Here is a 57,671-nt window from a genome sequence, read left to right on the forward strand (position 1 = left end):
CTGATCTAAACCCCATTGAAAAGAAATGGGCTCAAGCTAAGTTTCTACGCCAAGGGTGGATGGAGAATAATCTGCCTAAGCTATTTCAGGATATGGGCTGTATTTATTTTATTGTGAACTGACTATATGTTCATAGGGACAGTCCAGAAATTATGTCACGAACCTATAATCGACCTCACTATACTGTCAGTCGTGTATTACTAGGCTGTTTGCTATCTTGGTTTGGTACCACGGTAAACACTTATGCAGCCGTCACTGATATACAAGTTAATAGTTTGATTACGCAAGCGGTTAAGACTCATCCGTTAGTGAACTCAGCTAGAGCCAGTCAAGAAGCTACTGCAGAAGGTATTAATGCCGCTAAACTAAACCTATTGCCAACTCCAAGTGTGAGTTCGGGCTTCGATAGAGATAATGATTTTGTCTCACAAGTCACCATACGGCAGCCGTTATGGACTGGAGGCAAGCTTACAGCTGATGTCAATCAAGCCATATTTGATGATAAAGCAGCAGTAGAGTATATTTATGAACAGCAAAATCAAGTCGCCAAAACCACTATTGATGCTTGGCAAAGTTATATCCAAGCTATTGCAAAGCAAGATATTCATCTAGAGGGTCTAAAAGAACTTAACGAATTTGAAGCTATGATGCAGCGCCGTGTTGGTCAAGGTGTGTCAGCCCGCATTGAGCTTGACCTAGTAACTAACCGTATTCTACAAGAGCAAAATGCTTATCAAGGGGCAGTAGAGCAGCAACGTATTGCCGCCGCCAGACTTGAGCAGATTATCGGTCAGCCTTTAACGCAAATCAGTAGCACTAATATGCCAAACATAAAGGAGTTGGTAAATCAGGCGAAACAGCAGTCGGCTGGCTTTGAGCAACTGGCCTTTAGCCAAACCGGTTTCTATAACCCTACAGTAGTAAAAGAACACTTTCAAATTGAATCGGCAAAGCAAGGCGTTGAAGCTCAACAGGCATCCAAATTCCCTACGGTGTATGCGCAGTACGAGTATGCTTATTACCATGAAGATAACAGAGACGATAAAGACAAGAAAGACAGTGGCAAATTCTCTTTGGGTTTAAATTACACTCCTGGTGCTGGGTTTTCTAATTTTGCGTTAGCACGTGCCTCTCAAGCCCAAGTTAATAGTCTAGTGCAAACTCAAGAAGCTGCACGCCGTACTGTGATAGAAAATATTCAGATACAGTATCAGCAGTTTGTCAGTGCTAAAGATCGAGAGAGCTCTTTGGTTGCAGCAGTAGCAGGAGCACAGCTCGTGGTCAGTTCTTATCGTCGGCAGTTTATTGCTGGGCGTAAGTCATGGCTTGAGGTACTAAATGCGGTTCGCGAACATAATGAGTATCAGGTGCAATTGGTACAGACAAGAGCGGATATGCTGGGCGCATTCTATAAGTTACAAGTGGACTTTGGTAGTATGCCGTGGCAACAATACGCCCATAACCGTGAGCCAGTGACTTTATTTAGACCACTAGATCCTGTCAAAAAGTGGATGAATAAGCAAGAGACAAAGAGATCAAGCGCTAGCCTTGGTTATGTTACAGCAGTCGCAGATGATGACTATATAGAAATTAGGTTGCCTGCAAATGTAGAGGATAGCCTCAACAATGGTGAGCGAATTATGCTAAATGAAGACTACAGTATTACCCCTATAGTTGATTAGAAAAACATGAGAAGCAATTAAAGCAGCAAGTTACATGAATAAAAATCTTGCTATCAGTAGTTTAAAGTCGATGCGTCAATGATGACCGTAATGGTTAGAGTAACGATTTGAATTAAAACATACCTGATCATCTTCATTGTTTTAATATTAAAAAAGTGATTGTTATGAGTTCGAACTTAAATCCTATGCCTCCTAATTCATATAGCAGTGATATTACTAGTATGACAGGCCCAGTGCTGTCTCCGTCTGAGTTGACGCAAACTTTAGCGGATGCTATCAGGCATCTGTTAAGTCAGCAAGGTTATCCAATAGATAACGTACGCCTGCAAGACGTCATTGCGCGCCACGATGGATTGTCAGCTAATAATAAAGGACAAGCTATCAACGAGTTGGGCGGCGTCATTGGCGTGTTAAAAGATGTGGGCATCAATAATACGCCAGAAATATTAGAACAACCCGATGCGGCTTTTCTACCTTTATTAGCCTGTCGTGCCGACTTAGGTTGGGGTGTCATCGATGGTCAAACGCCACAAGGCAGCTGGAACTTTAGACAAGAAAAAAGCAACACTCATACTCGAGTAAATGAGCTGACGTTGATTTTACGGCTTCGCCTCACTGATGAGCATATTCAAAAGCGCAAAGCCACCTTTGCCGATCTACTAAAGTCAGACTTGGGAAACTATAAAGGTGTGCTTTTTGAAGCTATTCTTGCCACATTTTTAATAAATATGTTGGCATTGGCCGTATCACTATTCTCCATGCAAGTTTATGATCGAGTGATACCAACCCGTAGCGAATATACGCTCATTATTTTGGCCAGTGGTGTATTCCTAGTGATTCTCTTTGAAGCGTTTATGAAGTTTTCGCGCTCGAGAATCATGGACAAAGTGGTTGTGGGTCTTGACCAGTATTTGTCTCGTGAGGTATTCCAGCGATTACTTAAAGTACGTATCGATCAGATGCCAGGATCAGTAGGGTCTATGGCCGCACAGCTAAGGGGCTATGAGCAAGTCCGTAGTTTTTTTACTGCTAGTACCTTATTTGGACTAGTCGATTTACCGATGACCATTATCTTTATTACTTTAATGGCCATTATTGGCTCACCATTAGTGGCAATTGTTCCTGTTATTGCGGCAGTGATAGCCGTAACAATGGGCCTATCTGCTCGCAAACGTATCGATGCTATTGCTGCTGAAGGTGCCACTGCTTCTTATTATAAGACTGGCCTATTGGTAGAGGCAGTAGAAGGGGTCGAGACTATAAAAGCTGGGGCAGGAAGCTGGAAGTTCTTATCGCGTTGGCTTGATGTGATGAATATCACTATCAAAAACGACTTAGATATGAAGCACACTAATGATAATTTGACATACTTTACCCAAATGCTGCAACAGATCAGTTATGTTGGGATTGTGATTGTGGGCTCGTTCGTTGTCATTTCAGGTGACATGACTATGGGTGGGTTGATTGCTTGTTCAATATTAGGCGGTAGAGTGTTAGCCCCTGTTATGATGCTCCCTAGTCTCTTAGTGCAGTATTCGCATGCCAAAGCCGCTAAGCTCAATATTGAATCGTTGTTTGCATTAGAGCAAGACAATCATGGTGTGGCTTATCCGCTGTCACCTAGTCGTATCAAAGGTTTTTATCAATGCGATGGACTAGTGTTTAATTACCAAGATAATGATAGACCCGCTATCGATATTAAGAGGTTAACCATTCGTCCTGGAGAGCGTATAGCGATTCTTGGGCCTATAGGATCAGGTAAATCTACCCTTCTCAAGGTGCTGGCTGGATTATATGCACCTACTAAAGGACGTATATTATTAGATGGTCTAGATATTCATCAAATCAGTCGTGAGACCTTGAGTGAACGTCTGGGATATTTACAACAAGACCATCGTTTGTTTCAAGGCACCTTAAGGGAGAATTTACTGATAGGTATGCCGGCGCCAGATGATGATTTGATGCAAGAAGTGTTAATGAAAACAGGGTTGATAAATTTAGTATCTAGCCACTCTAGTGGTCTTGAGCTACCTATTAGCGAAGGGGGACGCGGACTATCAGGCGGACAAAAACAGCTGGTTGCTTTCACCCGTTTATTATTGTCCAAGCCCAACGTGTTTTTGCTCGATGAACCCACTGCTTCTATGGATAATAGACAGGAGCAACGCTGCATACAAGTTCTAAAGCACGAACTGACAGAAGGTCAGACTTTTATCGTATCTACCCATAAAACGGCTCTTTTAGAGTTGGTTGATCGGATCATCATAATGGATAATCAACGCATTGTGATGGACGGCCCCAAACAGGCAGTACTTGATGAGTTAGGCAAGAACGAACAAGCAAAACCTCAGGGTACTGTACAATCAAGGGGGGAAGCCAAGCAAAACATTGAGCAGCAGCAGCCAGAAAACCCAGCAAAACCTGAAGCGGAAACACCGAACAATCCCCCAACTAGACGGCTCACTATAAAGCCTATAATTACAAAAACTGCAACAGACGCTGAAGGTAAGTAGGTATGGCAGACTATAAATATACCCCCAATAAGATTAAAATTGGTCGTTCAAGACTGAGCATTTGGATCGGTTTTCTCGGCATTTTAGTTTTAGTTATTTGGGCCTCATTCGCTAAAATTGATCAAGTGACTCGTGCAAAAGCTACAGTCATCGCCAGCGCTCGAACGCAAGAGATTCAAGCGTCAGAGGGCGGTATCTTGACAGAATTGGCAGTCACTGAAGGACAAGAGGTCAAAGCAGGGCAGCTGCTAGTGGTTTTAGAAGAGGAGCGAGCCAAAGCAGCATTGGATAACTCTGCCACCAAAACCGCTGCTTTAAAAGCTAAATTAGCTCGCCTAAATGCAGAGATTTTTGAGAAACCATTAGTATTCACGCCAGACGTTAAAAAATACCCTGAATACGTACAAAACCAAACAGAACTTTATAATCGTCGTCGTCAGGCTATTAATGAAGAGGTTTCTTCTCTTGAAGCTATGCTAGTTCTGGCTAAAAAAGAGCTTAGTATGAATGAGCCATTATTAGAGTATGGCGATGTCAGCCAAGCTGATGTCATTAAGCTACGCCGTCAGGTTGCTGAGATTGAAGCACAGATTAATAATAAACGTAATAAATATTTTGAAGAAGCACAAGCCGATATGACCAAAGCTCAAGAAGAGCTGGATACCGAACTTGAGCTGTTACGAGATCGGGTGCAGGTGTTGGATGAAAAGCGTTTGACCTCGCCAACAGATGGCAAAATCAAAAATATCAACGTCACTACTATCGGTGGTGTCGTCAAGCCAGGTGAAGTTATTTTGCAGATTCTACCAACCAGTAGCGATCTAATCATAGATGCAAAAGTCAGTCCCGCTGATATTGCCTATGTCAAAGAAGGGCAAGACGCTACTGTAAAGCTTGATGCTTATGACTATTCGATCTTTGGTGCGATGAACGGTACAGTAAATTATATCAGCCCGGATACGCTAATGGAGCAAACTCCTAAAGGGGAAGAGCCTTACTATCGAGTCTTGATCGTCATTACTGGTGCTGAGTTTAAAGGTCGGGCGGATAAAATAGTTATCAAGCCTGGTATGACAGCTTCTGTTGATATTAAAGCTATGGAACGGACAGTGTTGTCTTATCTAACCAAACCTATTACTAAAACCTTGTCTGAAGGCATGGGCGAACGTTAAATTAGTTTTAATAAAGTCTATAAAAGTCTATAAGTTTGATTAAAAATACAAACGACCTCAGTTATCTAGAGAGTCGTTTGCACTTAGCACCGTAGTTAGCTGTTTTTATAGATAGCTAATAATAGCTTAATAACAAGTTATAAATACTGTCTTTAATATAACCGCCTATATTTACCGGCAAAAACCCCAGTCCATTGTAGTAATGAGCTGGGGTTTTTTCTGTTATTAATCTGCTAAGTGGAACTAAACTTGAGCTGGCAAGTTCTACTACAGCAGCTTTGCGCTACGCTGAAGAAATGCTACACATTAGTGGAGAGTATTTTAGACATTTATATTATTGGTTTGAATAAAATTTATCAATAATCGCAATTAATACCTTATTTCTCTTGCTGTTTCAAAAGCAAATCTATCGATGCCATGAGCTTGCTGATGGATTTTCAAGTTCTTAAATCTTCATAAAAAAGCTATAGTGTTAGATTTTGCTAAACATAATTTTTTGGATATAGAAGTTGGAAACAATTAAAATAACTACTGCAGCTTGTTTTTTGCTTTAAAGGGTTCCGAGAATTGTAGGATTAGAAAGTTGACAACCGACAATATTATCGCAATTTCATAGCGTCCATAAGCAACCGAGATGCCGATTGCAGCGGTATTCCATAAACTTGCTGCCGTCGCAGTGCCTTTTACCGTATTGTCGCCTTTAAAAATAGCACCACCACCAATGAAGCCCATACCTGTAATAATCGCGTACATGATCCTTGCCTCAGGCTCTGAGCCATGATAAATGTCTACAGCGACTAGCATGAAAGCACAGGATGCAATACTCACTAGCGGAAAGGTTCTCAGTCCTGCACCCTTATCTTTCATCTCACGATTAAGCGCAATCGGTAGCGAAAGTATGAAAGCAATGCCTAATTGAATAAAATGATATCCCAACAGTTTTAAGCTTAAATCAAATTCAAACATAGCTAGTTACGCTCTGTAAAAAGGAGTTAATAGTGAAAGTAGGCTTGTGCTTGAGTCAACTCAGTGACCCATTAATAAAATTCAATAAATGCGGCTGCAACTTCTACAATGTTAAAACAGGCCAACTAAATCTTATAACATTATTTTATTTGTATTGATTATAGGGGATTATAACTATTCTATAATTAAAAAAATCTTGTTAGAAGAGCACATTTAGGTTTCTTATTATCATCACTAGACCGCTGATTACCATTAGTATAAGCAACATTATTCTAAACTGACTAATACTCATTCCTGCCAAAAAACGTTTGCCAATAATATTGCCAATAACGGCACCTAATCCTAATATCAGACCATAAATCCAAAGCTTGAAAGTGAATATGCCAAAAAAAGCGTAGCTGCTAATCTGTATAATTCCTACAAAAAATGAATTGGCAGTCTTGGTAGCGATAAGGTTTTCTTTTTCTAATCCAGAGTTCATGTAAAAAGGGTTCAATATAGGACCGAGACCACCCACTAAAGTGCTCATAAACGCAATGACAAAACCCAGAGGTATAAAGCCTACTTTAGGCATATCAAACGTCTTACTCACTTTGCCGAACTTATACTGGAAGATGGTGGACACTAAAAATACGCCAATCAATAACTGAATCCACCCAGCATCTAACCGACTAAAAACTAATGCTGCTAACCATGCCCCGACAATAGCACTTGGTACATAATATTTAGTCAACGACCAATCAATATCATTCCAGAATAGATACATCCGCGAGCCGTTACTAATAAAGGTTGCCAAATTGATTACAGGGGCTGCCGCTGTTACCCCGATTATCCAAGAAGTGACAGGTATCAGTAATATGGCACCGCCACCACCCGATATTATAGAGATAATAAAAGCGAGCATACCAGCGAAAAACAAGCCTGTTAAGTGCCAAATTGGGATGGGTTGTAATAAATCTAAAACAATGGACACGATAAGATCCTGTTTCATGAGTGATATCAAATAGTAGTATTTAACTAACTTTTGATAATTGCTAAGAGATTTTATTAAAAGAGGTTTGTTATTTCTCTAGCGATATCGAAGACTTTGGTGAGGGTTATGACGCCCCTATATTCCTTAAAAAAACGGCGGTCATACATAGAGTACAACCACCGCCGTAAAAGATATTAAGAACCAAGTATTTAAACGTTAAACAGCAATTTTCTTAGAACGCTTACGATATATGCTACGGATAATAGGCAGGAATACCATCAAAATTGCTAGCATCCAAAGAGCTATCGTGATCGGACTGCTCCACAAGATAGACAGGTCACCTTGAGATATAGATAGTGCGCGTCTTAAGTTAGATTCCATCAGCTCACCTAGCACATAACCTAAAATTAGTGCTGATAATGGGAAGTTTAACTTACGTAAGAAATAACCAAATACACCCAATGCCACCATAAATACTAAGTCAAAGGTAGTGCTATGGATTGAATAAACACCAACAAAGCTGACGGCAGCAATTGCTGGTAGCAACACATAGTTTGGTACATCAAGCAATTTTGCAAATAGACCAACTAATGGAATGTTCATCACTAACAAAATAACGTTACAGATGAATAAAGAGGCAATAAGACCCCAAACGATATCAGGTTGCTCAGTAAATAACTGTGGACCTGGCGTGATGTTATACAAAGTTAGTGCACCCATCATGACCGCTGTAGTACCAGAACCTGGTACACCTAGCGTCAACATCGGTACAAATGAGCCACAAGCTGAGGCATTGTTTGCCGCCTCTGGTGAGGCAACACCGCGTAGATCGCCATCACCAAAAGTACCAGTATCACCAGCGATTTTGCGTTCACTAGCATACGTCATGGCACTAGCAATAGTAGCGCCTGCACCCGGTAGAATACCAACGACAAAACCCATCAAGCCGCTACGTAACATAGCTCCTAAGCTAAACGTAAATTCTCTAAAGTTTAATAAACTACGTTTACCTTGTTGGATAACTTTGTGTCCAGTAGTGGTTTTCTCAAGCATTATTAGGATTTCGCTAACACTAAAGAAACCAATAACAATCGTCGTAAACTGAATACCATCAGATAGATTGACTGAGTCAAAAGTATAACGATAAATACCAGTCACTGCATCGACACCCACAGTCGCAAGACCAAGACCAATTAAAGCCGCAATACCGGTTTTAACGGGTTGGTCACCGACTAAGCCACTTAAGCAGGTGATTGCAAATACCATCAGCACGAAGTACTCAGAAGGTCCAAATGAGATGGCCCATTTAGCCAATAATGGTGCGAATAACACTACGCCGATAGTCGCAATAGTGGCACCAATAAAAGAGGCTACCGCAGATAAGGACAGTGCAATACCGGCCTTTCCTTGTTTGGCTAAAGGGTAGCCATCCAAAGTCGTCATAATGGCGCCAGCATCACCAGGTACGTTAATGAGAATGGCAGAAATACGACCGCCATATTCACAGCCAAGATAGACCGCAGACAGTAAGATTAGAGCACTCTCTGGTGGTAGCCCAAGAGCAAAAGCAAAAGGTAGCAATATCGCTACACCGTTAATAGGACCAAGGCCTGGTAGCATACCTACAATCGTACCTAAGAAGGCACCGATAAGTGCAATCAATAAGTTTTTGGGTGTGGATGCAATAGAGAAACCATGCATCAAAAAATCAAAAGTATCCATATTGGCTATCCTATTATTCCTGATAATATTCCGAGTGGTAATTTGACATCTAACAAAATATCAAATAAGACGTACAAGGCAATACTGATCACAACTGAAAATATTAAGCATTTAAAAGGGTTGCCTGCAAACAGTATACCTACCGCAAAAGACATCAGAATAGTGGCAAGGATAAAACCTAATACTTCAAAAATAAGACCATAAACCAATAGAGCTAGGGCACAAAGTACTAGATTCTTGATGATAGGTTTGGTCAGTTCTAAATCAATAGGCTTAGTAAAGCGTGCTGGACGAAAAGCGACGACTAAAGCGCCAAATGCCAACAAGGAAAAAATTAAAATAGGGTAAGGACGAGGACCAATTGGGTCATAAGCAATAGGGGCGACATAACCAATGGCTAAATATATTAAAAATATACTCACTAGTGCCATTAGCCCAGAAAACAGACGTTCCATTGTCATAAGGAATATTCCTTGAGTTTTGGGGCAAAAGACTGACAGATAAATGTCCTGCCAGCCTTTGGAAAATACCAGAAATAATCAGTATTCAATTATTAAGGTTATTTGATTTTTATATGACTACTTTGCTGCTGCTTCAACAAGACCGTATTCAGCAGACAATTCACGTAAATCATTGGTCTGTTTATAGACGTAAGCTTCTAGCTCTTCACCCGTCATAGAGAATGGTAGTAAGTCTTGTTGCTCACGAATTTCAGCAAATTTTGGATCAGCAAGCATTTTGTCAAACGAATCTTTCCACCAGTTATAAGCGCCAGCACTCACGTCTGGACCCATGTAATAACCACGGACGACTGGCCAAGTTACATCATAGCCTTGCTCTTTGGCAGTAGGGATATTAGCCATACTACCGCTCAATCTTTCTTCTGAAAATACCGCTAGTACGCGTAATTTATTAGCGGTAGCTTGTGGCATAATCTCAGCAATACCCGCACTAACAACTGTGATATGGTTGCCCATGACTGCGGTAATAGCTTCACCACCACCTTCCATCGCCACATAGGTCATGTCGCTAGGTTTAACGCCAACGGCTTTCGCTAAAATTGCGGTTTGCATCCAATCCTGACCACCCACACTACCACCAGCACCGAAGCTGATAGCTTTTGGATTCTTTTTCAATTCAGCGACCAATCCTGCTAGATCTTTGATTGGTGACTCTGCATTAACCGCAATAGCGCCATAATCTGTACCAACACCTGCCAACCATTTCACGTCTTTTTCGGTGAATTTACCAAATTTACCTTGCGACAAGTTCAGCAGAGAGCCGGTAGAGAAGGCAATAATCTCATCGCCATTAGAACGGTCATTAGCAACGATTTTGTTATAAGCCACAGCACCTACGCCGCCTGGCATATAAGTGACGCGCATAGGCTCTTTTAAGAGACCAGTATCTCTTAGGCCAATTTGAGCAAGCTTACAAGTGATGTCAAAGCCACCACCTGGTTTCGCTGGCGCAATACATTCTGGTCGTGAAGGGGCTATTAACTCAGCAGAACCATCTGCGGCAGTCGCATCTGTACTAGCAGTTTCGTTTGCTTTGTTACAAGCGCTCAAAGATAGGATAGAGGATAGACCAAGAGCCAAATAGGTTAGTTTTTTCACACGACACTCCTTGTGTGTATTTTTACAATAAAAATTCGATAGAATTTTGGCCAAGACAAAAAAAGTGTTACCAATAAAATCGCATTTGATGAGCAAGATGACTTAACTTATTGGCAATAGATTTTTTATCACTTTGCAAAAGTAGCAGAATATTTCGAAAATGACAAGAAACATATGTATGTATATATGAATTATATAGTAGTATATTAAGCAGGATATCTCCTAAGTTGCTTTTTTATAGGAGTAGGCACAATAACAGACTGATATTAAGGTTTGCTAAAAAAATATATTTTTATTAACAAAAACAGTTAGATAGGGATATTTAACAAAATTTTTAGTCGTTAGAAAGCACTAGTAATCACATTAACATCAGTATCATTAGGATGCTAAAATAAAGGTTTGGGCAGTTGAAGATTTAGTAGGAAGATTAGATGCGCTACCAAAAAGACGGATTAGGTAGGTGTAGAAAATACTAAAAAATTAACGCATACTTTGCTTGTAAGCGGTTAGAACATGAACTGAATAATTAAAATCGCTATTATTCCAACAACAATATCTAAGGGCACTGCCTTGAATAACAGGGCATTAAAAAGTTTGTTTTTTTCTATAACGACTTGGGAGGCACCTAACATTAGACTACCGCCTGATGAGAAAGGGGACAGTGATGAGCTTTGCGCTCCCACAACAATACAAGTAAATAGTAATAAAGGACTTATGCCAGAGGCAACGGCTAGAGGCAGCACTATAGGAAATAAAGTAGGAGCGACTACGCCGAGTGTACTAGCAAATATTGACATGATTGCGCTGATAACGAAAACTAAAATCGGTATCATCCAGATAGGAACGTTAGTACTTAGCCATTCAGTGAGCTCATAGATGACACCTATTTCTACCCCGAGACTAATTAACATACCAACGCCACAAATCATAATAAGAGTGTTCCAAGGTATGAGTGTAATCACAGCTTTTTCGTCACCTAACTTTAAAAGTAGACTAATTAAAGCAAAAATAATGGCGATAAAACCAATGTCAATCCGAGCGTTTAAAAATTGAATTGTTGATACTTGCGGCATAAGTAAGTTTAAGACGGGCACAATAAGCACAATAGCCATCATAATAAAAATCAGCATAATAGATTGTTTTTGCTTACTGTTAAAAGGCTCTGGTACTACGGTCTGAATTGCAATTTTGCTATTTTTGGCATTGATAAAGCTATAGCCACTCAATAGAATTACAGGTATAAAAAAAGTAGCGGCAAAGATTCCTAAGACATAAGTAAAGGTATTATCATTGGCGACGCCTGCGCCGCGCATCAGCTCCCTAAAGATAACCCCACTTTGTGAAGTGATAAAGTTAGCACCAGCTAAGGCACCATAGTTCACCGACAAGGTAGCAATAACAATGTTTAAGTTAGTTCGTTTAGACAACAGTAGGATCATCGGTGCCATCGTGGCTAAGACGGTATAATAACCAGCGCCTAAGCCTGCAATGATGGTGGCAACAAAGAAAATAACCAAAGGTAAGTATGCGGGGAAGTGACGACATTTATAGATTAGATGACTTGATAACTTTTCTAAAGCACCGTTAGCCAGTGGGAAGTTATAGAAGAGCGTCACAGCAAAAATAACAAAGAAAATTTTGAGCGGCCATAGTTCAATAATTTCATGAGCCTTTAGCCCCATACCAAAACAACCGATAAGGTATGAAAACGCAATAGCAAATAGGCCAATATTAATCTTGGTGGTATAGCCCAAAATGATGCATATCACGATAGCGGCTAGAATATAAAAAGTCACGACTACTCCTTGGCCCTAACGGTATGAATTCTATAAAAAACCATAGCAGTTTTTACAGAGTAAAAAGCATTACACTAAATGCTAATATCGACCAATACATTTCAACACTAAGAAATCTTAAAAGCCTAACCGTGTCTCTAGTTGACTAGAATGATAGCAAAAAAAAGCTTAGGTTAATTAGATAAAATTAATCACTAGTACATGAATGAGCCTTAACATTAGAGTGATTGGGTATGCCCTAGTTTTTATAGTAATAGCAAGGCTTGACGAGATTGAGATAGTTAATAGAAACCTTCCATCGTGGTGAAAAAAAATGATATATGATTTCAAGAACTTTAAAATGCCGCGCTACGAGCAAGTGCGATGGCACATACAGACCTTATTGACAGAGAGTAAATGGGATGAAAACACGCCCTTACCTACCGAACAGGAGTTTGCAGATAAGTATGAAGTATCCGTAGGCACTGTCCGTAAAGCTGTGGAAAAATTAGTAGAAGAGGGCATTTTAGTCAAGCAGCAAGGTAAAGGTACTTTTTTAAAGCGCCCAGATTTTAATAGCTCGTTATTAAGGTTTTTTAAGTTCCGTGATAAAGATGCTCGCTATGTTACACCGAAAGGTATAGTGACGAAAATCATGGTAATAGATGGTATTGATGATATTAACCAAAAACTAGATATAGGTAAAAACAAAGCGTTAATCTATATAGAACGTATGCGCATGGTCGAAGATAAAGTCCTGTTGAGTGAAAGAATCTGGTTACCTAAGAGCCGTTACCAAGCCTTCGCAACCCTAAATCCTGAGGACTTTGAGAATCTTCTCTATCCGTTTTATTATACAAAGTGTGGTCAGTATGTGTCATCTGCGGTAGAAACTTTGTTTTTTATAACTAATCACAGTGATCCTTATTTAGGCAATACTAAGCAAGAAAACTTAGTTAAGGTCTGCCGTGTTGCCAAAAACTTAGAAGGCGACCCTATTGAATATAGAGAATCTTATGGACTGGCAGAGAAGTTCAGCTATGAAATTAATATTACTTAGCTATTAGTAAGTTGAGTTAATGATAAAAATATCCTAATAATTAATAGGACTATATAAATCACTGATCTAAGCTATCAATGGCAAAAGGCTACCTGAGTATTCAACTTGATACTGAGGTAGCTTTTTTTAAGCTCAGTAATAGTTACTTTTCTATTGACCTAACACCCGTACACGAGCACTGATTGGTTTGAATTCTTTATCACCAGCAGGGGAAACGATACCACCAAAAGGCATTTGAGCAATCATTTTCCAGCTGCTTGGGATGTTAAAAGCCTGCGCAACCTCTGCTTCAAACACAGGGGTGTAATGCTGCAAATTTGCACCGATACCAAGATCACTTAGTGAAGTCCAAATAGCGTATTGATGCATAGCATTAGTGTGCTCTGCCCAAATTGGAAAGCTTTCTGCATAAAGCGCAAACTGCTGTTGTAATGTTTTTACATCGTCTTCATCTTCAAAAAATAATACAGTTCCTGCTCCAGCACGAAAACCGTTCATCTTGTGCTCAGTAGCAGAAAAATCACCATCACCTACAATCTGTCTTAAGTTGTTTTCGGCAATGTCCCAAAGACGTTTATGTTCATCACCAAACAACAGCACAATGCGAGTGGTTTGTGAATTAAATGATGAAGGCGTATGTAGTATAGCGTGCTCTATAGTGTCAATGACGGCTTGTCTAGCAACGGGTAAAGTGTTGTTTAAAGCATAGATAGTGCGACGATTCTCAAACGAGTCGTGTAGTTTAAGGGTGTTGGTTGACATGATTTTTCCTATTTAATGAGTGGGTTTTGATGATTGAAAGGTTTTAATACTGGTATTTCTTTAGAGTAGTTAGAGCTAACTAACCAAGAGCAATAATTAGCAATGCTTCCCTAACATAAACATGGCTTACCCTTTATGCATAAAGGGGACTGAGACTGCAACAGTTCATTATTAGTGATAATTGTTAATGGGTATAGTGTTTATAGTTGACCGGCCATACTATTTAGCCATGGCTGCTAACTGCTGACGATTATGGGGCGCATCAAAATCAATATCAGGGCCAAGAGGTACCATACCTGTTGGGTTAATAGTTTGGTGACTACCATAATAATGCGTTTTAATATGATACATATTCACAGTGTCAGCGATGCCAGGCGTTTGATATAAATCCCGCAGATAGCCCCAAAGATTCGGGTAGTCAAAGATACGGCGCAGATTACATTTAAAGTGACCCACGTACACGCTATCGAAACGCACTAAAGTAGTGAATAGTCGCCAATCTGCTTCAGTTACACTGTCACCTATTAAATAGCGATGATCGTTTAGCCGTAGCTCCAAAGTATCTAGCGCCTTGAATACCTCAATCACCGCTTCAGTATAAGCCTTTTGACTAGTGGCAAAGCCCGCTCGATAAACCCCATTATTGATAGTTGGGTAGATAAATTCATTTAAGGCATCGATTTCTGCTAATAGCTGTGGCGCTGAAAAATCATAGGCTGATGCTCCAACCTTATTGAATGCGGTATTGAACATACGAATAATTTCAGATGACTCATTACTAACGATAGTATTGGTTTTTTTATCCCATAAAATAGGTACAGTGACTCGCCCGCTATAGTCGGCTTTAGCTGCGGTATATATTTGATATAGATAAGTTGCGTTCATGATCGGATCAGCGATAACGCCTTGATCAGAATGGAATGTCCAGCCTTTATCACCCATGATAGGATTGACTACTGATATACTGATAATGTCCTCTAAGCCTTTTAGCTTGCGATAAATAATAGTGCGATGTGCCCAAGGGCAGGCTAAAGATACATATAAGTGATAACGATTAGGCTCAGCTTTAAAACCGCTAATACTTGAGACTCCAGCACTACCATCGGCGGTTATCCAGTTTCTAAAACTAGAGTCTTTACGCTCAAAGCTTCCACCAGTAGATTGGGTGTCATACCATCGGTTGTGCCACTGACCTTCGACTAATAGACCCACTTTATCCTCCTATACTTTCGCTTGCTATTTTATTTATCAGCTAACTGACAGCTCTAAGCTCTAAGCTATAAGGTCTAATTTCTAATTTAAAAGTTACCTTGTCTAAAATCATCAAAAGCCTGTAATACTTCAGCTCTAGTATTCATGACAAAAGGACCACCGCGAGCCACAGGTTCATCTAAAGGCTGTCCGGCAATTAATAAAAAACGTGCACCATTATCACCACTTCTTACCAAAAGCTGCTGACCCTTGGTCAATATGCCAAGCTTGTTTGCCATCAAGGTGCTAGCTTGTCTGTCAGTGGCTTGATTTTCAGAATCTAATACAGGCAGGGGAATGGTCATATCACCTGATATGACATAAACAAAAGCGTTGTGCTGCGTTGGTAATGTCTGCTCAAAGTCACTATTGGCTGGCAGGCTGATATCCATATAGATTGGATAAGTGTAATGATTCACTACTGGCCCGACAGTACCTTGATCGGTTTGTCCGGCGATAACTCGAATTTCAGTACCATCTGTACGGCGCTCAAGCGCTGTCGCCTCAGGGCCAAACTCTTGATAAACGGGTTCGCTCATTTTTGCTGAAGCGGGTAGATTAACCCAAAGCTGAAAACCTTTCATCAGACCTTGCTGTTGCTCTGGCATTTCCGAATGAAGAATACCTTTGCCAGCGGTCATCCATTGCACACCCCCTGATTCAATAAGCCCTTCATGACCTGCATTGTCTTTATGGCGCATACGCCCATTAAGCAGATAAGTGACCGTCTCAAAACCTCGGTGGGGGTGGGTTGGAAAACCACCGCTATAATCCTTGGCATCATCACTCTCAAAACAATCAAGTAATAGGAACGGATCCAGCATATCAAGATAAGGGGAGCCAATAATGCGAGTTAGTTTCACCCCGTCACCGTCGGCTGTCTGCACACCAGAAAACTGTTGTAGTAGCGTGCGACTTTGCAATAATTCGCTATTTTGTTTTGCAACGTTTTTAATATCGCTGTTCATAGTCATCTACCTCTGTAACCTTGTTGAAGTTCGATTTGCCTAATACCTTCCTTGGTATTGGTTTCTTTCAATTGATGGTTAGATAATTTCTGTACACTTATACTAAATCAAATGATGATAAGATAATAACTGTTAACTAAATGTAGATAAATAACAATAATTACAAATCAAAGTTCTTAATAGGAGAACAATGGTGGGACAGTTAGAAGATATGGCAATGTTTGTACGTATTGTTGATGCGGGTAGTATTACTAGAGCGGCAGAGCAACTAAACGTAGCGAAGTCAGCAGCGAGCCGTCGTCTAAAAGATTTAGAAACTCGCTTAGGTACTCAGCTGATTAGTCGAACTACGCGTAAATCAAACCTAACAGAATCTGGTAAGCATTATTATCAACGCGCAAAAAATATCTTGGATGAAGTTGATGATTTGAATGAAAAAGCCAGCGGTGCGCCTACTATTATTGAAGGGATATTGAAGTTGACTGCTCCACTATCTTTCGGGTTAATGCATCTCAATGAGGTGATTGATGAGTACGCTAACCAACATCCGGAGTTGATTTTTGAGCTAGATTTTTCTGATCGACAAGTTAATTTGATTGAGGAAGGGTATGAGTTAGCGATTCGTATCGGCGAATTGAAAGATTCTAGTTATCAAGCCAAATATCTAACGCCAATCCGCTCAGTTATTTGCGCAAGTCCCGACTACTTAAAAAAAATGGGAACGCCTGAAACAGTGAAGGATCTAGAAAAACATAAGCTACTACAATATAGTCTCAGCAACTACAACAACATCCAGTTGACGGATAGACGAGGGCAAACACATAGCGTGGTAATGAGATCAAGTATGAAAGCCAATAATGGCGACTTTTTACTTGATATGGCAATAAAAGGTAAAGGTATTGCCTTCCTACCTACTTTTATTACCTATAAGACCTTAGCACAAGGTAAATTGCTACCTATACTGCAAAACTATCAGTTACCCTTATCAAGTGCTTATGCGGTTTATCCAAACAATAGATTCTTGTCGCAACGCTGCCGATTATTTATTGATTTTATTGCTGAGCGCTTCGGCGATGATCCTTACTGGGACCAGCTAAATTAGCAGCTGCGCTTTGATCCTAAAGTAGCGGCGTCTGAGATGCAGCATAGAGCTCGAAACGCCGCTTGAGCACATTTTATGAAACCCTTTGGTCGCTCCCAGCACGATGCGGATAAAGTGCTGGCTGTTGGTTACTCATCACTGTTCGATAAAACTTACCCTATAAAAGTAAAACCTATCAAACAGCGCTTACTTTAATAGTCGGTGTAAAAACTGAACGCGCGATATTAATAGGAAGTCTAATAAAGCGATAAAAACGATAGCAATGATAGCCGTTGGAAATACGAGAGCGATAATGAGCAACGGAATAGCAAGCTTCCACTCTATAATTGAACTTTGACTTCCAGTGGGCGGATTGAGTCCACTCTTGTCGCTAGCTGAACGAGGACGGCGTTGCCACCACATCACATAACCACTTCCACAAATAGCAATAACAGATAGGCAAAATAAGGCATTGGCTAATACACTCCATAACCCAAGCGTACCCATATGTATGGCAGCACCCGCAGCCATAAATTTACCAAACGCATTATAATCATCGAAGCGTATATCAGCTAAAACTTTACCAGAGTAGCGGTCAATATGCACGGTACGATCCGCCGTTGGGCTTTTCATATCATAGCTCATCGAGTCTTGGCTAAGCGTCCACACGCCTGTATTGCCTTGCGGTAGATCCAACTGATAACGGCCTACAAAACCAAGCTCACGGGCAAATCGATCTACAGTATCAATCATAATGGGTATATTAGGCGCGATACCATTTTCACCCCTAGTTGTCCCTGATACTGGCATCGGTGTTAACTCTAACACCCAAGGTACGTCTTTGGTCTTGCCTGCATTTAAGACGCTGCCATGTGTGGGCGCTATGGCTGCTGGTACTCCATGAACGTGCGGCGCGGCATCGGCATTATCCATATTCATACCAGCATGATGCTGACTGTGGTCAATCGACAGTGGCATGGGCGCAACACCCCACTTACCTGCAGGGAACTGACTCCACGACTGTACAATGCGTTCACCCCAAATGCCTGCCCAAGCCATTCCTGAAATGCAGAAAAACAATAACAAAACAGATATCCAACTGCCTAATGTCGCGTGAATGGTTCGAAAAAAGGAACGCTTTTTCTTTAAATTGATATCATCATCGGGAATCAACATCGCTTTGACAGACTTACGTTTATGCCACCACAAATACCAACCCGTTAGTATCATTAAAATGGTTAAAGAGGCAGTCGTTTCTTGGATATAATCACCGACTTTACCCAATAGTAAATCACCGTGAATACTGTCAAAGGTATAATAAAGATTGCTATTGCTGGGTATGCTGTTGACGATATCTCCAGTGTAAGGATTGACGGCTACCATATTGTCATGGTTTTGTGATGTCACCTGAAACAGAGCTACCTTGCCCGTATCACGAGGGGCGATATATTTAACGAGGGTACTATCAGGTAGGGTATTGAGGGCGTTTTTAGCTTGCGTAGCAATGGGCGCTTGCATTGCTGATTCTGGAACAGTAATACTTAACCGATCATTGTCTCGTCCCACGGTGTTAGACATAAGCAACATACCGAGCGCGGTAAAAGCTAAAATCATTAAAAAAGGTGCGACAAATATCCCCGCATAAAAATGCCAGCGCCATACGGTAAAATAGCGTTGATTACTTTTTTGTTTATTCATGAATGGATGTTCCAATAGTTTTGTATTTTCTATCTTGGCGAGCAAATGGATAGTTAGTCATTTGCTCGCTCGCACGGACTCTGGGCTGTTTACTGTTACCCATAAATATTAGGAACATGATGATTTTTTCGATGATTTGCTAATAATTTCGATATGATAACAGATGCTTTTTTACCAGTGATATTAATTTTTTTATATTACCAAGGTTATGGTATATAAGGAGCGGCAGTATGTTGACTATCAATAGCGAGGTTAAAAATTACTCAAAATTGGTTAGTAGTTATAGTGCCTAATTTGAGGATAGCTTGTGTCAAATTTTAAGTTTTAGTTGTAAAGTGATTGATTTTCATTAGAAAAATTAATATTTAATTGCGAATATTTCTCATTACTATTATAATCCTCAGTTAAAATTTTGAGCGAACACAATAGGGTTGTTCAAAACGGCTCTAACCCTGTGGATTATAAAATGACCCAAGCATTAAGCGAAAAAATTATTCGTGAGCAACGAAGAATCGAGAACAAGCGCCGTATGGTGTTGTTGGCGTTTGCGCTAGCGTGCTTAGTGGGACTGGTTTTGGACGTAATGACCGGCCCTTCGATGTTGCCTATAAATGATGTGATTGCGGCATTGTTACGCCTAACGGGTGTAGAAGATACCACCCATACCATTATTTATGATCTGCGACTGCCCATTGCCTTGATGGCGTTATTGGTAGGTGCCTCGCTTGGGGCAGGCGGTGCTGAAATGCAAACCTTATTAAATAATCCCATGGCAAGTCCTTATACCTTGGGGTTGGCAGCAGCAGCAGGGTTTGGTGCATCGTTAGTGATTGCGTTTGGTGGTTTTGGTTTGCCTATACAATATGCTGTACCGATTGGGGCATTTGTCATGACCATGCTAGCCTCAGCGGTGTTGTTTTTATTCGCTTCTTTAAAGCAATTTGCCGCCGCTACTCTGATACTAGTAGGCATTGCCTTGTTGTTTATTTTTCAATCGCTGTTATCGCTGGTGCAATTTATCGCCTCGCCTGAAGTGTCTCAGCAAGTTCTATTTTGGCTATTTGGTAACCTTAACAAAGCCACGTGGACAAATCTTGCTGTAGTTGCGGTGGTCAGTACGGTTTGCATTACCTTATTGATGCGAGATGGCTGGCAATTAACCGCTTTACGTCTAGGCGAAGACAGAGCCGCTGCCCTCGGTGTGAGCTTAACAAGATTACGTATCAAAACCCTAATTTTGGTTGCTATGATGACGGCAACGGCGATTAGTTTTGTGGGGGTCATTGGCTTTATCGGCTTGGTAGCCCCGCATGTTGCTCGCCTATTGGTGGGAGAGGACCAACGCTATTTTTTACCAGCAACCATGCTCGCTGGAGCCGCTTTTTTATCATTTTCATCGGTGTTGTCAAAGGTTATTATTCCCGGGGCATTATTTCCTGTGGGTATTGTGACCTCATTTGTGGGCGTGCCTTTTCTATTTTGGATTATTTGGAGTAAACGATGAAACCAGTTATTCGCGCCACATTGGCGACAGTAGTATTAATGACAGCGATGAGTGCACAAGCTGAAATAAAGACCATTCATGATGTGTTAGGGCGTGACGTTAAGGTCGACGTGCCAGCCAAACGGGTAGTGTTAGGGTTTTATTATCCAGATTATATTGCGGCAACGGGCGCTGAAAATTTTGGGCACGTAGTAGGTATTTCTCGAGAGTTCTGGGAAAGTTTTAACCCGGGTAGCTGGCAATTATATAGTCAAAAACTACCCAATTTACAAGGTATTGGCGATATTGGCAATATCGATAGGGGCACGTTTTCACTCGAAAAAACCTTGGCAATGAAACCTGATGTGGTGATATTGGCAAAGTGGCAATACGATACGCTAAAAGCCGAAATGCCGCGTTTTGAGGCGTCAAATATTCCGGTAGTAGTGGTAGATTATAATGACCAAAGTGTCATCAATCACACCAATAGTACCAAAATATTTGGGCAAATTGCTGGTACAGAACAACGGGCTAATCAAGCGGCAAAAGAGTACGCTGATGGGATTGCCGATATCCAAAAAAGAGTGCAAGCTGCTGATTCAGCCAAGCCAAAAATCTATATTGAATTCGGTGATAAAGGACCAAAAGAGCACAGTTTTACCTTTGGCAAAAATATGTGGGGGGCGATTGCCGATACGGTAGGCGGTGATAACATTAGTAAGCCGTTTGTCGAAAATTGGGGACCTATTAACCCTGAGCAGGTGTTGGTAAGTAGACCTGACGTTATCATTATCTCAGGTACAGAAGTGGGCATGAAGCAGACCGATGCTATGGCCATGGGTATCGATATCAATGCTGATGAAGCCCAGCGTCGTCTCAAAGGCTTCACCACCCGTAAAGGCTGGGAAAATCTACCAGCGGTAAAAAACAACCGAGTTTATGGTATTTATCACACGGCTTCTCGCTCACTATCTGATGTGGCATCAGCTCAGTTTATGGCAAAGGCCCTTTATCCTGAAGCCTTCAGCGATGTTGACCCTGAAAAAACCTACATGGATTTTCATGAAAAATACTTGCCAGTTAAGCCTAACGGTACCTTTTTTATCCAGCTAGGTTGCGGCGCAAGTATTTGTAAAGACGACGTAGCAAAGACAGCCACAGCGCCCGACTCAGTAAAAGTCACAGCTGACTCTAAGCCAACCACGTCAGCACCTGAAACGATGTCATGGTGGGACAAGCTTGGAAATTGGCTGCGTAATCTGTTTGCTTAATTTTTGCTATTAACCTGATAAAGATATAATAATGCTTGAACTTGACCAGTTAACCGTACAGCGTGGCTCGCTCACCGTTGTCAAAGCTATCAATGCCCAGTTCCACGCTGGCAAAATATATACCTTGCTTGGGGCAAATGGGGCAGGCAAATCAAGCTTATTGAAGGCTATTTTTGGTGAACTAGCGTTTTCGGGAAATATTCGTTATCAAGATAGCGTGCAACGCAAAGCTCATCTAATGGCATGGCGTAAGCCCATTGCCTATATGCCGCAAGATAGTCATACCGATGCTGAGCTGAACACGCTTGAGGTAGTGCTACTGGGGCGTATGGATGCATTGGGTCGCCATATTAGCGATGACTTGATGCGTGAGGCCATTGACCTGATGGCACAATTAAATATTGCCGAATTGGCCCATCGTCCTATCAGTGCATTAAGTGGAGGGCAGCGTCAGCTTGCCATGTTTGCTCAAGCCTTACTACGTCGTCCCAAAATTTTACTCCTTGATGAGCCAGTGTCGGCACTAGACATGGCCCATCAAATCAATCTATTACAAAAGGTGAGCCACTATAGTCAAGAACATCAACTTATTTGCTTGATGGTACTGCATGATTTAAGTCTTGCCGCGCAGTTTTCTGATCAATTGTTGCTGTTGGCAGATGGTAAAATCCAAGCACAAGGCACTCCTCAAGAAGTGTTGCAGCCGCAAATCTTACGGCAAGTGTATCAAGTAGATATCGAGATCTTAACTAGTAGCCGCGGGTTGCCAGTCGTGCATCCTTACCGAAAAGCCCAGTAACTTTGTGGCAGTCATTAACACAGGTTTTAACGCTGTTACTAAAGCGATTACTAAGGCGATTACTAAAGCAGCTATTAAAGCCATGATTAAGATAATTTCAATTCCTTTTTCTTCTCAGGTACGCTACTAACGACCCCTGCCAAAATCACGGCTACAATGCCTAAAATCTCTATTAAGCCGATGCTTTCACCAGCAAAAACCAATCCATAAATGGCCGCAAATACCACGGTCAAATAAGACAACGCTGCTACCGTAAATTTCTGTCCCACATGATACGCATGAGTCATGGCCAGCTGTGCCAATAACCCAGCACCTCCAATACCGACTATATAAGGCAAGCTTACCATAGTCAGCGGATGCCAGCCCACCCACATTGCCACTACTGCCGAAATGGCCGCCGCCACTGCCGAAAAGTAAAACACAATCCGCCAAGCAGGCTCGCCCATAAACGATAACGCTCGTACTTGTAATAGAGCAAAAGCGGTAAAAATTCCCCCACTCAGCGTAATCAAGGTTTGAATCAACCGGTCTGATTCAAAGGCAGGTTGTAGCATTAAACAAATACCCCCTAAGCCCATTAATAGCGCTGTCCATGTTTTTAACGAGGGCGTCTCTTTTAGCCAAACAATAGATAAAATGGCAATAAATACGACTGACGTATAGTTTAGGGTTACAGAGGTTGCCAAAGGCAGCTGACTTAACCCATAAAAAGACAATAATAAAGCGGTTGTGCCTGCTACGCTACGCTTCATATGCCCCCAAAAAAATGGAGTTTTAAGCGTTTTCTGCCTCAATAAGGTTCCAGCAAAAATCATCAATGCTGGCAAAATTGACCGCCAAAACGCTAACTCGTAAGGGTTCATATCAAGCTGGGTGACGGCATTTTTTACCAAAATACTCATCAAGGCAAATAAAAATGCTGCCACAATCATCCACGCTGACCCTAAAGCATGCTTTGTTTTTATCATCTTAATTTATCGAATAATGGAAAAACGCTATTGTAGCATTCTGTCTTCCAATAATAGGTGTAATCCCTGCTGTCAATCACCCACAAAAATACTTGTCTTTTTTGCACCACTATCTGACAAGGTTTTTTAGATATAGCTTCTAGTAAGTCATGATCAGTAAGCCATGCTACTGCACCAAGTACTATGTCAGCATTGTTTATTTCAGATAGTTGCCATAGGGCTATAAACAGCCGTAGGTAAGATTTTGACCAAGCACACCTTTATATTTCCGCTGCCGACCATATTTTATGGACAAAAAAAGCCCCAATCGTTAGACTGGGGCTTTCTAAATATTTGGTAGGCATAAGCAGACTCGAACTGCTGACCTCTACCATGTCAAGGTAGCGCTCTAACCAACTGAGCTATACGCCTATTTAGGTTGAGCATTTTAGCAACTTTTAGAAAGTTTGCAAGCATTATTTTAGATTATTAAATTATCAGTTTAAATTGTTAGCTAATAGCGCTAAAATATTAATACCAGCATAAGGCCTAATTAAAATATGCTTGTAATAAAATTATTTTCCCTGTATGTTAAACAACACCTCTAGTATATGCTATAATTTTTTGAATGGTTGCCGAGTATCTACAATTCCTCAACCAAAACCTCTTAGTTTATCATCCCCAAAAACGATTACCGCAAGACACACCATAAAAAGAAAGCAGTAAGCAGTAGAGTGATAAATCACCTGCAACTCCTTTCTCTTGACATGGTTAATTTTTAAATCTGTACAACACGAAAATCTGCTAAACACAAAAAATACAACTGTATGAGTCGGGAAGACTCTTGCCTTAAATCTGTTCGATAACCTACTCATACAATTTTTGTGTCACCTTTTTACACACTTACAAGGATGTAAATCATGTCGCTACAAAATCCTATTTTTATCCCTGGCCCTACTAATATTCCAGAAAGATTACGTCACGCGATGAACGTGCCTACTCAAGATCACCGTGCTCCTGACTTTTCCGATACCTTTTTACCAGTGCTTGCTGATGCCAAAAAAGTATTTGGCACCGAAGAGGGCGAAATCCTTCTGTTTACCTCAAGTGGCACAGGCGGCTGGGAAGCGGCTATCAGCAATACTTTATCTCCTGGTGATAAAGTACTCATCGCTCGCTATGGTATGTTCTCTCATCGCTGGATCGATATGTGTCAGCGTCATGGATTAGATGTACAAGTTATTGAATGTCCTTGGGGCACTGGTGCTCCTGCTGATCAGTTTCAAGCTATTTTAGCGGCAGATACCAATCACGAAATTAAAGCATTAATGGTCACCCATAATGAAACAGCAACTGGTGTATTAAGCGATATTGGTGCTGTACGTGATGCTATGAATAGCGCAGATCATCCAGCTTTGTTATTTGTTGACGGCGTCAGCTCAATCGCTTCTGTGCCTTTTAAAATGGATGAATGGGGTGTTGATATTGCGGTAGCCGGTTCACAAAAGGGTTTTATGCTGGCAACAGGTATGGCCATACTAGCTATTAGCCAAAAGGCTCTAGCAGCAATGGAACAAGCCAAATTGCCACGTACTTATTTTGACTTTCGTGACATGCTAAAAGCTAATGCTAATGGCGGCTTCCCTTATACGCCACCACTAAATCTGATTTATGGCATGAGAGCTAGTCTTGATATGCTGTTTGAAGAAGGTCTTGAGAATGTCTATGCGCGTCATCATCGCTTAGCTGAAGGCGTACGCCAAGCCGTTAGCGCATGGGGCTTTAAGTTATGTGCCGTATCTCCTGATTTATATTCTGAAACCGTAAGTGCGATATATGTTCCTGAAGGTTTCAATAGTAATGAGCTGACTGATCATGCCTTTAATAAATATGGCATATCTTTCGGTGTCGGCTTAGGCGAGATGGCCGGTCGTGCCTTTAGAATAGGGCATTTGGGCTCACTAACTGAAGTAATGGTTCTAGCAGGGCTGGCAGCTATTGAGATGGCAATGGTTGATTTGGATTATCCAATCACCTTAGGTCAAGGCGTCGCTGCTGCCCAAGAGTATTACCGTAACACCTAAATAAAAAGCAGCTAAAGCAGCTAAATAAGCAACCAAATAAATAACTAATAGGGAGTATCTTTTATGATTACAAATGATGATGGATTAACGATTCCAACCCTCGATGATATGTTAGAAGCTCATGAGCGTATTAAGCCGTACATTCATCGCACACCTGTTTTGACTTCTCGATTTTTGAACGAGTTAGCTGGTTGTGAGATGTTTTTTAAGTGTGAAAACTTTCAAAAAGCGGGTGCTTTTAAAGTTCGTGGTGCTTCAAACGCCGTATTTGGCTTGACTGATGAAGAAGCCAAAAACGGTGTTTGTACGCACAGCTCAGGTAATCATGCATTGTCTTTATCTTATGCAGCGGGTCAGCGCGGTGTTCCTTGTAATGTCGTTATGCCATATAGCGCACCAGAAGCTAAGAAAGCTGCAGTACGTGGCTATGGTGGTATTATTACTGAGTGCCAACCTTCTACCACTTCACGTGAAGAAGTATTTGCTAAAGTTCAAGCAGAAACTGGTGGCGACTTCGTTCATCCGTATAACGACCCACGAGTAATCGCTGGACAAGCAACTTGTTCACGTGAGTTCTTGGAGCAAATGGAAGAGATCGGCGTAAAACCTGACATGGTAGTGGCTCCAATCGGCGGCGGCGGCATGATATCAGGTACTTGCTTGACCTTATCTAACTTAGCTCCTGATGTAAAAATATATGCAGCAGAGCCATTGAATGCTGATGATGCGGCGCGCTCATTTAAAGCCGGTCATATCATCGCTGATGATGCGCCTGAAACTATTGCTGATGGCTTAAAAGTGCCGCTTAAAGATTTGACGTGGCATTTTGTCAGCAACTACGTTACTGATATCTTGACTGCGACAGAAGAAGAAATCATTGAAGCGATGAAGCTGACGTGGACTCATATGAAAATTATCATTGAGCCAAGCTGTGCCGTACCGCTTGCCGTCATTCTAAAGAATAAAGATGTGTTTGCAGGCAAGAAAGTTGGCGTGATTATCACCGGTGGTAACGTTGATCTTAATAAACTGCCTTGGAACTAATTTTAAACCACTAAGCATTAAGCATTAATGCTGAGTATGATATTTAAATACTTGGCATAACAAAACTGGGCATTCATTAAGCGTGGTTATTGCGCAAGTTAATGACCCTTTTATCATCACATACAATCGATCAAAACAAATGGAGCATTAGTATGATTACTGAAGAATTAGAAGTTGGTTTTAACGTCCCTGCTGAAGTTGGCATGAATGAAGCAGATATCCAAACCCCTTGCTTGATATTAGATCTTGACGCCCTTGAGCGTAACATCAAAAAAATGGGCGACTATGCTAAAGACCATGGTATGCGTCACCGTAGCCACGGAAAAATGCATAAGTCTGTAGATGTACAAAATCTACAAGAAGAAATGGGCGGCGCTATTGGCGTTTGCTGTCAGAAAGTTTCTGAAGCAGAAGTATTTGCACGCGGCGGTATCAAAGATATCTTAGTATCAAACCAAGTACGTGAGCCTGCTAAACTTAAGCGTTTGGCCAACTTACCTAAACTAGGTGCAAACATCACCGTTTGTGTCGATGATGTTGATAGTGCTGCTGAGTTATCAGCTGCGGCAACTGAAGCTGGCACTCAACTGAACTGTTATATCGAAATTGACTGTGGTGCTGGCCGTTGTGGCGTAACTACTACTGAAGCAGTAGTAGAAATTGCTAAAGCTATTGATGCTGCTAAAAACATCAAGTTCACTGGTATTCAAGCTTATCAAGGTGCGATGCAGCACATGGATAGCTACAGTGATCGTAAAGCTAAAACCCAAGTTGCTATTGATCAAGTACAACACGCTATCGATGCGCTAACAGAGATTGGTCTTAAGCCAGAATTCGTTTCAGGTGGCGGTACTGGTAGTTATTATTTCGAAAGTAATTCAGGTGTTTTCAACGAATTACAGTGTGGTTCTTACGCCTTTATGGATGCCGACTATGGTCGTATCTTAGACGAAGACGGCAACCGTATCGATGCTGGCGAGTGGGAAAATGCGTTATTCATCCTGACTTCAGTGATGAGCCATGCTAAACCTGATAAAGCTATCGTTGATGCGGGCCTAAAAGCTCAGTCAGTAGATAGTGGCCTACCATTCATCTATGGTCGTGATGATGTTGAATACGTTAAGTGTTCGGATGAGCATGGCGTAGTTAGCGATCCAAACGGCGTATTAAAAATCAATGAAAAACTAAAACTAGTACCAGGTCATTGTGATCCTACTTGTAACATCCATGATTTTTATATCGGTGTTCGTAATGGTAAAGTCGAAAAAGTATGGCCTGTATCTGCACGTGGTCGCGCATACTAATAACGACAAGTTAAATTAGTTTAATCTTAGTAGTTTAGTTTAAAGGGGCTGTTGTAGCTTTAGCCTACAACAGCCCTTATTATTTAAACGGAGCTAAGTTCAAAATTATTTAAGAATTTGACAATAAAAAGGAATTTACAATGAGTGAAGCAAACAGTGCTAATAACGAAGGTTTAATCATCGTATCAGAAGACGCTTGTAAGTCAGTAATCGATCGTGATTCGGCGTTCACTGCGGTTGAAAATGTATTTGCGTCAATGTCGAAAGGCGATGCTTATAACTTCCCAGTTATTCGTGAAGCTATCGGTTATGCTGATGCACTCTATGGTTTTAAGTCAGGTTTTGACCGTGCTGGCAAGTCGCTAGGTCTAAAATCAGGTGGCTATTGGCCCGGCAATGCTGCTAAAGGCTTGACTAACCATCAGTCAACGATTTTTTTATTTAATCCTGACAATGGTAAATTACGCGCTATAGTAGGCGGTAACTACTTAACAGCTGTACGTACTGCAGCAGCATCTTCGGTATCAATCGCTCATCTAGCACGCAAAGATAGTAAAGTTATCGGTATGGTCGGTGCCGGTCACCAGTCTACTTTTCAGCTACGTGCTGCTCTTGAGCAACGCAGCTTTGAAAAAGTAGTCGCTTGGAATAAAGATCCAGAGCATCTAACTAACTTACAAGCCGTAGCTGATGAAGCGGGTATCCCATTTGAGTCAGTGGATCGTGAGCAGTTATGTGCAGAAGCTGATGTCATTATTACTATTACTTCAGCGTTTGAGCCATTGCTTATGAAAGAGTGGATCAAGCCGGGTACGCACATCGCTTGTATGGGTACTGATACAGTGGGTAAGCAAGAAGTTGATCCCGCTCTAATAGCCTCTGCTACTGTATTTACTGATGAGATCGCCCAATCGATCACTCTTGGTGAAGCGCAACATGCAATCAAATCTGGCGCGATCAAAGAGTCTGATATTACCACCCTAGGTGACGTAATCAATGGCGATCATCCAGGTCGTAGCTCAGATGATGAGATCACTCTGTTCGATGGTACTGGGGTTGGCTTGCAAGATTTAGCAGTCGCTTCCGCTGCTGCAAGACTTGCTGTCGAGAAAGGTCAGGCTCAGCATATCTCGTTGTAATTGTTTAAATTAATAGCTTTTATAGCAGCCAAATATTTATTATTTGGCTGCTTTTTTTGCGCTTTACTTTAACTGCAATTGTTGTAATATTAGAGATATTGAAGTTTCGTTCTCTTTATCTTCGTGCTGCTATTCCTTTTTTACCTTCAATGCTCACAATAGTTACCGAAAATATACCAAAAAATTATTATTTAACCGGCCGTTCAACTTACCCTCCTTGTCTATAGTGCGTAACCCTTATTAATAATTATATTTGTAAGAACATCGCTACTATTGAGTTTCTCGTCACTATCTACACAGCGCATTTAGTATTATTTAGCCCCAGCTATCTATTCACAGCCATTCATCACAGCCACTTATCTTCGAGGTTTATCATGCGCAAAATTCCTATCTACTCTCATCCTGCCGCTGGTTGGCCTGCGCTGATTGCCTCTACTCATAAACTTATGGACTATAAAGCCTTGACCCGTGGTGGCTTGAGTGTTTTTAGTAGCAACCAGCCTAACGGTGGTTTTGACTGTCCGGGCTGTGCTTGGCCAGATCATAAATCGCATAAAACCATCGATGTTTGTGAGAACGGCATCAAAGTACTTGCTAGTGAGACTATGTCCACTAAGGCCGACGCTAAGTTTTTTGCGCAGCATACGGTGACGGAACTACAAGGCTGGAACGGTTACGAGCTTGAGCATAGTGGGCGCTTATCAGAGCCTATGGCTTATGATGCGGCGCAAGATCGTTATGTACCAATAGCTTGGGCGGATGCTTACGCACGTATTGCTGAGCAATTGAAACAGCTTGATTCACCAGATGAGGCGTTATTCTATACTTCAGGTCGAGTAACCAATGAGCCGGCTTTTTTATATCAATTGTTTGTGCGCTGTTTTGGTACTAATAATTTACCTGATTGCTCTAATATGTGTCACGAGCCGACTTCAGTAATGCTTAGTCGGCAGTTGGGCATCGGTAAAGCTACAGTTAAGTTAGAGGATTTTCAACAAGCTAAGTTGATCATGATGTTTGGACAAAATCCAGCGACCAACCATCCCCGTATGTTAGAGATGTTGGCGCATGCCCATAAGCAAGGTTGCAAAATCATTTCTATTAATCCTATGCGCGAGCAGGGACTAGCAGCATTTAGAAATCCGCAAAAGCCAACTCACATGGCTGCTGGTCAAAGCGATGCTATGGTAGATAATGTCATTCAAATCCAAATTGGTGGCGATGCGGCATTATTGACTGGCATGGCAAAATGGCTCACTAAAAATAATAAGATCGATACCGATTTTATTAAACAGCATACTTCTGGTTTTGAGGCATTAGATCAGTGGCTACGCCAGCAGTCTTGGGCAGATGTGGAGCGTGGCTCTGGTATTAGTAAAGATGAGATCATCAGTGTTGCACGTCTAGTTGCCGAGAGCCCCCAAACTATTTGTACTTGGGGTATGGGTATTACTCAGCATGTGCAGGGCGATGACAATGTAGCGATGATTACCAATTTATTGCTATTGATGGGCATGATCGGTATTGATGGGGCTGGCGCGTCCCCTGTACGTGGGCATTCCAATGTACAGGGCGATCGCACTATGGGCGTTCATGAGCGTCCTAATCAGAGCTTGCTTGATAGTTTAGAGCGTGTTTTTAAGCGTCCTATGCCGCAAGAAGATGGCCATGATGTGGTCTCTGGCGCTAAAGCTTTAATAAGCGGGAAGATTAAAGCTTTTGTGAGTATGGGGGGTAACTATGCGGTAGCTGCTCCTGATATGAGTGCGATTCAACAAGCCTTGCGTCAGACCCAGCTTAATGTTTTTGTTGCCACTAAGCTCAATGGCACTATGCTATATCCGGGTACTAATAACCTGATTTTACCTTGTATCAGCCGTACTGAGATTATCTTAACGGGTCAAGGTAAGCAGTTTGCGACGACTGAGGACTCCATGTGTCAGATATCACGATCGCAAGGCAATCTTAAACCGATCAGTGACAGCATAAAATCTGAAGTACAAATAATTGCAGATATGGCGACCCAAGTACTTGGTGCTGAGTCGGCTATTCCTTGGCAAGCTATGGGCGAGGATTTTGATATCATTCGTGATTATATTGCTGAAGCTATTGACGGTTTCGAGAACTTTAATGAGCGCATCAGAGAGACTGAGCGTGGGTTTTATTTGTATCATCCAGCACGTCATCGGGTTTGGAATACTGACAGCGGCAAAGCGCAATTTGAAGTCCCAAAGTATCCGGTTACTTATGTAGCCGCACAGATGGCACAGGCGAATACACAGCTACAATCGAGTACTGATAATAATAGCAATGTTACTGGCACTATTAGCACGGCTGCTAAACAAAAAGTATGGCAATTAACTAGTGTGCGTAGTCATGATCAGTTTAATACTATGATCTTTGGCTATCAAGATCGCTACCGTCAGACCGATCGCCGTGATGTGTTGTTTATGCATCCTGATGAGATAGCACGCTTAGGCTGGCAAAAGGGGGATAGCGTGATGGTCATGCGCCAAGACAGTAGCAATCAGTCACGTACTTTAGGACCGTTGATAATCACTGAGATGGACATTGCTACCAATGCGGTGGCTACTTATTATCCTGAGTGTAATGACTTGTTTGATTTAGATACTCATGCGCCAGATTCGCATATACCTGCCTATAAGTCATCAACCGTTGTTTTAGAACGGGTTAGCGATAGTACCTTGGCAGCTTCTGCTTAGATATCTTTTAACATGAAAATGAATATTGTAGGCCTAGCTTCGATAAAGTTGTCAGCCTACAATATCTATTTTCATAGCGCTTATGACTGTTAACTCTATTCATCTCATTACCATTAAAGATAGCGCTCAATGATTAAGAATAATTCTCACCTTGTCGCGCAAGCTATTTCTGAAACTCTCAACGCTGCTGCTACGCCACTCGCTCGTGAGCATTTAGCAGAGCAGCACCGTAGTGCTTCAATCTTAGATAGTAATCAAAAGCAAGCCACTCAGGCTATTTCTACTGACCATCAAACCACTAGTTTAGCGGTAGAGGCAGCAGTGGCTATTGTTATCAACGGTATTCACTATGCCGTACTAATGGCTAGTCCTAGCCAGCTGGAATATTTGGCTATTGGGTTTTTATTTAGCGAAGGATTGATCGAGCATAGCCATGAGCTGTTGGATTGGGAAGTGACTCAATTGACTGATGCTGCCAGCTTTCAAGCTTTTGCCACAGACAGTAGGGTTGAGCAGCAGGACCAGCTTAATGCTATAGATGAGTCAGGGGTGCTTGCAGATAATCTACAACACTTATTGGATTATGATATTTATATAGTTGAGCTAGTACTGAACCAGCGCCGTCATCAGCGCATCCAAGCGCAAAAGCGTATGCTGGCGGGACGTACTGGCTGTGGTATGTGTGGTATCACAGGACTTACCCAAGCTTTACCGGATTTAAGTCCGTATTCGCAGATCAATTTACAGAACACTGCAGTAAAGCGACCTAGTCTTGATCGTTTGTTAGCGATACGAGCACAAGTCGATACCAGTCAACATACGCACCAATTGACGGGGGCCGTCCATGCAGCAGCCACCCTGCAAAAAGATCAGTTATATTTGTTTGAGGATGTAGGACGCCACAATGCACTGGATAAACTGATTGGTTGGCAACTGCGACATAAGCATGAGGTCGATTGTGTGGTTATGACTTCGCGATTGTCTATTGAGCTAGTACAAAAATCCATCCGTATGCGTTTGCCTTGGCTGATAGGTATGTCTGCCCCTACTAGTACAGCGGTACGGGTTGCAGAGCGTTATGGGTTAGGGCTGGCTGGATTTTTACGTGATAATAGAGTGACTTTTTATACCGGTTACTAAGATATTATGCTGCATAGCTCAATTTATAATTGATTTTGTAAAAAACAGATTACTGAGAAGATTGCAGTAAAATATAGCTCTGTTCTTCATAGAATTAACAACATGTAGCTAGTGTTGACTTAGACATTATAGAGGCTAAAAATTTAGTCGTCACACTTGCAGGTAAACACCGATTGCCGAATATGGTAGATCAAATAGACAAACTCAGGCAGTACTCATTAGACTTTAGAAAAATATAACCAAATTCTCTAAGTAATTATCATTTATATTCTCAGTAAAAAAATACCCTGTAAGCAGTACAAAGCTGAAACAAAGTCTACTTGTCGAATAAGTCATAATAAATTTCTTTTATTGCTGACCCCTCTAGTGATCATTAATTACCTTCAACCGTTGTCTTCATAGTTACAGCTAGTAGCTATAACTGTAATTAATCATTGTGATGAGTAATAAGTGAATAAAAAATAAACTCAGCCTTGTAGATAGCCCTTACCACCTGCCAGCGAGAAGCCAGCATGCTTACTTTAACGATTAACAAAAGCGATTATCAATTCGATAATCTTGACCCGCGTACCACTTTACTTGATGTCTGCCGTCAGCATCTACACATTACGGGACCCAAAAAAGGCTGTGACCACGGTCAATGCGGTGCTTGTACTATGCTTATTAATGGTCGACGAGTGAATGCTTGCTTAACTTTAGCGGTGATGCATGACGGCGACGAGATCACTACTATTGAAGGGATCGGCATGCCAGATTCGCTATCGGACTTGCAACAAGCCTTTAAAGATCATGATGCCTTTCAGTGTGGGTATTGCACGCCTGGACAGATTTGTTCAGCAACAGCATTGATAGCAGAGATCAAAGCGCAGTGGCCCAGTTATGTGACTACTGATTTGAGTAATCCTGATGGCTTGTTACTACAAGAGATATCTGAACGTATGAGTGGCAATCTGTGCCGCTGCTCAGCTTATCCTAATATTATCAATGCCATTCATCAAGTGCTCTCAGAGCAACTAGCAACACCTGCCTTAACTACAAATAACCTTGCCAGCTCAAGTAAGGCAGCTACCGTAACTGGTATTTGGTCGCCGCCGCCTAGCCAAACTCAGCTCGGCAAGCAAGCAGCACCATTGACAAGTACTAAGTCTAAAGGAGAGCGCTCATGAAACGTTTTGAATATATTCGCGCTCTTGAGCCGCAGCAAGCGGTTATGTTTGCTACTCCTAAAGATGCTTCTTTTATTGCTGGCGGCACCAATCTACTCGATTTAATGAAGTTTGAGATTGAGACGCCACTTAAGCTGGTTGATATTAATCGCTTAGAGTTAGCACAAGTTGAAGAAACAGCTGACGGCGGCCTACGTATCGGTACGCTAGTGACCAACAGTGACTTGGCGGCGCATCCAACAGTGATTGCCAATTACCCAGTATTATCTAGAGCCATTTTAGCGGGAGCTACTGGACAGTTACGTAATAAAGCCACTACTGGTGGCAATCTCTTACAGCGCTCGCGTTGCTACTATTTTTATCAACCAGATAGTGGTTGTAACAAACGTGAGCCAGGGTCTGGCTGTCCAGCTATTAATGGTGAGAACCGTCTATTAGCGATTTTGGGTACTAGTGAGTCTTGTATCGCTCAGCATCCCTCGGATATGGCAGTAGCTATGCGGTTACTAGATGCCAGCGTTGAAACTCTAAAGACTGATGGCAGTACGCGACAAATTGCGCTAGCAGATTTTTACTGTTTACCAAAAGATACGCCAAATATCGAAACCGTATTAGAGACTGGCGAGCTAATTACTCATGTGACTTTGCCTGCTCCTATTAAAGGTATGCACACCTACGATAAAGTCCGTGACCGTGCCTCTTATGCCTTTGCCGTAGTTTCTTGCGCGGCGGTAGTAGAGGTTGACGATAATAATAAATTAGCTACAGTACGTTTAGCCTTTGGTGGTATTGGTACTCAGCCATGGCGTAATACCGCGGTTGAGGCCCTATTAATTGGCAGCGATGGCAATACTGAGGTGATTAACCAAGCCGCAGATTTATTATTAAAAGAGGCTAAAGGTAGTGGTCAAAATGACTTTAAGATACCTTTGACTCGTCGTCTACTAAAACAAGTTATTCAACGCGCATTAGCGAATCAGGGAGCATAATCATGGCACTATTTGCATCGGAACCGACCAAAAAGCTAATGATGAATGAGCCTACTGAAACACTGTTCGATCAAACGGCAAGCAAGCTGGTTGGCAAACCTATTAATCGGGTAGAGGGTTCACTGAAGGTGAGTGGTCAAGCCACTTATAGTGCAGAATTTTATTTAGAGAACCAAGCTTATGGGGTATTGGTTGGTGCCACTATCGCTAAAGGTAAAGTCGATAAAATAGACAGTAGCGCAGTTGAATCTATACCTGGAGTGATTAAAGTTGTCACTGACCCCAAGCATTTTTTGCGTAACGCTCAGCAGGGTGGAGCTACTAAATCACCGACTCAAGGCGCAACAGAGATTTTTTATCATGGTCAACCTATTGCTGCGGTGATCGCTGAGACTTTTGAGGCGGCAACTGAAGGGGCCAAAGCGCTAAAAGTTACTTATAAAGATGAGACTGAGCAAGCGGCGTTAGATTTTAGTAAAGAGTTACCTAATACCCATGAAGTAGATGAAAAACAAGGTTCAGACAAAAACGCTGAGCAAGGCGATCCTGAACAAGGGTTGAGTGACTCAGCAGTGACTCTCGACCGTACTTATCAGACGCCGAGTCAAAACAGTTCTGCTATGGAGCCGCATGCGACTTTAGCGCACTGGGAAGGGGACAAGCTGATTATGTACTCCTCTAACCAAATGCTAGCTTCTTGTAAAAAGCAAATCGCTGATGCGCTAGATTTGGACGCTGATAATGTACAACTGATCGCTCATTACGTCGGGGGTGGTTTTGGTAGTAAGCTTGGTATCTCACCTGAATCCATCGCTGCTGCTATTTCGGCCAAAGAGTTAGGTCGACCAGTACTGATTACTATGACCCGCCCGCAAGTGATGGAAGCGACGATAAGACGCTCAAATACTCATCAACGTATAGCGATTGGCTGTAATGAAGACGGTATTATTAATACGCTTATTCACGATACGGTCTCTAGCAACTTACCGGGAGAAACCTTTTTTGAGCCTGCAGCACTATCTACTAAGTATCTATATCGCGGTGAAAATCGCCGAGTAGATTATCAAATGGTAGATATGAATCAAGTGCTATCGGGCTCGATGCGTGCCCCTGGCGAGGCGGTCGGACAGATAGCTTTAGAGTGTGCGATGGATGAATTGGCGATCAAGCTAAATATTGATCCTATAGAGCTGCGCCGCCGTAATGAACCTGAGCAAGATCCTACTCAACAGATTCCTTTTTCAACTCGCAGCCTTATCGCTTGTATCGAACAAGGGGCGGAACAGTTTGGTTGGGATCAGCGCCTAGCGCTTCCTGCCAGTCGTTTAGAAGGGGATTGGTGGCTAGGTATGGGTATGGCGGCTGCTGCTCGTGGCAATAGTTTAGGACCCTCTCAGGCACGTGCCACTCTACAAGTAGATCGCTCTAAAGCGCTGGGGGTCAAAGCTATTATCGAGACGGATATGACCGATATTGGCACAGGCTCTTACACGGTGTTTTCTCAGATTGCGGCTGACTTATTAGGCTTACCGATTGACCATATTGAAATGAGACTCGGAGATACCAGCTTGCCGCCAGCAGTGGGCTCCGGCGGTAGTATGGGAGCGGCCAGTTCGGGTAGTAGTATTTATCTGGCCTGTCAGCAGTTGCGTGAGATGTTAGCAGAAAAAGTCGGTCTCTATGCTGATACCATTCAATTGGATAACGGCTATGTCAAACAAGCGGGCGAGCATGAGGCGACAGTTACAGAAGCTACTATTGAGGCGGGTAAAAATATCACTAGCAATGTTGTTCATAAAGCCACAGAGCTCGTTGCTAAGATAGCAGAAAAAACAGACATTCATTTGCCTAAGCCAAAACGCTCTACTGAGCCAGCTGATGGTAAAACAGACTATGACTTTAGTAATTTTCAGGGTTATCCGTTAGTTGATATCATTGCTGAGTACAATGAGCAGTTGATTAGTGCTAAAGGGGCAATCGCTCCTGGCAAGAATGAAAAAAGTTATCGTCAAGCATCATTTGGCGCTAATTTTGCGGAAGTAGCTGTGCATAGAGTTACCGGCGAGATCAGAGTCAAACGTATGACTGGAGCTTTTGCAGCAGGACGTATCCTCAATCATAAAACTGCTACTTCACAGTGTTATGGCGGTATGGTGTTCGGGATAGGTTCAGCGTTAATGGAGCAAGTCATCCATGATAAGCGTGATGGTCGTCTATGTAATCATGACTTGGCTGAGTATCATATTCCGGTCAATGCCGATGTCCCGCAGCTCGAGGTTATCTTAGTAGAAGAGGATGATGCTTATACTAATCCTATGCATATAAAAGGTATCGGTGAGACGGCTATTGCTGGTGCAGCCGCTGCTATTGCTAACGCTGTTTATAACGCAGTAGGGATAAGAGTTTATGATTTTCCAATCACTATGGACAAGCTGCTGGGTGAGCTGCCAGAGTAGTTGTTACCAGTAACAATAGCTAGTAGTGATTTTTATTAAAAAACCCGCTAATCAACGGGTTTTTTAAGCTTGTTATTATCGCCATTAGGCATAGGCTATGGCTATGGCTATGGCTTTGCAGCATGCCAGCTTTAATAGTGTATTGAACTATATTTTAAGATAATTTGTGGTGCTTAAGATATTTGAGATGCTTAAGATAAAAGGGAAATTATGAATCAAGTCGCTGATATTCTTAACTTAGCTAACAGAGTACAACAGCAAAATGTTGAGGCGGTACTAGCTACAGTAGTCCGCACTGAAGGGTCAGCTTATCGGCATGCTGGGGCGATGATGCTTATTTGTGCTGATGGACGTTCGGTTGGGATGATCAGTGGGGGTTGTCTTGAGCCGCATATTATCAAGCGTGCTTTTTGGCTAACTCGTAATGGTGCTAGTGTTCAGACCTATCAAACTGGCGATGACGTTAGTTATAGTGATGATACTGATACTGATACTGGCATTGACATAGAGACCAATACAGCAGAGCTAACAGTTGCTAGTAATATTGGTAATAGGGCTATTAGTGATAGTGACAGCGATGCCTATAGTTATATTGACAGTGATGTCGATGCGTTGTTGGATGGCGAGTTAAATTTTGGTTTAGGGTGTAATGGCCGAGTCCATGTGTTGTTTGAGCGTCTGAGTACTGCAATGTCGCTGTTAGATTCAATTCAGCAAGTGCGTAATAGCCAGCAACCTTTGACTATTGCCACTTTGATTAGCCGCGATAATTTAAGGTCGCATAGTCCCCAATTGCCAATCGGCATACGCCTTGATATAGACGCCTATCGTGCTACAGGACAGGTAGCGACTATCGATGGTCGGCAAGTTTTTTCTGAGGTTAGTGCTGCTGCTATAGGTTTTATTCATAACGTAATAACCAAGCTGTCAGCGCATACTTTTGATAAAAAAAATGCTGACTACATGGTGATAGACAGTGATATAAAAAGTAATATAACAAGTGACATAAAAGGTAATGTAGATGATGCAGCACCAGCTAATGCTAGTCAATGCTATGTAGCGCAGTCGGCATGGTTGATACAGCAGATTCGTCCACAGATCCGATTGTTAATTTGCGGTGCTGGTAATGATGTGATGCCGTTAGTGACAATGGCTAAGCTACAGGACTGGCAGGTAACAGTAATAGATAGCCGCGCGCAATATGCTACTAAAGCTCGTTTTCCACAAGCAGACAAGGTGTTATGTTTACCAGTACACGACCATGAAACTTTAACTCAGCTTAGTGCCGGTGCGGCAGTTGCAGTGATGTCACATAGCTTAACCCAAGACCGTGCTCGCCTAGCTATATTATTGACCCAGCCCAACTTCAGTTATGTTGGACAATTAGGCCCGCGCTATCGTACTGAACGTCTCATCAAAGAGATTAGCGCTAGCCTTAATAGGGCGGATGACTTGACTAACATCGCTACCTTAACTGACGCTGTTACAAAGTTGCATTATCCTATTGGCTATAAGCTGGGCGGTGATGGTCCAGAAGCCTTAGCACTGAGTATTATGGCGCAAATAAGCGCTGTAATTTATCAGCAAGCACAGCCAGTGATAGATAACCAAGTTGAGTTGTCAGTGATAGACTCAGAGCTGTCCTCAGATACTCAGCGATCATTAGTTGAACAGCGTTATGCGCATGACTAGTGACGATATTGGTAACAATACTAGTAACGATACTATTAACGATGTTAGTAACCACGCCGTTATTATCTTAGCCAGTGGCTTGAGTCAGCGACTAGGTCAGTCTAAGCAACTATTAACTCAAGATGGTGAGCCATTAATTGCGCAGATGATTAAGCTGGCCTTAACTACCCAGCCCCAAGCTATTATAGTAGTGATTCCTAAAAATAATACTGAGATTGCCCAAGCTATTGATGAATTAGCCGCTCAGCCAGTAGTGCATATAGTCAATAATCCGACCCCCGAAACTGGCATGGCGCATAGTTTGTATTTAGCTATTGACGCTGTGGCTCAGCGGGTTAGCAGCCAGGATAATAGTATGATTGATCGCGTGCTAATAATGGCTACTGATCAACTATTATTAGACACTAAGCATTTGCATAAGCTATTAGCTGGCAAGCATGAAGTAGTGGCCAGTAGCTATCCCCATCTGCAAGAAGCGGATAAATACTTTGCGCTAGATAAATATAAAGCCAATATCGTAGGTTTACCTATAAGTATCGATTATTGGCGACTTAAAGAGTGGCAAGTAGCGCTCACGGGTGATAAAGGTTTGCGCCACTTGATTAGAGCCCTACACACGGAGCAAATGAGTACTGTGATTAACCAGCAACTAAGTTATGATATTGATACGCCTGAACAACTGGCTTATGCTAAGCAACAGCAATGGCTGGATAGCTAGTCAAACTATCAGTCCGTCAAACCCCTAGCTGCTCACTTGCTAGTTGCAGTCAAGAGCTAACGGACAGTTGTTGTAATAGGGCCTATCCACTATAAATCAGCTAGCCAATAGAAATTAGCTATTCAATACTAAGACTATTATAAAAGAGTTTACCCTTATGATTACTATGGAAGAGCTGCTGGCAGCGATCAAAAAACGCATCGAATTTTATAATGAAGTCGACGCGCCATTAAGTAGCAGGGCAGTAACTACAAGCCAGTTATTAGACAGCAGTAATCAAATATTAGCTGAGAATATTACTTCACCTTTTAATGTGCCCAGACAGAATGTATCTGCTATGGACGGTTATGCATTGGCTAAAGGTAGCAATCTTGGCAAAGACCAAACTATCGAGATAGTAGGAGAGTCGCAGGCGGGTAGCCCTTATGCTAATAGCGGTAGCGATGACTCAGAGAGTAGTTTGCAAGCCGGCCAAGGCGTACGTATCTTCACTGGCGCAGTAGTACCGGATAGTTGTGATACGGTCGTTATGCAAGAGAACACTAACTTTGCTGCTATTAGAGATAGCATCGATAAATCGCAGCCGTATGCCATTGTCTTGAGCCAAACGGCTGAGGTGGATGATAACATTCGTAAGCAAGGCGAGGAGATTGAGTCGGGTGAAGTCGTGCTGCAACGAGGCAAGCGTCTAAACCCTACTGATATCAGTTTATTAGCCAATTTAGGCATTGATAAAGTAGCAGTATTTGCGCCATTAATAGTAGGAGTGTTGGCGACAGGTGATGAGCTAGTTGCTGTAGGTCAGCCGTTAGATAGCTTAGCGCAGATATACAACTCTAATACTCCAACGCTGAAGACTTTATTGTCCAGCTTGCCTATTACTATTCGTGATTACGGTATTATCGCTGACAATTTACAGCAGACTACGGCGGCAGTGACTAAGGCTATGCAGGAGTGCGATGTACTGATCTCTACGGCTGGAGTATCGGTTGGTGATTATGATTTTTTGACGACAGTTATTGAGCAACTGGGGCAAATAAACCATTATAAAGTGGCGATGAAACCTGGCAAGCCGTTCGTATTTGGAGAGTTGTTTGCGGATAACCACAGCGCCGTCGATAAGCCAGTCTTGTATTTTGGCCTACCGGGCAACCCTTTGTCTACGGTAGTAGGGGCTTTGCAGTTTGTGATACCGGCGCTATGGCAGATGTCAGGAGCTGATTTGCAGCAGCAGCCCATGCCGTTGACCCTAAAAGCTACTTTAGTCAATGAGGTGAGGAAGTCAGCCGGACGTAAAGACTTTCAGCGTGGTCTGCTGTCACAAGACGCTACCGGTAATTATCAAGTGCAGTGTTTCACCAGCCAGCAGTCGCACAGAATAAAGCAGCTAAGCCTAGCCAACTGCTTTGTCGTTTTGGATATAGATAGCGGTAATGTGGCTGCTGGTAATGTAGTGAATGTCCAACCTTTTTCGTGGCTCTATGGTTAGTAAAGGTAGCTTAAAGCCATTTTGAGTTTGTTATAATCAATAATCTCTAACAGCCTAGCGACTCAGATTTTTAGCTTCTAAAGCTGTTAAACGAGTAGTGTAAAACTTACGATGGAAAACTATAGGTAGCAAGTTGTGATTAAAGATTATAGTTTGCAACTTATGGTTGGAACTATGTATTTCAAAGCACACAGCATAAAATTTGTAGTGTAAAATAAATAGTGAAACAGCAGTAAAGTAATGGCTGAAGACAATCTTGTAATGACAGCCAAGCAATATCGGCGGTAATAATTTATGACTTATGACGGTCCCATAGCAGAGAGCCCTCAAATATATTTACCAAGCTCAGTTTATACTGAGACACGCAGCCCCTTATTGGGAGCAGCTATGCCTACTGACTCGTCTATAGCCCATTATCAGCCACTCACCGATAGCTTTTCACGACAACTGACTTATCTACGTCTTTCTATCACTGACTTCTGTAATTTTCGCTGCGAGTATTGTCTGCCTAATGGTTATCAAGGCAAGCGTCCTGATGATGAGTTGAGTGTGCCTGAGATTGCTACCTTAATTAAGGCCTTTGCCCAAGTAGGCACTGAAAAGGTACGTATTACTGGTGGTGAGCCTTCTATCCGTCGAGATGTGGCGACTATTATTGATACCGTAAAAAGCACTACTGGTATCAAGACCGTAGCGATGACTAGTAATGGCTATAAGCTTGGCAAACATTTAGCCAATTGGCATAGTGCTGGATTGGATCAGCTAAATATCAGTATGGACAGTTTTGATGCGGATACTTTTCATAAGATGACTGGTTTCAATACTTTGCCGCAGATGCTAACGGATATGGATAAGCTATTAGACAGCACGGACATTAAGTTAAAAATAAACAGTGTTTTGATGGTAGAAACCGCATTTGAAAATCTAGTAACAGCGATGGATTACGTCAAGCTGCGCCCAGTGACTTATCGATTTATTGAGTTTATGCAGACTAGCGATAATAGCGATTTGTTCTTTGCGCAACATGCCCAATCTGAGCTGATTACCGATTATCTTATCGAGCACGGTTGGCAGCCGCAAGAGCGTGGCAGTGCTGATGGCCCTGCGGTTGAGTACAGTCATCCGGATTATTTAGGGCGCATCGGCATGATTGCCCCTTATGCGGCGCACTTCTGCGATAACTGTAACCGTCTACGGGTGAGCAGTCAGGGCAAAGTGCATCTATGCTTGTTCGATGAAGGTAACTACGACATTCGTAATTATCTACAGCAAAACGACGTTGCAGGCTTAGTACAGACTTTGCACAACTTCATGCCAATCAAACCTGAGCATCATCATCTACAGGACTCCAACAGCGGCATGATGCACAATCTATCGATTATCGGTGGTTAGCATAAAACAGCTACTGAACAGCTTTTGCTGAAGACTATTTGATAAAGAGCAACTACTGAACAACTGCTACTACATAATAACTCTCAAGGAATAACGATGTCTAAACCTGCTGCAGAATTTATCCCCCTTAATATTGCTGTGCTTTGTGTCTCTGACAGTCGCACCTTAGAACAAGATACTTCAGGACAGTACTTAGCAGATAGCTTGACCGCAGCGGGACATAAGTTAGCTGACCGTCAGCTAATTACCGATGATATTTATCAGATTCGTGCGGTTATTAGTGGCTGGATTGCTGATCCTAATGTGCATGCAGTTATTACCACTGGCGGTACTGGGTTTTTTATCAGAGACAGTATGCCAGAAGCGGTCAGCGTGTTATTCGATAAGTCTATCGATGGTTTTGGTGAGATGTTCCGCCTAATTTCAAAAGACGATATTGGCATGTCTACCATTCAGTCGCGAGCGGTTGCTGGCATGGCTAATAGCACTGGTATTTTTTGTTTACCTGGTTCGACAGGCGCTTGCCGGACTGGATGGAATGACTTACTAAAAGAGCAGTTCGATAGCCGTACGCGCCCTTGTAACTTTGTGCCGCACTTTATGCGTGCTAATCCCAGTCATGAAGGTCACAGTCATGACTAATGTGTTGGCAAACTTAGCTGGGGTGGTTATCTTAGCTGGTGGCGCCTCGCATCGTATGGGGACGCCTAAAGCGGAGCTAACCTTGCCAACAGGTGAAAGTTTGCTGGACTATCATGTGCGACAAGCTAATGAATTGCAGGTGCCTATCATGATTGCCGATAATGGGCGTGGTTTTGCTGTGAGCCCACAGTTATTGGCTAGCAATCCGAAGCCCGTTATTGCTCATATCGCCGACTATCTGCCAGCCTCTATTCAGACCAGTAGTAAAGTAGATACGGTTATTACCAGCAGTATTGCTAATAGTATTACTGACTCTCAAGGGCCATTAGTGGCGATCGAGTCAGCGTTACAAGCGCTAAAAAAACAGCCACTAAATCAGCAGGCATCAACTACACAAGCACTAGACTCGTTAGCTGATGCTAATAGTTTGAATAACCAGCAGTCATCATGGCTGTTAGTCGTGAGCTGTGATAGCCTAATAACCGCGGCTGGGCTTTGGCAGCAACTGCGTCCTTGTATTGATTCAACTACCGATCTAGCAACGACAGAAAAGTCAGTGATTTGTCTTACAGACGAGTCGCATTTATATCCGCTACTAGGACTTTATAGGCTAACTATTGAGTCGCAGTTACGAGCCTATATCGACAGTGGACAGCGCAAAGTTATGAGTTTTATTGAGCCAATCAGTCAGGCGGTTGCGGTGTTAGATGAGCAGCAAGTATTGACTAACTTTAATACTCCTACAGACTTTAAGTGTGCTTGTAGTGCTTTATACCCACAATAAAACAATACCGCTATTAGGCAAGCCGTTACTAAAGCTAATAAAAAATAATGAGACTATTTGTGAAAAATAATCAGCAACAGCACGAGCAAATCGCTAGTAAAACCACTAATAAGGAAGGTGCCCCAGCTCATTTAACGGCTGCTAAGCTATCGCATTTAGATAGTGACGGTGATATACACATGGTTGATGTCAGTGGCAAGATTGCGACGACTAGAGAGGCTAATGCTGAAGGGCAAGTAATTTTTCCAGCTGAAATTTATCAGCAGATCAAAGCGGCTGATGGGATGACTAAAAAGGGCAGTATCACTCAAACTGCGCATATCGCTGGTATTATGGCGGCTAAGCGTACTCATGATCTAATCCCGCTTTGTCATCCACTACCACTAGATAAAATTGGCTTGAGCTTTGTTTACGATGATGCGCTACAAGCTATTACAGTCAGTGCTACTGTAAAGGTCACTCATAAAACTGGAGTGGAAATGGAAGCATTAACCGCAGTCAGTGTGGCTTGTTTGACGCTTTATGATATGACTAAAGCCTTATCACATGATATCGTAATCAATAATATTCATCTGATCACTAAAACTGGTGGTAAGTCTGATTATCAGCAGGGCTAAGTTGAATACATAAGTTCATCTACACCCTAATACACTATGGATAACTTTATGCCTATTGCAGTAAAAGACACAGACCCAGTTACAGACAATACTATCAATATTAACGTTCTCTACTTCGCAAGCTTGGCAGATAAAGCCAATTGCAATGAAGAAAGCGTGACCGTGTCGCAGTCAACCTCACTCACGCAGTTGTACGAGCAGTTGAGTGAAAAGCATGGTTTTAGCCATTCACCGTTAGAGCTAAAAGTCGCCATCAATGATTATTTTGCTCAGTGGACAGATAGTATCGAAAATGGTGATAATGTGGTTTTTATTACCCCAGTAGCAGGCGGTTAAATAGAGCGGGTTGCATAACCACCGCACTAATAGATATTGTTGAAACAGATATCGTTGATAACAGGCTATTAATAATAGAGAGTATAAATGAGCGCTAACGTTCACAGTAAATCGATGACTATTAAGCGCAGCGCTGAACAGGCCTATGCGCTTGCAGAGCGTGATGGTTTTGCATTATTGGATATAGTTATTGATGATAGACGGCTTAAAGCTCTTCTTGATGATGATAGCTGCGGTGCCTTTGTCAGTTTTGAAGGTCGGGTGCGTAACCACAATAATGCTAGTAGAGTTGAGCGTCTGACCTATTATGGTTATGAGGATTTAGCCATCAATCAAGGTCGGCAGATTATCGAGGAAGCCAAGCGCAAATTTGCTATTACTCATGCCATTGCTATTCACCGCATCGGTGCCTTGGATATTGGCGATGTCGCGGTTTGGGTTGGGGTCGCTTCTGCACATCGCTACCCAGCCTTTGATGCGTGCCGCTGGATATTGGATACGGTTAAAGCTGAAATACCGGTTTGGAAGCAGGAATATTACGACAACCAACCGTCTAAATGGCTAAGCAATAATGGCTGAACGACAATAGCTAGCTATAAGCTTTAATGCAGGAACTGCCCTCTAAGCTACAAAGACCATCATTGTTTAATAAATAAGGTTTGACTAAAGTTGTAAAAGCCTATAATAAGTAGGTAACCACGGCTAAGTATAAGTAGTTTTATAACTATCTTTGCTTAGTCGTTTTAGTAGAAAATTAGAAAATAAAAACACTCTAAATCATTAGAGTTTTACCCATCTTAGAGTAGAGGCGGTAGGTTATGAATAGTGTTAAGTTATTACCAGCTCACGGGCAGTTAGACATTATGCCGCGCATCACTAGTGCGACAAAAAATATAATGATGATTGCCGCATCAGCTTGTGTTGTGTTGACCTTGACCGCTTGTAATAAGCAGAGCGTTGCTGATAAGGAGCAAGTTACTCCTAACGAGCCCAAACCTCAGCTGCAGCCACAAAAAATACGTATTGCTGCTGCTGCTAATCTATCTGATGTACTCCCTGATATTATCGCAGGCTACAAATTAGAGAAAAACTTACCTGATCAAGAGATCGAGGTAACTTTTGCTTCTTCAGGCAAGCTCTATGCACAGATAATAGCTGGCGCACCTTATGATATTTTCTTATCAGCTAATCAAGAATTCCCTACTAAGTGGGTGCAACAAAGACATCCAGATTCTACCAAGCACGAGGCTTTTACTTATACCCAAGGCCAGCTGAGCTTTTATAGTGCTAATAAACCTGTGGGTAAGCTGAGCGAGACCACCCTAACACAACTATTAGCAGAGCAAAATGATAGTAAAATTACCATTGCCAATCCTGAGCTCGCCCCTTATGGCGCCTCTGCCAAAGCCTATCTACAGGCGCATAATCTCTATGAGCCACTCAACCGTCAAAAGCGTCTAATTGAAGCGGAGAATATTGGGCAAGCGTTTCAGTATGCCAATACAGGCAATGTTGATTATGGCTTCGTTGCCCAGTCACAAGTGACCGCTATTAAAGCCACACCGGAACAGTTCTACACGCTACCTACTAGTGCTTATCCTGCTATCTTGCAAGATGGCATAGTGATCAGTGATGCGGCTGTAGCGACAGATTTTACCAGCTACTTACTATCACCTGCTGGACAAAAATACTTCGTAGAAGCCGGTTATTTGGCAGTGCAGTAGCTGATGATAGGATGTAACCAGTAGTGACTCTATGCTAGAGCAACCACTTATATCAGCGATGTTGACCCCATTTTGGGTCAGTATTAAGCTGGCGGGTGTCACTACATTATTATTATTGGTATTTGCCACTCCTTTAGCTTATTGGTTAGCCAAGCCTAGTCATAGCTCCGTCATTAGTCGCTTAAAAGTTATATTGATGGGGCTAATTGCTATGCCGTTAGTGCTGCCACCAACGGTAATAGGTTTTTATTTATTATTGCTACTAAGCCCTAACTTTGCGGTCGGCAGATGGCTTGCTGAGCATGAGATTAGTGCTTTAGTCTTCACTTTTGAGGGCCTAGTGATTGGCTCCCTTATTTATTCCTTACCTTTTTATATTCAGCCAGTCTATGCCCAGTTCTTACGCATTCCGCAAAGCGTGATGGAAGTGGCGCACTTATTAGAGCCCAGCCGTTTACGTCGCTTTATGACCGTGGCGCTACCACAAGCCCGCACTGGTATTATACTCGGTAGCCTGATTAGCTTTGCCCATACTATCGGCGAATTCGGGGTGGTGTTAATGATAGGCGGTAGTATCTCAGGTGAGACTAAGGTGATTTCTATTGCGATTTATGAGCAAGTAGAAGCCCTAAATTACCAGACCGCTCATATGATGTCGCTGATATTAATCATAATGGCGATGGTCATGGTTAGCTTGATAGCTAGTAGCGTCAATAAGCTAAATAAGCGTCCCTAACCTAGATATTTGACAATATTTAAATCTAAGTAAAGAAGAAAAATTGAATTATACAAAAAACAGTTAGCAGAAGGTTTAGAGCAACGCAATCCTAACAGGCCGTTGTTAACACGACTATCTGAATACATTACTACCGCCATACATGAATAGAGTAACGAGAAGATATAATCTACGCCTTAGTAAAGCTATAGATTAAATTAAGGTAATATTATGAATCGTACATTATGGCTAGTGGTGGGCATCATTAGCATTGTTGGTGGTATATTTGCATTATTCAATCCACTGAGCGCCACTTTTGCCGCTGAACAGCTGGCAGGTTTTCTATTTTTATTGGTTGGTATCTTACAGTTTGTAGCGCTATTTACTGTAGGTAGTACTAGCGCTAAAGTATTCGCCGCTATCGGCGGGGTAGTTGGGGTATTATTGGGGTTTGAGCTGTTAACCGAGCCGCTGCAAGGTATCTTGACCCTAACTATGGTAGTTGCTATCCTATTTATGGTAACCGGTATTGTTAGAACAGTAGTGGCTTTTGCCATTAAAGGTACGCGAGCTTTTATACCAGTATTATTCTCTGGGGTTATCTCAATCATATTAGCGATCATGATTTTTTCCGGCTATCCGCAGTCATCGACTTATATTCTTGGCGTATTATTAGCTATCGAGCTGATTTCTAATGGCCTATCGCTAGTGATGTATTCACGCCTTCATCCAGTGGCAATCGGCAAAGTTTAAATTTTCAAATACTTATCGGCTATAAAAATACTTTAGAAGACTCACTAATAATGGGTCTTTTTTTGGTTATAAAGGCTGTAGAAAAAGTGTTGATAGTTACCTTGCTGATCATCTAGTTATTAATCCATTTATCAAACCAATCTTTATCAGTGGTACTTATAAAAGAGTCCATCAAACGGGTGTTTAATGGACAATACTTGAACAATAGCTAGTATAAGATCAGTTATAGCAGATGCAGCTACTATTTGGGTTTTTGTATTTCTTTAACTGCCGCACGGGCAGCTGCACTCACCGCCACTACAAGAGGGACCTTGAATTGCGGTTGTAGCCTGATGGCAGAATCTGAAAGTGGTCCGCCACCCATTATGACGGCTTGCGCTCCATCTTCTCTGATAGAGGCTTTCACAGCTTGCGCTAGCGCTGCATCAAGTTTTTCAGGAGACTTTACTAGCTCAAGTGGATCGCCCGGAGTCACACGTACACCGCGATATTGCTTTTCATAGCCTAACGAGGCCGCTTTTTCTTGAAAGGAGCGTATTAGATCCTCATCGGGGGTGACAGTGACAATCCCAAAAGCTCGACCATTCTGCGCCGCCTCATGAAAAACTTCTTCTCCTATACCAAAGACGGGAATATTAACTGCAGAGCGTAATTCTTCCAGCCCAGGATCGCTGAAGGCAGATACGATGATAGCCGATACTCGCTTATCTTTTGCTGCCTCAACACCGATCTTGACTACTCCAGATACTGCATTTTGCATATCTTTTGGTGTGGTCAACAGTGGCGGCGCGCCCTCATTGCTGCGCTCTTCTACCAGCGCCACACCTTTGCTTTCAGCACGGGCTAGATCTGCCATAGACTTTGTCGCTTTAGCATTGGAGTTGGGGTTGATTAGAACGATGATTTTGCCAGTAGTATCTGCAAAACTTGAGGTTACTGCTGACAGGCTAAGGCCTGCGGTAAGCACTGCTGCCCATAATGTCTTTAAACGCATAAGTCTTAGTCCTTTTTTTAGTCTAAATACTATTCCATTAGATTTAATTGCTGTTTTTAACCGCTATTTTTAACCACGATGTTTGACTGCTCACTAGCTATCTTTGGTAGGTTATAACTTCGCTATAAAACAACTCTGAGTATGATTTAAAGTAATTTTTTAGTATGTAATTTTTTGCTTAATGACTTTTTGCTTAATAGCTTTGCGGCAAATAATTTTGTCGTCATTATTTATAGTACGTTATTATTTAGGAATTCTGCTAGCGCTTTATATTGAAAATAAAAAATGTTTACTCTGTGTTGATTCTCTTGCTATCTTTGAACTTTGCTATCTTTCAACTCTACAATCTATAAGAGCTATTATGATCGTCATCTATGGTATCAAAGCAAACCTTAACCCTATTAAATTACAGCTATCGAATGTTATACACGGCTGTATGCAATCAGTGCTCGGTATGCCTGAAGACAAGCGAGCGCAGCGTTTTATAGCTTTAGATGCTGAGGATTTTTATTATCCTGCTGACAGGTCTGCTGCTTACACTGTCATCGAAATTAACATAATGCAAGGACGTAGCGTTAAGACTAAAAAAGCCCTTATTCAGCTGTTATTTCAGCGTATAGAGGAGCAGTTAAATATTGCCCCAATAGACATAGAAATTACTATAAAAGAGCAACCCGCCCATTGTTGGGGCTTTCGTGGTATGACTGGCGGTGAAGCGCATGATTTAACTTATAAAGTACAACTATAAATCGTACTTATAATCAAATAAGACAGAGCTTTATGACTATAAAAATAATCCAAACTCAACGCTTGCTACTGCGTCAATGGCGGCCGAGTGACTTACCAATATTCGCTGATATAAATGCCGACCCAGAGGTCATGCGCTATTTTCCTAAGCTCTTATCGCCTACAGTGAGCGACATTATAGCCAATAAATGCCAACATCTTATTGAGGATAACGGTTGGGGTTTTTGGGCGCTAAGTCTAAAAGCTAACTCAGAAAAGGCGGATAATTTCATTGGTTTTGTTGGCTTAAATGCTACTCATGCCGATCTACCCTTCGCACCTAGTGTAGAGATTGCTTGGCGGCTACATAAAGACTATTGGCGGCAAGGCTATGCTACTGAGGCGGCACAAGCAGCCTTAAAGTTTGCTTTCGCAGAACTCAATCTCCAGCAAGTAGTAGCGTTTACTGCGGTTATTAATAAACCCTCTCAAAAGCTGATGCAGCGTCTTGGTATGACCAATACTGAGGATAACTTCTTTCATCCAGCGCTTAAAAAAGAGCACCGATTGTCTGAGCATGTCCTATATAAGATTACTCAGCAGCAGTGGTTAGCAAGCGCTATTAATCCATCAACTGTGAACAATATCAACACAGAGTCTCTACCGGGTAAATCCAAATAGCTATTGTGTTTTAGTTTGCAGTGCCAGCTTAGCTATCAGTAAAGCAAGAGTGTCTTTGCGACCGCAGCTTAGATCAATCACAGTAACTTGACCTTTTTTGCAGGGTAGCCGCCGCTGATAGAGTAGTTTATAAGAGCCGATAATCGAAGGCTAAACGGTGTTATTCGGCTATCCATATGGTGCGCCTATAAAATAGTTTGGCATAGATAATATCTATAATACGGGCAGCAAAAAGCGCTTATTCTTCAGCATGTCAGGTGTGGCTATTTAGTTATAAACTACGGTTGATAATATCTACTTATAATATCTAAAATTAGCCTATTAACAACTAATACCCTTGCTAGTATCATTGATATGGTATCATCAGCTAAAGCTATGATTAATGGTTATATTCTACCGAGTATCCTCTCATTATACCGTCTATAGATGATATTTAGCTAAACACAAGACTATTACTATAATTACTAATTTAACAATTGCCCAGTAATACAACTGATTAGTTAGGAATATTGTTACTATTAATATAGCTATAAACTATTGACTTTTTTCAGCAGAAAGGTAAATTAAATAGCTTGCATTAATTGCAGAGCTGTTTTTACGTAAAGCTGTGCATAGCAAGTAGTATTCGTGTAATATTGTCTGCGGTTACTATTTCAAGTAGCCTTCCGTTGATATCCATTGATACCTAGATGAGAACGACCTATCGGTCGCTAAGCTTATTAGTATTCAATCCCACTGTTTTTATATGCATATTGCATCATTAACAAAATAACTTTGCTTCAATATTCACAATATTGTCGTATATTGTGATGGCAAATTGCGCAGAGATATTCAAATACGATCCCACGCCACTTAGTAACCTCCACGTTTTATAATAAGGAAGATATATGAGTATCAGTAAGGCCATTGAAAAAGTTGAAGCCCGTTATGCGCATCAGCCTGAGTTTATACAAGCGGTCAAAGAAGTGGCAATCACTATCAAGCCGTTATACGATGCTCATCCTGAATACGATAAATTAAAAGTATTTGAGCGCCTAGTTGAACCTGATCGCGTATTTGGTTTTCGTGTGAATTGGGAAGACGATAACGGCGAAGTTCAAATCAATCGCGGTTGGCGTGTACAGTTTAGTAACGCTTTAGGGCCTTACAAAGGTGGTCTTAGGTTCCATCCGACCGTTAACCAGTCGGTGTTAAAGTTCTTAGGCTTTGAGCAAATATTCAAAAACGCCTTGACTGGTCTACCTATTGGTGGCGGTAAAGGGGGATCTGATTTTGACCCTAAAGGTAAAACTGATTCTGAAATTCGTCGTTTTTGCTATGCCTTTATGCGTGAGCTACATCATTACGTTAATAAAGATATGGATGTTCCAGCCGGTGATATCGGCGTAGGTGGCCGTGAAGTCAGCTATATGTTCGCTATGTATAAAAATCTGACACGCGAATCTACTGGGGTAATTACTGGTAAGGGTGTTGGTTTTGGTGGTAGTTTAATGCGTACTGAAGCCACTGGTTACGGTGCTGTTTACTTCTTACAAAACATGCTAGCTGCTCAGAATGAAAGTATTGAAGGTAAAAAAGTCTTAGTGTCAGGAGCAGGTAATGTCTCTTTACATGCAGCTGAAAAAGCTACTTTGATAGGCGCTATTGTACTGACAGTATCTGATTCAAAAGGTACAATTTATGATGCAAAAGGCTTAAATCAAGAAAAAATAGATTGGTTAAAAGTACAGAAAGATCAACACAAACCATTAGCAGACTATGTTGAGGTGTTTGGTGGTGAATGGATGGCCGATCAAAAGCCTTGGAGTATCAAAGCAGATATCGCTATCCCTTCAGCAACGCAAAATGAAATCAATGAAGAAGACGCCAAGCTACTTGTCGATAATGGTGTCAAGTACATCGTTGAAGGCGCTAACATGCCGTTGACTGCTGAAGCTATCGATTATATTCGTCTACATCGTGTTCATTATGCGCCAGGTAAAGCGGCAAATGCTGGCGGTGTGGCGGTATCAGCCCTTGAGATGTCACAAAACTCAGTGCGTCAGTATCAGACCTTTGAGCAAGTTGATGAGCGTTTGCAAGGCATCATGAAGGATATTCATGACAGTTCTGCTCAAGCTTCAGAGATGTATGGACAGACGGACCAAGGCTATATCGATTACATGTCAGGCGCTAATATGGTTGGCTTCAAACGTGTGGCTGATGCTCTTGTTGCTTTTGGGATTTTAAATTAATAGGGTTAACTCTAATTCATAAGTTTTGTTGTTGAGTGAGGATTAGCTCACAACAAAACTTAAATCAATACTTCCGCTATTAAAGCAATAGTTATTGATCCTTATTAAGATTAGTAATAGTTTATAATTTTATCGCAAGCTGCGCTTATCACCATTGATGAGCGCAGCTTTTTTTTATTTTTTAAAGGGCTGTTAGGCTGATATTAGCCAGGCTTAGTCGCCTAATAAATCATTATTAGGCGACTAATATTGAGATAGACCTTAGCTTGATAGAAAATATAAAAGACGATATATAAGAATACCAAGACGATAAGTGTCTAATTTAACAATGGTTTTACACAAATTACTAGGAGTTACACTAAGCTAGTATTTAGCACAGACCTACCCTAATCATTCATCATCTGTTGGCTTACTATGACTGCATTAACCCTAAGTCGATATCGATAGGCAAAAGCTCTGTATAAGTCGAAGATGCCCTAATCCTTACCGCTTTTTTTAGTAGCTTTTCGCTATTACTCATCAAATCCATAACACCTATTAATAAAGTATTTTTATAACAATTATCTTCATAATAATTGGCGATTAACTAACGGAAAAATAAACTCACAACTATAAATTGGTGTAGCTGTTTAGGGATAAAACATGATTGTTAATAAAGTAGATAAACCGCAACATGCTTGGCTATCAGTAGATAGTGACGTGTGCCCTTTATCAGTCAATGCTGCTCATAAATACCATCAATCTAACCAAGCCAACCTTATAGCTGAGCTAAAATTAGCTGAGTTAAAACCTGTTGAAGAAATAATGCCCCCAATACAACTAAGCTTTCAGCTGATGACTTGTGCTGAGCCCCCAGAGATGGTGATTGCTTCTATCGAGTCCCTATTAGCAATTAAAGCGCCCGATGATGAAATACTTATTATTGATAATAATAATACAGCCGTTGAGCTATATCAGCCATTAGCAGATTTTTGCAATAGTTTGCATCAGCAGCTAAAAGTACGCTTTTATCACGTTGATACAGTGGCAGGTTTTAAAGCGGGTGCTTTAAATTTAGCTTTACGACTAATGGATGCTCAATCAACGCATATAGTAGTAGTCGATAGCGACTACCAAGCATTACCGCATAGTCGCAGCGCCATAGCGGCCGCCATTCACAACTATCCTGATTGTGCTTTATTGCAATTCCCGCAGTTTTATCGTGATGCTGAGCGCCTAGAAGTAGATAGCGAGCTTAATCACTACTTTAATTACCATCTCTACCGTAGATTTAATAGACAACGTGCCTTATCGACAGGGACTTACGCGGTTATTCAATACCCAGCGCTGATTCAGTTAGGGGGTTGGTCAGGTGCTTCGATCACTGAAGATGCCCAGATGGGGGTGTTAATGCACAAGCAAGGTCTACGCAGTCAGTTTATACCTGAAGTGATAGCTACTGGGCTACTGCCTATTACTATTAGTGATTTGATGAATCAACGGCGACGTTGGATCTATGGCAATGCGCAAGTGCTAAAAGGCTATGCTGATATAGCGTCAGCGCCTGTACTAAAGGCATTAACCCAGCGGTCATCAAAGCCGAGTCTATCAGTGCTCACTAATACAGATAGCGACACTTTTACTCAACGCTTAGCTTATAGAAGAGCGCATTTTTCGCAGTTAAGTGCTTGGATAAATGCTACGGGTATTTTTATACTGCTACAAGCTATTACTCTGCTGTTGTTATTGGTAGCAGTAGTGACTCAAAGCCGGTTTGATACTAATTTAGTTTTAGCGCCCCTTTACTTAGTCTATGCCAGCTATGGGATTTATTTAACTAGACGTCTATGGGCTTATTGGCATGACGAGTCGCCTTTAAATAGGCAATTGAACCCAGCTATGGCTAGTACTAGCGCTAGTCAACGCTTAAGAGTTTGGGTGTTACATCTTAATTTTTGGGAGCTGGGAGCTTTGTCTTGGTTGCCCGTACTTTGGGGACGTAACAAGCCTTTTATTTGTACTCCTAAGCTAACTATAGAGCGTAACCCACGCGCGCTTTTGTTAGAAAATATCTTCGCCCTTCCCAAACTATTGTTAGTGCTAAACCTGATAACAGCTTTTATAGTATCGCCATTCTCAGCGTTATATTCGCCGTTGTTATTTGCTTGTGCGCTTAGTGTTTGTCTACTAAAGATTTGGGCGGCAAAAGTGATGCTAACCAATTACGCTTACAAAAAGCCTGAAGTTAAATGCATTACTAAGCCAGTGTCTCAACTCATCATTAACCCAATTATAAAGTCTGGTATAAGCACGGTTAATGACTCGTTAGCTGGTAGTCAGCAGCATTCAGCTCTTAGTCTAATATCTATTAATGATGAAGATGAGCAAGCTGCTGATTGTTTAGTTATCAAGCAGCCGTTAAATGCTGCTAAGACAAGTAATAACCATAGCGCTAATTCCTAACAGTATTAATTATATTTTAGCGGTTTTTCACCTCATTTATTTTGGATGTTTTATGTCAGATATTACCTCAGCTATTAGCGCTTATGAGCATTTTACTGCCCTCAATGATCAGCAGTACTCAGATGGGCGCTCCACCTTACGAATAGCTATCATAGCCCATTGTTTATATCCGATTGCCCAGCCCTATGCTGGCGGTCTTGAGATGATTACTCAGTTAATATGCGATGAGTTGACAGCGCAAGGTCACGAGGTATTGCTTTACGCCCATGCCCAAAGCCAGACTCAAGCGACATTAATACCGTTCCTCACTCGTGAGGAGTTTGAGGCTTTGGTTTATGATAATGAGCATGACTCAGTGGGCATGAGTCGTGAGGAGCTCTATCAGTACTTAGCTTATCAGCGTGCCATGCATGACATTATCGTTCGTGATGAGCGGGGTGAGATTGATATTGTTCATAACCATAGCTTGCATCATATCCCAATGACCCTAGGGCAGGCTTTTGGTGCACGCAGCTTTACCACTTTTCATACCCCAATATTTCCTCAGCTACGCTTAGCATTATTAACCTTAAGACAAGGCACCGCTACCCAGTTCACGGCTATTAGTAGCCATCAGCAGCAATTATTCGCTGAGTTTGTGCCCTCGCATGTGGTCTATAACGGCATCGATGTGCAGTCTTTTACAGCGAATCTACAGCCTATTAATGATGAGGTGTATTTTTGGTTCGGTCGTATTTGTCCTGAAAAAGGCACTCATTTAGCGATGCAATACTGTCAAGCGGCTGGTAAGCGCTTAGTGATCGCTGGGCCAAAAAGCAATCTAGAGTATTTTGAGCAGCAAGTGGCACCGATGTTTGCAGCAGATGACAAACACAGCAAGGCTAACGGTACGCCAAAATTATTTGAGTACGTAGGACATCTTAGCAAAGCTGAGATCAATGATTATTTATGCCAAGCCACCGCCTTATTGTTTACTAGTACTTGGGATGAACCTTATGGCTTGACCTTAGCTGAAAGCTTGGCTTGCGGTACGCCAGTGATTGGTTTCAATGCTGGCGCTAGTGCAGAGATTATTACTGCAAAGACTGGAATTATCGTTGATAAAATGGACGAGCTGGCATTTATACAAGCTTTCACTGATATAAAAGCCATATCAAGGCAAGCCTGTCGCCATCGCGCTGAACAGTTCTGTTCGGTAGCTGCTATGGTTGCAGGATATTTGAACTTATATAGATCAGTGCTAGTAGCTGAGTCGACTCTCGATACTAATAGCACTACTGTGCAAAAAATCAGCGCTGAGGGGTAAGGCTATGCGTATTGGCTATTATGCTCATCATCATGGTTCAGGGCACTGTCGGCAAGCGGATAAACTGGCAGCATTATTGCCAATTGAATGGCAACAGCAACTAACCGTATTTACTAGTTTACCCATTGATGCTTATCGCTTTACTACTTTAACTGAGGCCCAAATCATTCGCTTAAACCCAGAGGATGAGCTAGCAGAGGATGTGCTGGCAGGACGGGCAGGGCAGTACTGGCAACCATCAGCTTTGCATTATTCTCCAGTAGGTAATAGCGATATCCAAAAGCGTAGCTGGCAGATTTTGGCGACTATTCAACAGCGTCAGATTGAGTTGATGATTATCGATGTTAGCGCAGAAGTAGCGATGCTATGCCGTGCTTGTAGTGTGCCGTATCTATATGTGAGATTACCGGGTGAGCGCGACGATACTGCACACATAAGTGCTTTTACGGGTGCTATTGGGTTACTAGCTCCTTACCCGAGAGCGTTAGAGGCGGCTATGACCCCAGCTTGGGTAACCAATAAAACTTTATACTTAGATTTTGTATCGGCTACTAACAGTGATCCGCTGACGTATAAAGCTTTTTTGCAACGGCTAGCTGATTTAGCTTTAGCTACTGAGCAAGCAGAAGTTAAAGGCTT

The 57,671-nt window shown here is 41.9% G+C and carries 47 protein-coding genes and 1 tRNA gene (1 of these 48 running past the window's edge); 35 read left to right on the forward strand and 13 right to left on the reverse strand.

What is annotated here, in order from left to right:
• Positions 1-152 precede the first annotated feature (152 nt).
• From KZA12_RS00005 to KZA12_RS00015, 3 genes are all read left to right on the forward strand, one after another.
• Complete coding sequence (locus KZA12_RS00005; protein ID WP_218688783.1) at positions 153-1,682, forward strand: TolC family protein; 1,530 nt, start codon at positions 153-155, stop codon at positions 1,680-1,682.
• A 221-nt stretch (positions 1,683-1,903) separates the two neighbouring features.
• Positions 1,904-4,195: a type I secretion system permease/ATPase gene (locus KZA12_RS00010; RefSeq protein ID WP_373416563.1), complete on the forward strand. Its 2,292-nt coding sequence runs from the start codon at positions 1,904-1,906 to the stop codon at positions 4,193-4,195.
• Between the two features lie 2 nt (positions 4,196-4,197).
• Entirely contained in the window at positions 4,198-5,367 is a 1,170-nt protein-coding gene (locus KZA12_RS00015) for an HlyD family efflux transporter periplasmic adaptor subunit (protein WP_218688785.1), read from the forward strand.
• 528 nt (positions 5,368-5,895) lie between these two features.
• Here the strand turns inward: KZA12_RS00015 and KZA12_RS00020 are convergent.
• The 6 genes from KZA12_RS00020 to KZA12_RS00045 form a co-directional block, all read right to left on the reverse strand.
• Positions 5,896-6,333 (reverse strand): MgtC/SapB family protein, encoded by a 438-nt coding sequence (locus tag KZA12_RS00020; protein ID WP_218688786.1) that lies wholly within the window; start codon positions 6,331-6,333, stop codon positions 5,896-5,898.
• A gap of 199 nt (positions 6,334-6,532) precedes the next feature.
• Entirely contained in the window at positions 6,533-7,306 is a 774-nt protein-coding gene (locus KZA12_RS00025; RefSeq protein WP_373416555.1) for a sulfite exporter TauE/SafE family protein, read from the reverse strand.
• Between the two features lie 216 nt (positions 7,307-7,522).
• Entirely contained in the window at positions 7,523-9,028 is a 1,506-nt protein-coding gene (locus tag KZA12_RS00030; protein ID WP_218688788.1) for a tripartite tricarboxylate transporter permease, read from the reverse strand.
• A 5-nt stretch (positions 9,029-9,033) separates the two neighbouring features.
• Positions 9,034-9,489: a tripartite tricarboxylate transporter TctB family protein gene (locus KZA12_RS00035; RefSeq protein ID WP_218688789.1), complete on the reverse strand. Its 456-nt coding sequence runs from the start codon at positions 9,487-9,489 to the stop codon at positions 9,034-9,036.
• Between the two features lie 117 nt (positions 9,490-9,606).
• Positions 9,607-10,647 carry a tripartite tricarboxylate transporter substrate binding protein gene (locus KZA12_RS00040; RefSeq protein ID WP_218688790.1) on the reverse strand — a complete coding sequence of 347 codons (1,041 nt, stop codon included), beginning with the start codon at positions 10,645-10,647 and terminating at the stop codon, positions 9,607-9,609.
• Between the two features lie 506 nt (positions 10,648-11,153).
• Complete coding sequence (locus KZA12_RS00045) at positions 11,154-12,443, reverse strand: SLC13 family permease (RefSeq protein WP_218688791.1); 1,290 nt, start codon at positions 12,441-12,443, stop codon at positions 11,154-11,156.
• A 313-nt stretch (positions 12,444-12,756) separates the two neighbouring features.
• Here KZA12_RS00045 and KZA12_RS00050 point away from each other — a divergent pair, with 313 nt between their 5' ends.
• Complete coding sequence (locus KZA12_RS00050; RefSeq protein WP_218688792.1) at positions 12,757-13,482, forward strand: GntR family transcriptional regulator; 726 nt, start codon at positions 12,757-12,759, stop codon at positions 13,480-13,482.
• A 150-nt stretch (positions 13,483-13,632) separates the two neighbouring features.
• Here KZA12_RS00050 and KZA12_RS00055 read toward each other — a convergent pair whose 3' ends face one another.
• The 3 genes from KZA12_RS00055 to KZA12_RS00065 all read right to left on the reverse strand — a co-directional run bounded on the left by KZA12_RS00055 (position 13,633) and on the right by KZA12_RS00065 (position 16,463).
• Positions 13,633-14,244 (reverse strand): nitroreductase family protein, encoded by a 612-nt coding sequence (locus tag KZA12_RS00055; RefSeq protein ID WP_218688793.1) that lies wholly within the window; start codon positions 14,242-14,244, stop codon positions 13,633-13,635.
• 219 nt (positions 14,245-14,463) lie between these two features.
• Positions 14,464-15,456, reverse strand: coding sequence for a glutathione S-transferase family protein (locus KZA12_RS00060; protein WP_218688794.1), 993 nt, complete (start codon positions 15,454-15,456; stop codon positions 14,464-14,466).
• Between the two features lie 86 nt (positions 15,457-15,542).
• Positions 15,543-16,463: a pirin family protein gene (locus tag KZA12_RS00065; protein ID WP_218688795.1), complete on the reverse strand. Its 921-nt coding sequence runs from the start codon at positions 16,461-16,463 to the stop codon at positions 15,543-15,545.
• A gap of 190 nt (positions 16,464-16,653) precedes the next feature.
• Between KZA12_RS00065 and KZA12_RS00070 the strand changes: the two genes are divergently transcribed.
• Complete coding sequence (locus KZA12_RS00070) at positions 16,654-17,565, forward strand: LysR family transcriptional regulator (protein ID WP_256932755.1); 912 nt, start codon at positions 16,654-16,656, stop codon at positions 17,563-17,565.
• Positions 17,566-17,751: 186 nt separating this feature from the next.
• On the opposite strand, the gene KZA12_RS00075 is transcribed toward KZA12_RS00070, so the two are convergent.
• Entirely contained in the window at positions 17,752-19,242 is a 1,491-nt protein-coding gene (locus KZA12_RS00075) for a PepSY domain-containing protein (protein ID WP_218688796.1), read from the reverse strand.
• Between the two features lie 466 nt (positions 19,243-19,708).
• On the opposite strand from KZA12_RS00075, the gene KZA12_RS00080 reads away from it, so the two are divergent.
• The 3 genes from KZA12_RS00080 to KZA12_RS00090 are packed head-to-tail and all read left to right on the forward strand — an operon-like array spanning position 19,709 to position 22,795.
• Positions 19,709-20,746 carry an iron ABC transporter permease gene (locus tag KZA12_RS00080; protein ID WP_218688797.1) on the forward strand — a complete coding sequence of 346 codons (1,038 nt, stop codon included), beginning with the start codon at positions 19,709-19,711 and terminating at the stop codon, positions 20,744-20,746.
• Positions 20,743-21,996 (forward strand): ABC transporter substrate-binding protein, encoded by a 1,254-nt coding sequence (locus KZA12_RS00085; protein WP_218688798.1) that lies wholly within the window; start codon positions 20,743-20,745, stop codon positions 21,994-21,996. Before KZA12_RS00080 ends, KZA12_RS00085 begins: the two co-directional genes overlap by 4 nt.
• 31 nt (positions 21,997-22,027) lie before the next feature.
• Positions 22,028-22,795 carry an ABC transporter ATP-binding protein gene (locus KZA12_RS00090; RefSeq protein WP_218688799.1) on the forward strand — a complete coding sequence of 256 codons (768 nt, stop codon included), beginning with the start codon at positions 22,028-22,030 and terminating at the stop codon, positions 22,793-22,795.
• An 86-nt stretch (positions 22,796-22,881) separates the two neighbouring features.
• Here KZA12_RS00090 and KZA12_RS00095 read toward each other — a convergent pair whose 3' ends face one another.
• Together KZA12_RS00095 and KZA12_RS00100 are read right to left on the reverse strand one after the other, a co-directional pair.
• Positions 22,882-23,763 carry a DMT family transporter gene (locus tag KZA12_RS00095; RefSeq protein ID WP_218688800.1) on the reverse strand — a complete coding sequence of 294 codons (882 nt, stop codon included), beginning with the start codon at positions 23,761-23,763 and terminating at the stop codon, positions 22,882-22,884.
• A gap of 334 nt (positions 23,764-24,097) precedes the next feature.
• Positions 24,098-24,174: transfer RNA gene (locus tag KZA12_RS00100), tRNA-Val, on the reverse strand.
• Between the two features lie 488 nt (positions 24,175-24,662).
• Here KZA12_RS00100 and bhcA point away from each other — a divergent pair.
• From bhcA to KZA12_RS00205, 21 genes are all read left to right on the forward strand, one after another.
• The gene (bhcA, locus tag KZA12_RS00105) at positions 24,663-25,826 is read left to right on the forward strand and encodes an L-aspartate--glyoxylate aminotransferase BhcA (protein ID WP_218688801.1); all 1,164 of its coding nucleotides are present in this window, start codon (positions 24,663-24,665) and stop codon (positions 25,824-25,826) included.
• 63 nt (positions 25,827-25,889) lie between these two features.
• The gene (bhcB, locus tag KZA12_RS00110; protein WP_201623102.1) at positions 25,890-26,870 is read left to right on the forward strand and encodes a beta-hydroxyaspartate dehydratase BhcB; all 981 of its coding nucleotides are present in this window, start codon (positions 25,890-25,892) and stop codon (positions 26,868-26,870) included.
• 152 nt (positions 26,871-27,022) lie between these two features.
• On the forward strand, positions 27,023-28,174 hold the full coding sequence (gene bhcC, locus KZA12_RS00115; protein ID WP_201623103.1) for a 3-hydroxy-D-aspartate aldolase BhcC: 1,152 nt from the start codon (positions 27,023-27,025) through the stop codon (positions 28,172-28,174).
• Between the two features lie 140 nt (positions 28,175-28,314).
• Positions 28,315-29,313 (forward strand): iminosuccinate reductase BhcD, encoded by a 999-nt coding sequence (gene bhcD / locus KZA12_RS00120; RefSeq protein WP_201623104.1) that lies wholly within the window; start codon positions 28,315-28,317, stop codon positions 29,311-29,313.
• Positions 29,314-29,687: 374 nt separating this feature from the next.
• Positions 29,688-32,036, forward strand: coding sequence for an FdhF/YdeP family oxidoreductase (locus KZA12_RS00125; protein WP_218688802.1), 2,349 nt, complete (start codon positions 29,688-29,690; stop codon positions 32,034-32,036).
• A 132-nt stretch (positions 32,037-32,168) separates the two neighbouring features.
• Complete coding sequence (locus KZA12_RS00130) at positions 32,169-33,176, forward strand: formate dehydrogenase accessory sulfurtransferase FdhD (protein WP_373416564.1); 1,008 nt, start codon at positions 32,169-32,171, stop codon at positions 33,174-33,176.
• A gap of 512 nt (positions 33,177-33,688) precedes the next feature.
• A complete protein-coding gene (locus tag KZA12_RS00135) occupies positions 33,689-34,342 on the forward strand; it encodes a 2Fe-2S iron-sulfur cluster-binding protein (RefSeq protein ID WP_218688804.1) in 654 nt (217 codons plus the stop codon).
• Complete coding sequence (locus KZA12_RS00140; protein ID WP_218688805.1) at positions 34,339-35,331, forward strand: xanthine dehydrogenase family protein subunit M; 993 nt, start codon at positions 34,339-34,341, stop codon at positions 35,329-35,331. Before KZA12_RS00135 ends, KZA12_RS00140 begins: the two co-directional genes overlap by 4 nt.
• Positions 35,332-35,333: 2 nt before the next feature.
• The gene (locus KZA12_RS00145; RefSeq protein ID WP_218688806.1) at positions 35,334-37,787 is read left to right on the forward strand and encodes a xanthine dehydrogenase family protein molybdopterin-binding subunit; all 2,454 of its coding nucleotides are present in this window, start codon (positions 35,334-35,336) and stop codon (positions 37,785-37,787) included.
• A gap of 210 nt (positions 37,788-37,997) precedes the next feature.
• Complete coding sequence (locus KZA12_RS00150; RefSeq protein WP_218688807.1) at positions 37,998-39,479, forward strand: XdhC family protein; 1,482 nt, start codon at positions 37,998-38,000, stop codon at positions 39,477-39,479.
• Positions 39,472-40,197: a nucleotidyltransferase family protein gene (locus KZA12_RS00155; protein ID WP_256932756.1), complete on the forward strand. Its 726-nt coding sequence runs from the start codon at positions 39,472-39,474 to the stop codon at positions 40,195-40,197. Before KZA12_RS00150 ends, KZA12_RS00155 begins: the two co-directional genes overlap by 8 nt.
• A 157-nt stretch (positions 40,198-40,354) precedes the next feature.
• Positions 40,355-41,686 (forward strand): gephyrin-like molybdotransferase Glp, encoded by a 1,332-nt coding sequence (gene glp / locus KZA12_RS00160; protein ID WP_218688809.1) that lies wholly within the window; start codon positions 40,355-40,357, stop codon positions 41,684-41,686.
• A gap of 294 nt (positions 41,687-41,980) precedes the next feature.
• Entirely contained in the window at positions 41,981-43,078 is a 1,098-nt protein-coding gene (gene moaA / locus KZA12_RS00165; RefSeq protein ID WP_218688810.1) for a GTP 3',8-cyclase MoaA, read from the forward strand.
• A 96-nt stretch (positions 43,079-43,174) separates the two neighbouring features.
• Positions 43,175-43,720 (forward strand): molybdenum cofactor biosynthesis protein B, encoded by a 546-nt coding sequence (moaB, locus tag KZA12_RS00170; protein WP_201623114.1) that lies wholly within the window; start codon positions 43,175-43,177, stop codon positions 43,718-43,720.
• Complete coding sequence (locus tag KZA12_RS00175; protein ID WP_218688811.1) at positions 43,713-44,504, forward strand: molybdenum cofactor guanylyltransferase; 792 nt, start codon at positions 43,713-43,715, stop codon at positions 44,502-44,504. The genes moaB and KZA12_RS00175 overlap by 8 nt, the downstream gene beginning before the upstream one ends.
• A gap of 89 nt (positions 44,505-44,593) precedes the next feature.
• Positions 44,594-45,121 carry a cyclic pyranopterin monophosphate synthase MoaC gene (moaC, locus tag KZA12_RS00180; protein WP_373416565.1) on the forward strand — a complete coding sequence of 176 codons (528 nt, stop codon included), beginning with the start codon at positions 44,594-44,596 and terminating at the stop codon, positions 45,119-45,121.
• A gap of 48 nt (positions 45,122-45,169) precedes the next feature.
• Positions 45,170-45,457: a MoaD/ThiS family protein gene (locus KZA12_RS00185; RefSeq protein ID WP_218688813.1), complete on the forward strand. Its 288-nt coding sequence runs from the start codon at positions 45,170-45,172 to the stop codon at positions 45,455-45,457.
• An 87-nt stretch (positions 45,458-45,544) separates the two neighbouring features.
• Positions 45,545-46,036, forward strand: a complete 492-nt coding sequence (locus KZA12_RS00190; protein WP_218688814.1) for a molybdenum cofactor biosynthesis protein MoaE — start codon at positions 45,545-45,547, stop codon at positions 46,034-46,036.
• Positions 46,037-46,275: 239 nt separating this feature from the next.
• Positions 46,276-47,181 (forward strand): molybdate ABC transporter substrate-binding protein, encoded by a 906-nt coding sequence (modA, locus tag KZA12_RS00195; RefSeq protein WP_227677238.1) that lies wholly within the window; start codon positions 46,276-46,278, stop codon positions 47,179-47,181.
• Positions 47,182-47,212: 31 nt separating this feature from the next.
• On the forward strand, positions 47,213-47,917 hold the full coding sequence (gene modB, locus KZA12_RS00200) for a molybdate ABC transporter permease subunit (protein ID WP_218688815.1): 705 nt from the start codon (positions 47,213-47,215) through the stop codon (positions 47,915-47,917).
• A gap of 210 nt (positions 47,918-48,127) precedes the next feature.
• Entirely contained in the window at positions 48,128-48,649 is a 522-nt protein-coding gene (locus tag KZA12_RS00205) for an HdeD family acid-resistance protein (protein ID WP_218688816.1), read from the forward strand.
• Positions 48,650-48,890: 241 nt separating this feature from the next.
• Here the strand turns inward: KZA12_RS00205 and KZA12_RS00210 are convergent, their stop codons facing one another.
• The gene (locus KZA12_RS00210) at positions 48,891-49,643 is read right to left on the reverse strand and encodes an aspartate/glutamate racemase family protein (RefSeq protein WP_218688817.1); all 753 of its coding nucleotides are present in this window, start codon (positions 49,641-49,643) and stop codon (positions 48,891-48,893) included.
• Positions 49,644-50,004: 361 nt separating this feature from the next.
• On the opposite strand from KZA12_RS00210, the gene KZA12_RS00215 reads away from it, so the two are divergent.
• From KZA12_RS00215 to KZA12_RS00240, 6 genes are all read left to right on the forward strand, one after another.
• Positions 50,005-50,391, forward strand: coding sequence for a tautomerase family protein (locus KZA12_RS00215; RefSeq protein WP_218688818.1), 387 nt, complete (start codon positions 50,005-50,007; stop codon positions 50,389-50,391).
• Positions 50,392-50,423: 32 nt separating this feature from the next.
• The gene (locus KZA12_RS00220) at positions 50,424-51,050 is read left to right on the forward strand and encodes a GNAT family N-acetyltransferase (protein ID WP_218688819.1); all 627 of its coding nucleotides are present in this window, start codon (positions 50,424-50,426) and stop codon (positions 51,048-51,050) included.
• A gap of 887 nt (positions 51,051-51,937) precedes the next feature.
• Positions 51,938-53,284: an NADP-specific glutamate dehydrogenase gene (gene gdhA / locus KZA12_RS00225; protein WP_201623123.1), complete on the forward strand. Its 1,347-nt coding sequence runs from the start codon at positions 51,938-51,940 to the stop codon at positions 53,282-53,284.
• A gap of 642 nt (positions 53,285-53,926) precedes the next feature.
• The gene (locus KZA12_RS00230) at positions 53,927-55,726 is read left to right on the forward strand and encodes a glycosyltransferase family 2 protein (RefSeq protein WP_218688820.1); all 1,800 of its coding nucleotides are present in this window, start codon (positions 53,927-53,929) and stop codon (positions 55,724-55,726) included.
• Positions 55,727-55,778: 52 nt separating this feature from the next.
• Entirely contained in the window at positions 55,779-57,032 is a 1,254-nt protein-coding gene (locus KZA12_RS00235; RefSeq protein ID WP_218688821.1) for a glycosyltransferase, read from the forward strand.
• 4 nt (positions 57,033-57,036) lie between these two features.
• Positions 57,037-57,671 carry the 5' portion of a hypothetical protein gene (locus KZA12_RS00240; protein ID WP_218688822.1) on the forward strand. Its footprint extends 604 nt past the window's final position, so only the first 635 of its 1,239 coding nucleotides appear in the window; it begins with the start codon at positions 57,037-57,039; its stop codon lies beyond the right edge, outside the window.

The sequence above is a fragment of the Psychrobacter sp. BF1 genome, assembly GCF_019279065.1.
In the GTDB taxonomy this organism is placed as follows: Bacteria; Pseudomonadota; Gammaproteobacteria; order Pseudomonadales; family Moraxellaceae; genus Psychrobacter; species Psychrobacter urativorans.

Bases quoted from the DNA above. Each gene is read 5' to 3' on its own strand.
- KZA12_RS00190 (WP_218688814.1), top strand. From the start codon at position 45,545: ATGAGCGCTAACGTTCACAGTAAATCGATGACTATTAAGCGCAGCGCT.
- modB (WP_218688815.1), top strand. From the start codon at position 47,213: ATGCTAGAGCAACCACTTATATCAGCGATGTTGACCCCATTTTGGGTC.
- moaB (WP_201623114.1), top strand. From the start codon at position 43,175: ATGTCTAAACCTGCTGCAGAATTTATCCCCCTTAATATTGCTGTGCTT.
- KZA12_RS00075 (WP_218688796.1), bottom strand. From the start codon at position 19,242: ATGAATAAACAAAAAAGTAATCAACGCTATTTTACCGTATGGCGCTGG.
- KZA12_RS00235 (WP_218688821.1), top strand. From the start codon at position 55,779: ATGTCAGATATTACCTCAGCTATTAGCGCTTATGAGCATTTTACTGCC.
- bhcD (WP_201623104.1), top strand. From the start codon at position 28,315: ATGAGTGAAGCAAACAGTGCTAATAACGAAGGTTTAATCATCGTATCA.
- KZA12_RS00065 (WP_218688795.1), bottom strand. From the start codon at position 16,463: ATGAACAGCGATATTAAAAACGTTGCAAAACAAAATAGCGAATTATTG.
- KZA12_RS00090 (WP_218688799.1), top strand. From the start codon at position 22,028: ATGCTTGAACTTGACCAGTTAACCGTACAGCGTGGCTCGCTCACCGTT.
- KZA12_RS00015 (WP_218688785.1), top strand. From the start codon at position 4,198: ATGGCAGACTATAAATATACCCCCAATAAGATTAAAATTGGTCGTTCA.
- KZA12_RS00150 (WP_218688807.1), top strand. From the start codon at position 37,998: ATGAATCAAGTCGCTGATATTCTTAACTTAGCTAACAGAGTACAACAG.
- KZA12_RS00020 (WP_218688786.1), bottom strand. From the start codon at position 6,333: ATGTTTGAATTTGATTTAAGCTTAAAACTGTTGGGATATCATTTTATT.
- KZA12_RS00085 (WP_218688798.1), top strand. From the start codon at position 20,743: ATGAAACCAGTTATTCGCGCCACATTGGCGACAGTAGTATTAATGACA.
- moaA (WP_218688810.1), top strand. From the start codon at position 41,981: ATGACTTATGACGGTCCCATAGCAGAGAGCCCTCAAATATATTTACCA.
- KZA12_RS00155 (WP_256932756.1), top strand. From the start codon at position 39,472: ATGACTAGTGACGATATTGGTAACAATACTAGTAACGATACTATTAAC.
- modA (WP_227677238.1), top strand. From the start codon at position 46,276: ATGAATAGTGTTAAGTTATTACCAGCTCACGGGCAGTTAGACATTATG.
- KZA12_RS00215 (WP_218688818.1), top strand. From the start codon at position 50,005: ATGATCGTCATCTATGGTATCAAAGCAAACCTTAACCCTATTAAATTA.
- KZA12_RS00080 (WP_218688797.1), top strand. From the start codon at position 19,709: ATGACCCAAGCATTAAGCGAAAAAATTATTCGTGAGCAACGAAGAATC.
- KZA12_RS00205 (WP_218688816.1), top strand. From the start codon at position 48,128: ATGAATCGTACATTATGGCTAGTGGTGGGCATCATTAGCATTGTTGGT.
- bhcC (WP_201623103.1), top strand. From the start codon at position 27,023: ATGATTACTGAAGAATTAGAAGTTGGTTTTAACGTCCCTGCTGAAGTT.
- KZA12_RS00030 (WP_218688788.1), bottom strand. From the start codon at position 9,028: ATGGATACTTTTGATTTTTTGATGCATGGTTTCTCTATTGCATCCACA.
- KZA12_RS00050 (WP_218688792.1), top strand. From the start codon at position 12,757: ATGATATATGATTTCAAGAACTTTAAAATGCCGCGCTACGAGCAAGTG.
- bhcB (WP_201623102.1), top strand. From the start codon at position 25,890: ATGATTACAAATGATGATGGATTAACGATTCCAACCCTCGATGATATG.
- KZA12_RS00005 (WP_218688783.1), top strand. From the start codon at position 153: ATGTCACGAACCTATAATCGACCTCACTATACTGTCAGTCGTGTATTA.
- KZA12_RS00070 (WP_256932755.1), top strand. From the start codon at position 16,654: ATGGTGGGACAGTTAGAAGATATGGCAATGTTTGTACGTATTGTTGAT.
- KZA12_RS00185 (WP_218688813.1), top strand. From the start codon at position 45,170: ATGCCTATTGCAGTAAAAGACACAGACCCAGTTACAGACAATACTATC.
- KZA12_RS00055 (WP_218688793.1), bottom strand. From the start codon at position 14,244: ATGTCAACCAACACCCTTAAACTACACGACTCGTTTGAGAATCGTCGC.
- gdhA (WP_201623123.1), top strand. From the start codon at position 51,938: ATGAGTATCAGTAAGGCCATTGAAAAAGTTGAAGCCCGTTATGCGCAT.
- bhcA (WP_218688801.1), top strand. From the start codon at position 24,663: ATGTCGCTACAAAATCCTATTTTTATCCCTGGCCCTACTAATATTCCA.
- KZA12_RS00175 (WP_218688811.1), top strand. From the start codon at position 43,713: ATGACTAATGTGTTGGCAAACTTAGCTGGGGTGGTTATCTTAGCTGGT.
- KZA12_RS00230 (WP_218688820.1), top strand. From the start codon at position 53,927: ATGATTGTTAATAAAGTAGATAAACCGCAACATGCTTGGCTATCAGTA.
- KZA12_RS00010 (WP_373416563.1), top strand. From the start codon at position 1,904: ATGACAGGCCCAGTGCTGTCTCCGTCTGAGTTGACGCAAACTTTAGCG.
- KZA12_RS00140 (WP_218688805.1), top strand. From the start codon at position 34,339: ATGAAACGTTTTGAATATATTCGCGCTCTTGAGCCGCAGCAAGCGGTT.
- KZA12_RS00145 (WP_218688806.1), top strand. From the start codon at position 35,334: ATGGCACTATTTGCATCGGAACCGACCAAAAAGCTAATGATGAATGAG.
- KZA12_RS00125 (WP_218688802.1), top strand. From the start codon at position 29,688: ATGCGCAAAATTCCTATCTACTCTCATCCTGCCGCTGGTTGGCCTGCG.
- KZA12_RS00135 (WP_218688804.1), top strand. From the start codon at position 33,689: ATGCTTACTTTAACGATTAACAAAAGCGATTATCAATTCGATAATCTT.
- KZA12_RS00220 (WP_218688819.1), top strand. From the start codon at position 50,424: ATGACTATAAAAATAATCCAAACTCAACGCTTGCTACTGCGTCAATGG.
- KZA12_RS00210 (WP_218688817.1), bottom strand. From the start codon at position 49,643: ATGCGTTTAAAGACATTATGGGCAGCAGTGCTTACCGCAGGCCTTAGC.
- KZA12_RS00035 (WP_218688789.1), bottom strand. From the start codon at position 9,489: ATGACAATGGAACGTCTGTTTTCTGGGCTAATGGCACTAGTGAGTATA.
- glp (WP_218688809.1), top strand. From the start codon at position 40,355: ATGATTACTATGGAAGAGCTGCTGGCAGCGATCAAAAAACGCATCGAA.
- KZA12_RS00095 (WP_218688800.1), bottom strand. From the start codon at position 23,763: ATGATAAAAACAAAGCATGCTTTAGGGTCAGCGTGGATGATTGTGGCA.